Below are 56,900 nucleotides of genomic sequence, written 5' to 3'. Positions count from 1 at the left end.
CCTCTGTAGGAGCGGCCTTGTGTCGCGATAGGGGCGTAAGGCGCCCCCCGTACCCGCACTCAACATGTACCGATGATGACCCCCTGCTCGCGCAGCCCCTCCAGCAACGCCAACCCCTCCTCCACAGCACCGCCCAACGCCTGCAACCGCGCCCGCCCACTGCCCTGTTCCAGCGCCAGCAACCGGTACGCCAGCGGCGCCAGGCGCGCGAAGCGCACTTTCAACTCCGCATCGCGATAGACCAGCAACAAGGTCGGCGTCTCTGGCGCGACCGCAGGCTGGTAATCCGCCCCGATCCGCTCCACTGGCCAGCGGTAGGCCAACACCCGTGCCACGCACGACAACATTGGCTCCCCTTCCAGCAGGTCGCCTGCCGGGTCATGGGCCGGGTCCTCGGCATCGCTCAGATACAACTGAGCCTCGACCCACTCATAGTGCGCCAGCTCCAGCTGCCAGGGTGCATCCAGCTCGACACCCTGCAGGTAGTCGACGAACGCCTCGGCAATCTCGGTGAACAACGGGGTCTGGCTGCGATAGTTGGCATAGAAATCTCGCACTCGCGCATGCCAGCGCTGTTCGCCCAACGCCTCGCGCATCACCGGAAAACTGCCGGCCAGCAAACCTTCGATAGCACCATAGAACAGCTCGCGGTAAATCTTCAGCCGCCGGGCCTCTATGCCAGGCGGCGGCGCATGGCGCTGCGGGTCACGCAGGTACCGGGCCAAGGTGTACTGCTGCTCACGCAAGGTCTCATTCATTTGCAAGCCCTCCCGCAGCACGCTGCACAGTGCGGATGCGCGCCGCTTCGGCGAGCAGTTCGGCCAGCGGCGGGTAGTTGAAATCACGCTCGAGCACGGTCGGTTGCACACCGAAGCGCGCACAGGCGACCGCGTACAGCGCCCATACATCTTCCTTTACCGCAGCCCCGTGGGTGTCTACCTTGAGGTCCGGCGCTTCATCGTAATGGCCAGCCACGTGCATGCCGGTCACTCGCGCCTGGGGCAAGCCCGCAAGGAATTCGCGGGCGTTGTAACCGTGGTTGCAGGCGTTGACGAAGACGTTGTTGACGTCCAGCAGCAGGTCGCAGTCGGCCTCATCAAGTACCGCACGGATGAAATCGAGTTCGCTCATCGCCTGGTACGGCGCGGCGTAGTAGCTGATGTTTTCCACGGCAATGCGCCGTTCCAGGTATTCCTGGGCCTGGCGAATCCGCGCGGCCACATGGCGCACCGCTTCGTCGGTAAATGGAATGGGCATCAGGTCGTACAGATGCCCGTCATCACTGCAGTAGCTCAGGTGCTCGCTGTACAGGCGTACCTGATGGCGATCGAGAAACTGGCGGGTCTGGCCAAGAAAATGTCGGTCCAGCGGCTCGCTGCCACCCAGCGACAACGATAGCCCGTGGCAGGTAATGGCAAAACGCTCGGCCAGCTGCGCCAACCCCTTGCCGTAGGCACCACCTACGGCAATCCAGTTTTCCGGTGCGCATTCGAGAAAGTCCACGGCGCCAGGTTCCATGGCCAGCAGTTCCGGCAACAGGCCGCGGCGCAGGCCGAGCCCGACCCGTAAAGGGACAGGGGACAAAGATGTGGGGTGCATGAACAGGTCTCCGCAACAGGCACAACGCCCCGCCTGACCAGCAGGAGGGGCGTTGCGCGGTTCGTGGGGCAGAAGGTCAGGGCTTGCCGGTCAGGTGGCTGAACAAGCCCTCGGGCATGGTCTTGCCATTAGCCTGGTAGATCGCCTTGAGGTGATCCGCGGCTTCCTGTTCGGAGATGAAGCCATCATGGTTGCGGTCGATCTTGTCGAAGTCGCCGGCGCGGTCCTTGGCCACCACCAGGAACTCGTCGCGCGAGACCTTGCCGTCGTGGTTGCTGTCGGTCTTGGCGAACGAAGCATCACCACACTTGCCCTCGCCGCACTTGCCTTCGGTACCGGCCTTGGCGCTGGCGCCGCACTTGCCCTCACCACATTTGCCTTCGCCCTGGGTGGCCTTGGCGCTGCCACCACATTTGCCTTCACCACACTTGCCCTCGCCGGCCACCTTGGCCGAAGCCAGCTGGTAACCCTGGGCCAACGGCTCGACGGCAAAGGCGCTGCTGCTCAATGCCATGCTGCCGATCAGGGCAGCGCCGAGCAGGCCGAGGGTGTTTCGTACTTGAGTCATGGTGTTGCTCCACTGTGGTTGGAATGTGGAGCCATTAGGCCGTTGCGGTATGTCGTGGATGTATCGCGCGGGGTGCGGTTTTGTATGGGAATGGGTCAGCGGCGTGGGCAGATACAGTGGGATACACAACGGCCCCAAGGCGCCTCGGGGCCGTTGTGCAGGGTCAGTCTTCCAGCGGCTTGGGTGGTGCGGCCGGCTTGGCGGGTTTGCCAGGCTTGCTGTCCTTGGCCTTGGGTTCCGGTGCCGCCGCAGCCACAGGCTCCGGCGCCGTCACGGCTTTTTCGCTGGCGGGCAGATCATCGACCGCCTTGAGGATCACCTGCGGGTCGATGGCCTCGCCCTCCTCGTCGTCCTTGAGCATGTGCCGCTCACCGTCCTTGCCCACCAGGATCACCTTGGTGCCTTTGCTGGCACCCAGCTTCAACTCGCGGATCAGGGCCATGGTGGTCTGCTGCTCGAGGTTCTTGTCCTCACGCTTGCCCATCATGTTGGCAACGCTGTACACCACCAGGTTGCGCTCTTTGAAGGCGGCCTGGGTGGCCGGGTCCTTCAGGGCCTCGTTCAAGCCACGCAACGTCGGGTCGGCGCTGCTGGGTGCAATGACGACCAAGGGCCTGGCCTTGCCCAGTTCCTTGGCCAGCGGCGCGTCACTGTCGGCGGCGAACACGGGGCCGACGAACGCGAGCAAGGTGGCGAGGGTCAGTGACCGGACGAGCATGCGTATCTCCTTATTCTCTCGATAAACCAAAAGACTACAGATCAGGGAGAAAGATCCGACGAGCGAGCGTAAACCAGCAAAAGGCCTTCATGTTTGAATGAACAGTAACCGGCGGTTACCAAATGCGACCACTCCCCGTCCCGAGCCCGAAAAAATACCTCTATCACTTGTAGCTTGAGCATAGTCCAATGCGCCCTGGTCATTCCTGAGGTTGCAGGGCATTGATGGTCAGCTGGAGCTCGGTTTTCTCGGTCCACACCCTGATTTCAGCCATCAACTTGGCGGTGTCCTCGGCGTTGAGATCCTCTGCCAACTGGTTCTGAAAACTTGCCGGCACTTCCAGTTCGCGTACGTAATGCTTCTCGAGATAATTCCTCCAGAATGGTTGCTGGAGCATCCACGCTGCCACCGCTCCGGCTGTCTCGTTACGCCTTACCTGATCACCCGCACGTGCGACCGTAGCGGCGTCCAGGTGCGGAATACCGGCATAAAGCATGCTCCGCGCGTTACCAGGCAGGTCCAACTCCTCGCGCAAGCGGATCGAGTAAGCCAGCGCCCATTCGACCGACTCGTTACCCGCACCTGCAGCCTCGGCCTCACGCCAAGCGATGAAGTTTACCTCCTGTTGCCTCCACAGCCGCCGCGCCAGTGTCACCAGAACTCGCTCCTGGTCGCCAGAAGGGACAGCATGTTCGGCATCCCACACAAGGCAGCGGATTTCAAGCTCCTGGAAGACCACCGTAGCGTTGTCGGCGCAGTTCTCGACCAATGCATTGGCGAAAATTTCATCGGCCAGTTCTGGCGAGTCCTGGACCTTTTCCATCATGGCCAGAACGCGTGAAGCCAGCAGTTCCCCGTTGCGAGCGTGGATGAAGTCTCGCGAGCGCGTGAGTTGTGCCAGCAAGCGCATGAAGTTCGCCACCCCATCCATTAGCTCGATACTGACCCACAGGTTACTCAGGTCTTCACGTTGTTCACCGTCCAGACGGTCCACCCAGCGCAGTTTATGAGGGACTGAACTCGTCTCCGGAATGTTCCACGCCTCCTGCACCTCTTCGGGCTGGCGCACCACAAGGGGGTTGCCTGACAGCGCCACGTAGCCGTTCTGCCATAACCGAGACTCGGTGAAGTCAGGGGGCAACGAAGCGACAAGGTTGTTGGAAGCGTCGAGCAGGTACAGCGTCGCACTCTCCATGATGCCCTCGGGCAGCAATGCCAGCCCGGTATTGCGCAAGCGCAACTCGGCCAACCGCCCCATCCTTGCCACCGAAAAGGCCATGCTCAAGGGGTTATCCGAAAGGTTCAGGTAGTGTAAACCGCTGCACAGCCCCACCATTTGAGCTTGTGGCAAATCCAGCGAGATGCGATTGCCGGACAAGTCGAGAATGCTCAATTCATTGAGCAACGGCAGGCTGCCTGGCAGACGTTCCAACCGGTTATAGCTCAGTTCCAGAGACCTCAGATTGGGGAATGAAAGCAGGAATCGCTCCGGCACCTCCTCCAGCAGCAGGCTGCGAAGGGAAAGTTCGGTAACATGCGGGAAAGTGAACAAAGGCCCCAATTCAGGCAATGAGCGCAGGTCATGCCCACTATACTGCCAAGTCACGGACAGCCGTTGCCCCTCAGGGGTAACCTCATCAGGTATCCGTTCCCGCCAGCATTGCATGACGGCTTTGCGAAACCGCTTGCGCTCGGTTCGCTCACCAGCCAGCAATCCTTGACGCTCCCAACTTTTCAGGTGGTTGTTCAACCGGCGCGCCTGCTCTTCGAGGACGCCAAGCGTAGTGTCGGTATCACGCCCCGAATGACGCATCGCCGCTATCCAGGCATTGACCTGGTCTTCGCTGTACGCTGGGTAAAGGTCGCGCAGGCGCGCCTCGAACGCCCTGGGTCGTGGGGCAGGCCGAGCAGGGCGTCCCTGGCGGCCACCCAGCGGGTAGCCGACCCTGCCATCCTCCAGGCGCAGCGGCGCCAGCATCCATGGCAATGCAGGGTTTCTGCCCAATGCCTGGGCGAGTTCCCTGCTGTGACCGGCCACTTGCCTGGCCAGGACTGCTCTCAGGCCTGGAGCGTAGGGTTCATTGATACCGATTGCCTTTTGGTCGCCAGGGGAGAACGCATCCACCAGGGTCTCGAACAGTTCACCGGGGCCGCGCAGTTCAACGCCCAGCGCGTCCTCAAGTGAGAACCGCCCGTTTTCATGTACAAGTCTGTAGTTCTGCCCGCGGCCAGCGGTGGCCATTACCGGCTGTGGACTATCGCCGTCGTACAGCCGCCAACGCGGTCTGCCACTTCTTGTATCCAGAGTCTCCAGCAAAGTCAGCGCGACCTTGGCCTGGTCCAGAGTCTGGGGCGTATCGATGAACAGCGCCTCACAGGCACGAGCAATGCGAATACGTAGTACGCTCAGCCTGGCCCTGTCGACCAGCCGGAACGGCACCGTACCGCTGACCAGAGCGTGAAGATCCGCACCTTCTGCCGACAACCCACCCACGAGCTCGCGCGCAGCACGGCCATGCAGGCTCGGGAATGCCCTGCGCAATGTTGCCACCGCCGCATCGTCTGGCTCCTGTTGCCCGTCATAAACCTGTTGAAACAGCTGGCGTCGTCTGGCCGAGACCTGCACCGCCAATGGGGGCCCGCCGTGCTCGGTGACGCCCGGCAATGCACGGGCCTTTAACAGTAACGGCGCGTCCTCCGGCACCTGTCCAAGCCTCAAACTGTCCAACAAGGCCTGCAGCCGACGGTCGATCAGCAGGCGCTCGACGGTATCGACCAGCTCAGCTTCTGGCGGCCGACCGTATACATGCAGCGCCCGAAGATGATCTGCATCCAGGGCATGGATGGCCATGACCTGGTCAATCTGTTCATCATCCAGGCGAGCGAAACGCTCACCCAAGCGGCGGAACATCCTGTGTTTGTCTGCCCAGTTGACAGGTTGCTCGCTCCATAGCCGCCAGGCCCCGGCGTCATTGTGACGCAACAAAGGCCCATGGCCATCTCGTGGCGCCAGTTGCCACTCTTCGTCTGCGCGCTGGACGATCTCGTAGTAATGGCCGTCCATGGCTATCCAGCTTCTGTCCTGGGCGCGGTAGATACCCATTGCATCGGCCACTTCCCCGGCGGGAGGTGCCGCGCTGCGAAACGGCACCAGGTCCCCATTCCAGAGTTTTTCGGTCCCGTCCTCCAGCCGCGCTGGCACCCACTGGTCCACTGCGGCCCAGGCCCGGCTAGCTTCTCGCCATACCACAGCGGTGACACCGACCACAGCCAGGTCTTTGGTCACGCTGAGCACATGCTCGATAGCTGCGCTGGTGTCACCCTCACGCCAGTCCTTCACCGCCTGGAACAACTCGCTCAACAGGTCCCACACCATTACAGCAAGCAGCAGCGCATTAAGTGCAGGGATGAACACGCCCGCCACGCTGGCCAGCGTCCATCCTTCGGCTATCAACCTTTGCCTGTGAGCCTCCTGGGCCTCGCGGTCAAGGTCTGACACTGGCGTGGCAATCAATGCGGCATCGTCCTTGATGTGAGCAATACGCGCGGCAGCAAGGTGATCGAACAACGGTAGCGGGTAGTCCCGCATATGCTGGTCCATTTCTCGGGTTGCCCAATCGGCCACACCTACCAATTCCTTGGCAACCTTGGAAAAGAACTGCTGCATGTCACGCCGTCGTACGAAGCGACTGAAAAACTTCTGATACGGCTTATTTCGCAGACGCTTGCCCAAGACCTTGCGGGCGAAGCTTTCCAAGTCGGGGCTTGCGGTCCAGGGACCGTGTGGGTCATCGGGTATATAGACAAGGATCTTGCGGCTGACTTTGTCATGAAATAAATCGAGTATCACGATCTGTTGCAAATCGCAGCCGAACGCCTTGAGTTGCCGGGCCACCACCTTCGATTCATAAAGCGTGCCGGGTCTTCCGAGCCTGCATAGCTCTAGCACCAGGTCCAGTTCGGCGGCATTCAGTACTCCATCGCTTTTGGCCTTGCAGGCATCGATCAGCATGACCGAGCTGTACAGTTGCGCAAGCGTCGCACTCATGTTGCGCCAGCCGCTGGCCTGGCTGCTAGGCGCTTTCAGCACGCTGTCCAGGTGCTGTTGATAGCGCCTGCCCAGATCCAGTTGGCGGCACAGCCGTGCGAAGGCAGGCGCGGTCGGTGACGCAAGCCGTTGCGACAGGCTGTCGACGATGCAGTTGTCCTTGTGCTGTTCGTCCCGCCCTTCGCCCGGTGTGAAATTGTCCAGTGCCGCCTCGATCAGCGGTACGTCGAAATAGTCCTTTTCCACGACCGGATAGCGGCCCCACACGGTGCCCTGGCTGGGGGCGGTGTAGGTGTACCAGCGTCTGAAATACAGGCCTTTGACATCTTGCTCGATGCCGAATTCTTTATGCATGGCGCTTTGAAGCAGCGGCTTGACGAAATGGTCGATGCCCTCAATGCGCGCAAGCTCCCTTTCCAGCCACTGTCGACAGGCCAGGCTGTCCTTCAACGCGTCGCGTAATGCAGCATGCTGCGACTCATGGAAGCCGTTGGCCGGGATGTTCTGTTCGGTAGGCGATACGATACGCAGCCGGCGAATCCATCTGGGTAGCCGCTTGACGATGAGGCTGTCCTGATAGGCCTGCTCCATGGCCAGCGTATCGACGGGTGGCGGTTGCTCCTTGGTGGGTGTAGTCACGTTGTTGGCCTCTGTCTGATCCAGAGGCGCGACAATAGGCACAGGCATGCCAGAAGGTAGGCTAGATAGGTACCACCCCCTTCAGAACAGCACCAGCTGCTGCCCGGTCAAACCTTCGAAACTGTCGCCAACGAAAGGCAGGATGGCATCGGCCACCGGCTGCAGCTGCCGCGTCAGGTAATGCTCGTAGTCCACCGGCGCTTGCAGGTTTTCCAGAGGTTCCGGGCCTGCCAAGGTGATCAGATAGCTGATCCAGCCGCCGCGCTGGTATTGCGTCGGGCGGCCAAGGCGGCGGTTGTAGTCATCGGCCAGCCGGGCCGCGCGCACGTGCGGCGGCACATTGCGCTGATAATCGGCTAGCGGCCGACGCAACCGCTTGCGGTACACCATCAGTTCATTCAGCTCGCCCGCCAGGGTGCGTTGTACATAATCACGCACATACGCCTGGTAAGGCTCCCCGCGGAATATCCGGCCATAAAGTTCTTGCTGGAATTGCCGGGCCAGTGGCGACCAGTCGGTACGCACCGACTCCAGGCCCTTGTAGACCATCTGCTCGCTGCCATCGGCCCGCTGCACCAGCCCGGCGTAGCGCTTCTTGCTGCCTTCGTCCGTGCCGCGGATGGTGGGCATCAGGAAGCGCCGGTAATGCACCTCGAACTGCAGCTCCAGCGCGCTTTCCAGGTTCATCCGCTCGCGCAGGTGTTCGCGCCACCACTGGTTGACGTACGCCACCAGCTCGCGGCCTATGCGTGCTGCAGCCTCCTCGCCGTGGGCGCCCTTGAGCCAGACGAAAGTGGAATCGGTATCGCCATAGATCACCTCGTAGCCCCTGGCTTCGATCAGCGCACGGGTCTGGCGCATGATCTGGTGGCCGCGCATGGTGATCGACGAAGCCAGGCGCGGGTCGAAGAAGCGGCAGCCGCTCGAACCCAACACTCCGTAGAAGGCATTCATGATGATCTTCAGCGCCTGCGACAGCGGCGCGTTGCCCTCGCGCTTGGCCGCTTCCCGCCCCTGCCATACCCGCTCGACGATGGCCGGCAGGCAATGCTCGCTACGGGAAAAACGCCCACCCCGGAAGCCTTCCACCGAGTGTTCATCGTCGGGCAGGCGCAAGCCTTCGACCAGCCCCACCGGGTCGATCAAGAAAGTACGAATGATCGACGGGTACAGGCTCTTGTAGTCCAGCACCAACACCGAGTCGTACAGGCCCGGGCGCGAATCCATGACGAAGCCACCGGGGCTGGCTTCGTCGGGGCGGCTGCCGAGGTTGGGGGCGACAAAGCCCAGGCGGTGCATCTGCGGGATGTACAAATGGCAGAACGCGGCTACCGAACCACCGCTGCGGTCCACCGCAAGGCCGGTGACCGAAGACCGCTCCAGAAGGAATTCGAGCAGGCGGGTGTGGGCGAAGATGCGCGTCACCAGCTCGCAATCCTTGAGGTTGTAGCGCGCCAACGCCGGCTTGTCCTCGGCGAAGCGGCGGTTGATTTCATCCATGCGCTGGTAGGGCGTGTCGATGGCCTTGCCTTCACCGAGCAAGGTCTGGGCGACACTTTCGAGGCTGAACGACGGGAAGCTCCAGGTCGCCGAGCGCAGCGCCTCGATGCCGTCGATCAGCAGCCGCCCCGGGGCATCGGCGAACACGTGGCCACCACCGGCATGGCTGCGCAAGGTCATCGGTGAGCCATTGCGCCCCAGTGCCAGCGGTACCTGCAGCAGCTTGGCATGCTCATGCAGCAGGCGCAGGTCGAACTGGATCAGGTTCCAGCCGATGATTGCATCCGGGTCGTGCTCGGCCATCCAATGGTTGAGGCAGGCCAGCATGTCGGCGCGGTCGGTGCAGTAGTGCAGGTCGAAGTCGAGGCCATCAGCCGTGCCGTTGGCCGGCCCGAGCATGTACACCTGGCGCTGGCCACAGCCTTCCAGGGCAATGCTGTAAAGCTCGCCCCGCTCGCTGGTCTCGATGTCCAGCGACACCAGGCGCAGCGGCGGGCGATAGCCCGACAGCGGCTTGAGCTGGGCATCGCAGAATACACCTTGGGCATCCGGTTGGCCGGTGAACTGCACCGGTGCGGTGATGAAGCGCTCCATCAGGTAGCGCTCGGGCGGGCGGATGTCGGCTTCGTAAACATCGATACCGGCTGTGCGCAGGCGTTGCTCCAGCTGCATCAATTGCCGGTGCTGGCGGCAGTACAGGCCCAGCACCGGGCGTTGGTCGAAGTCCTTCAGCTGCAACGGCCGCAGCTCGGCACCAGGTTCGTTGGCCAACAGCACACGTGCGTGCGCTTCCTGCGCCAGGGGGATGAATGCCACCGATACCTGGGGCGCCAGGCGCAACTGCCGTGGCCCCTGGTCGGTGGCCAGCCAGAATTCCACGCAGGTGCCTTCGGGCGTGTCATGCCAATGTCGGGTCAGGACAAAGCCCTGCTGCAACTCCACCGCGTCGACCTCTGAATCGTTGGTTGTGCTGATCGCGGCAATTCTACCGCTGACGCTCCGTCACAGCGCGTTTTGTTGAGGCCAGCAGGTGTTTGCCGCAATATTTTCAGCGCCGGGCGCTTGCCGGCGGCCGGCCGCATGCTTGAGCGCGTGTTCAACCGTACAGGTAATTGATGTCCTTGGCGGCCAGCGGTGGCACCTGGCCAAGCAGGAACTCGCGCAGCTTGTGCATCTGCCGCGCCTTGGGGCTGGCCTTGAGCCAGGTCATGTAATAGCCATCGCCGGTGGCCACCGCGTGCTTGAATGGCGTGACCAGGCGCCCGGCCAACAGGTCGGCACTGGCCAGCACCAGGTCGACCACCGAAATGCCCAGGCCTTGCTGGGCAGCCGAGATGCCCTGGTCGAGGGTATCGAACACTTGCCCGTGATCGATGCTGATGTCCAGCGCGTCCATGCGAGCCAGCCAGCGCCGCCAGTCTCGCCGGTCGGGGGACGGATGGAGGAACTCGCACTGGGCCAGGTCGGCAAGGTCCGGTTGTGCCTGGGCCATGTAGTCCGGGTGGCACACCGGAATCAGCCATTCATCGAACAGCTTGAAACTCTCGACATCGGCGGGGAAACGCCCGTTCGCCAGGAGGATCGCACAGTCATAGGGCTCGGAATAGAAGTCCACACTGTCGATGTCCATCCACACGCTGGACAGCTGCACGCTGCAGTTGTCCTCGGTCTTCTTGAACGCATCCAGCGCACGCAGCAGCCAGCGCACGGTCAGCGTTGACGGAGCTTTCAGACGCAGGCCGTAGCGGTCCTGGCGCAGCAGGGCACAGGCATTCTCGATGATCTTGAAGCCAACCTTGAGCTCCTGCGCCAGCAGGCGCCCGTGATCCGTCAGGGCCAGCTTCGGCCCGCGACGTTCGAACAGGTCGCAGCCGAACATGGCTTCGAGAGTCTTGATGTGGTGGCTGACGGCGCCCTGGGTCAGGGCCAACTCCTCCGCTGCACGGGTGAATGAGCCATAGCGAGAGGCCACCTCGAAGGCACGCAAAGCGTGCAAAGCCTGAATCCGTTCCGACATGGCGACGCCCCGAGCATGAGTAAGACTAATAGTAGGTCATAGTTCCACGCGTTTTACAACGTCAAGGACGTCTCGGAAAATGCAGGTAAATAATAAACATAACCAAGATCCTGCCTGCATGTGACTGGAACGTTCATCAAATTTACGCCTGGGGAAATCATGTCGACGGGTTATGGAACTTGCTATCGCCTGGATGCGCTAGAGCTGGCCGCTGAACATGTGCGCAATACGCGACATTGGACTTACAAAGCCGTAGAACATTTTCGCAGTGTCCTCGCCAACCCCGAGTTTCCCTGCCTGTTCGGCCGCAAGGCGGTAAACGGCGCAACCTGCCACATCCTGTTCGCCCGCGCCGGGCAACTGGCCGATGACATCGCCATGGGCCTGGCCGACTACGTGCGCACCGTCGCCCCCATCCCACCCAAGCAGCGTATCGGCAGCCCGCTGGTGGTGTTTCTCGAAACCGCCGCCGACTGCACCCTGGCCGAGCAACAGGCGCTGGCCTGGAAGGTTTTGCGTGGCGTGCACGCGCGCGACCCGCAGCCCTGGCCGCAGGGCATCCCGACCGAGCCCGACGACAACGCCTGGTCGTTCTGCTTTGCCGGCATGCCGCTGTTCATCAACATGAACTTCCCCGGCCACCAGCAGATGAAAAGCCGCAACCTGGGCCCACACATCACCTTCGTCATCAACCCGCGGGCGAACTTCGACGAAGTGGCCAACGCCAACACCGAAAGCGGCCAACGTATCCGCGAACGCATCCGCGAGCGCGTGCACCGCTACAACGACGGCGTCATGCCCGACACCCTTGGCTTCTTCGGCGATGCCGACAACTACGAGTGGAAGCAGTACCAACTGCAGGAGGCAGGTTCGCTCAACCCGTCCCGCTGCCCGTTCCACGCCCATGCCGCACACGCGGTAACACCCGACATACTGATCGAGACCTGACCGTGAATACCGCACTCACCGCTACCTATGCCCTGACTGTCCTGCTACTGATCGCCACCCCCGGCCCGGTAGTGGCGCTGATCGTCAACACTGCGGCCGCCTCCGGCTCACGCAAGGCCATGTTCACCGCTGTCGGCACGAACTGGGCATCGCTGGTGCTGATCGGCGCGGCGGCCTGGGTCATCCTCACCAGCGCCGCCATCGACAAGGCCTGGCTCAGCGCCATGAGCCTGCTGGGTTGCCTGTTCATCGGCTACATCGCCGTCGGCACGCTGCGGGACGCCCTGCAGGCGCCGGCAGCCGAGACGCCGGGCGAGCTCGCCAAGCCTGGCCGCGGCGGGCTGCTGCAAGGTTTCATGGTGGGCATTTCCAACCCGAAGGACATCATCTTCTTCATTGCCTTCTTCCCGCAGTTCATCCAGATCACCGAGTCGTTCGGCAAGAGCATGGTGGTGCTGTCGATGCTGTGGGTAGCCATCGATTTTGCCGTGCTCAGCCTGTACATCTTCGCCATCGGCAAGATCGCCTCGCAGCGCAGCAACCGCATGATCAGCCTGGCCTCGGGGGTCGCCCTGCTGCTGATCGCCACCGGCGGCCTGCTGTACAACATCAAGGAGCTGGCGGCCTGAACGTGATGCTAAGTGCCCGCTGCAGCAGCAGGAGACCCAATGACCGCGACTGACACGAGCCCTTCGCCGTTGCAACAGGACTACCAGCGCTTTCTGCTGCTGGGCAGCCGGCGCGCCCCACACACAATGCATGTGCACGAAACCAGCTACCGCTCCAGCACCATCAACACCGATGCCCTGGGCCTGCGCTACAGCCATTGCGCCGGCAAGCGCTTTTCGGCGGCCGAGCGCGGTGGCGCGTCACGCATCAACCTGCTGGTCGGCGGCTCCACTGCCCTGGGCATCGGTGCCAGCTCCGACGAACACACGGTGGCCTCGCACCTGTCGATGCTGACTGGCGAAGTCTGGCTGAGCCTGGCTGGCTGCGGGCTCAATGCCAGCCAGGAGCTGCTGATGTTCCTGACCCACCAGCACCGCCTTGGCGAGCTCGGCCATGTGGTGGTGCTCAGCGGCCTCAACACCCTGGCCCACGAAGCGCTCTGCGAAGTCCTCTCCAGCCTGAACGACCCGCGGCACGCCAAGGCCTACCAGGATTTTCTCAACAGTTTCAGCGAAGGCATGCAGCCCACCGTGGCGCCCCGCCGGCAATCGCTGTGGCGGCGCATCGGCCAGGCGTTGGCCACGCCGCCGGTCGCAACACCGGCCACCTGGCCGCTGTCCCCCCCGGAAAAGCGTCTGGCCCGCGCCGCTGACAGCATTGGCCGGACCTTGCGCCAATGGGACCGGCTGCTGGCAGACAGCCACTCCACACTCACCTTCATCCTGCAGCCGTTGCTGCCCTGGTGCCGGGATAGCCTGCCCGCTGGCGAGCAGGCCATGCTGGACGCGCTGCAGCGGCGACCGGCAAATTTCGATCGGCTGCTGGACGGCGCGTTCGACAGCCAGTTGCACTCGGCCTTCTTCCGTCGCATCAAGAGCCAGGCCGACCCGGTGCCCTGCTATGACATGAACTGCATGCTCAGCAGCTCGCCGGTGTTCGGCGCCGACCTGTTCATCGACCGCCTGCACCTGAACGACCTAGGCAACAATGCCCTGGCCAAGGTCATTACCGCCAAGCTTGGCCTGGCCCAGGAAAAACATGCCCAGCGCAACGTCACGCCGATCAAGCTCGTCTGACAGTTGCCGGGTGGTCTTCCGGCCAGGCCCTTTGGGTGGCTAGAATAGGCCGTCGTTCCGATCTGCCCGAGGCGCACGCTTGACCGCCATGAACATCGAAGCCATCCATCAGTACCTGGCACCCCATGGGGCTTGCCTGTGAGCCGCATGCTTCGCTTGCCCCCACTGTTGATCGCCCTGATGCCGCTGGCTGCCCACGCGCTCGAAGTGCGCATCGACCCTCATGCCGACCTGCTCTACCGCCAGGCCTTGCCCCTGCTGGAGCAGGCCGACAGCCAGGACGACGGCACCAGCACGCTGCGCACGGCCATCGGCGGCGACCCGGAGCTCAGCCGCCAGGGCCAGGCCATGGCCCACACCCTGCCGACAGCCGTTGCCTTGCTGAAAAAGTCCGTAGAGCTGGGCCACCCGGTCGCACAGTACCGCCTGGCGCTGTATTACATGACCTACCTGCCCGCAGCGCAAATCCCGGACGCCGCCTGCCCATTGCTCGAAGCCAGCCTCAGACAGGGCTTTGCCGCACCGGCGCCGGCCATCGCCACCTGGTGCCCGCCTTATAACGTCAGCAGCGACTACCGTACTGCGCTGGAGGCCATCCCCAACATGGCCACCGTATATGCCCCCTACTACCCGCAACCGGCAACGCGCCTGGCCTGCAACCGCAACCGGCCACAAGGCCTGGAAATGCAGTGGGGGCGCCAGCGCGACTATCAGGCCGAGGTATACCGCCTGCTCGGCGACCTCGACCCGGAGCACCGCCAGAGCCTGCTGCAGAAGGCCGTGGACACCAACGGTTGCGTGACAGCGCAGCAGCACCTGACCAGCCGTCCGTAAACGGGCACGGTTGCTGTGCAGGACCGTGCCAGGCATAGCAAGATCGTTCAAGCCATCCCCCGCCCCGTCTGGCATGCTGGCCTGCCACGTACACGCACTGCAGCCACCATGCCTCACATCGCCCGCCAAGCCTTTCTCCACGGCGCCATCGCCATTCTCCCGTTGTCCCTGGCCGTCGCCCCCTGGGGCCTGCTGGCCGGCTCCATGGCCATCGAGGCCAACCTCAGCGCCTGGGAGGGGCAAGGGCTGTCGGCCATCGTCTTCGCCGGTGCCGCGCAACTGGTGGCGATCGGCATGCTCAAGGGTGGCGCCAACCTGGCGTCGATCCTGCTGACTACCCTGCTGCTGACCTCGCAGCACCTGCTGTATGGCCTGACGATGCGCCCGGTGCTGTCCAGCCAGCCGCTGCGCTGGCGGCTGGGCCTGGGCTTCCTGCTGACCGACGAATTCTTCGCCCTGACCAGCCAGTACGACCAGCAGCAGTTCAACCGCTGGTACGCCCTGGGCGTGGGCCTGACGTTCTACATCGCCTGGAACCTGTTCACCCTGGCCGGCATCCTGCTGGGGCAGAACATTCCGTACCTGGACCAGCTCGGTCTGGACTTTTCCATCGTCGCCACCTTCGTCGCCCTGATCGCGCCGCTGGTGCGCAACCTGGCCACGCTGGTGTGCGTGGCGGTGTCGCTGTTCTGTTCGGTGCTGTTCAGCTACTGGCACTGGGAGACCGCCCTGGTGGCCGCAGGCCTGCTGGGCATGAGCGCCGGTTTCGTCTGCCAGAAATTCGCCGGAGCCCGCGCATGACCTGGGTCCTGATTCTTGCCATGGGCGCCATCGTGTTCCTCAACCGCTATGCGTTCCTGGAGCCGCGCCTGCCATTGCGCCTGAGCTCCAACGCCCGGCAGTTCCTCGGTTTTGCCGTGCCGGGCATGCTCACCGCAATCTGCGGCCCGATCATCTTCATGCCCGAGCACCAGTTGAACCTGAGCCTGCTCAACCCCTACCTGCTGGGTTCGCTGGTAGCAATCGCCCTGGTGCTGTTGACCCGCAGCGTGTTGCTTAGCATGCTGGTGAGCATGTTGATCTTCTTCCTCCTGCGCAGCTGGCTGGCATGAGCACGCACCTGCGCGAGCAGACACACCTATGGCAGGCGCCTGCACTGGGCGACGTCGAGATGCTGCATGCGCGCTATTTCCAGCAGCGCTTCGCCCCGCATGTGCATGAAGGCTATGTGTTCACCGTGATCGAGTCGGGTGCCCAGCGCTTCTGGCATCGCGGCAGCGAGCACCTGGCGCCGGTCGGCAGCATGGTGCTGATCAACCCCGACGAACTGCACACCGGTGCCACCGCCCACGAAGCGGGCTGGCGCTACCGAGGGTTCTACCCGGAACATGAACGGGTAACCGGGGTGCTCGAAGAACTGGCACTGGGCCACCACGGCATGCCCAGCTTCAAGGACAGCGTGATCCACGACCCGGCCCTGGCACTTGCCTTCAGCCAGTTGCACCAGCTGTCCGAAGCCGGCGCCAGCGCCCTGCAGCAGCAGACCGCCTGGCGCCAGGCGGTGCTGGCCCTGGTGCAACGGCACGGGCAATGCGCCGAACCTGCCGCCCCTGGCCACGAACCGCTGGCAGTGGCCCGCGCCCGTGAGCTGCTGGAAAGCCAACTGGCCGACCCGCCCTCGCTCGAGGCCCTGGCGGCGGCGGTCAACCTGTCGCCATTCCATTTCGCCCGGGTGTTCCGCCAGGCCACCGGCCTGCCGCCCCATGCCTGGTTGAAGCAGAGGCGCCTGGCCCGCGCGCGGGAAATGCTCAAGCGTGGCTGGGCTGCATCGGAGGTGGCGTTCGACCTGGGTTTTGCCGACCAGAGCCATTTGAGCCGGCAGTTCAAGCAGGCATACGGCGTAACGCCGGGGGCCTACCGCAGCGCCTGCCTGCAAGGCTGAGCTGCGACACCAGGCCTCAGGCAGGCCTGCCAGCCACTGCTACACTGACAAGGCTGAATGGAGGATCCTGCCATGTCCGAACGAGAGCTCACCACCCTCCTGTCGCTGATGAACCAGCGCCAGGCCTGCCTGAGCAGTGCCTGCAAGGAGATAGCCGACTGGATCGACCGGCAGGGCGACGTGCCCGCCGCCGGCAAGATCCGCGCAAGCCTCAAGGCCCTGGAGGCCGATGAGGCCCAGGTCCGCAAGACCTTGACCTCGCTGACCCTCGACAGGCCGCTGCCCAAGTTTCGCAGCTGATTGAACCGGGGGCGCTTTGCGCCCCAAAAGGTTTCAGCCTGATCAGTGCTTCATGTGCATGTGATCATGCCCGCCGCCCGCCTCGGCGTTGAGCGCACGCACTTCGGCCTGCACGTCCAGGGTTTCCTTGGCCCCCTTGGCATCTTCGATGCTCAGGGTCAGCGGCACCTTCTCGCCTTCCTTCACCTGGTTGTTCAGGCCCATCAGCATCACATGCAGGCTGTTCGGGTCGAGGGTAACCGCCTTGCCGGCTGGCAACTCGACCGCCTTGACCTCACGCATGCCCATCACATCGCCGTTCATGGTCATCTCGTGCACCTGCACAGTCTTGGCCACAGGCGAAGCCACGCCCACCAGCTTGCTGTCGCTGCTGGCGGTCAGGGTCATGAAGGCACCGGTGGACTGCTGGTGCGGCACGGTCGCACGCACCCAGGCGTCGCTTACGGTGGTCTGGGCCAGGGCCGGCAGTGCCAGGCCCATCAGGACCAGGGCAGCCAGGCCGTGCTTGATCGGTTGCATCGACATTCAGCAGATCTCCATCAGTGTGACCAGGTCTTCGGCGCATTCCTGGGCGGTCAGGGAATGGCCCAGGCTCAGGCGCAGGGTGCCACGCGTATCGTAGACGTAGCTGGTGGACGAGTGAGAGACGGTATAGGTATCACCGGCCGGGACTTTCTCGTAGAACACCTTGAATTCCTTGGCCACCGCGGCGATTTCCTCGGGGGTGCCGGTCAACGCGGTGAACGACGGGTCGAAAGCTTTAACGTAGGCATCGAGCACCTCGGGGGTGTCTCGCTCCGGGTCCAGGGTAATCAACACCACCTGGAACAGGTCGCGATCGCGGCCGCGCAGCAGCTTGCGGATTTGCGCCGCGCGCGCAAGGGTAGTCGGGCACACGGCCGGGCACTGGGTGAAGCCGAAGAAGATCATCGGCATGCTGCCGTAGAAGCTCGACAGGGTGCGCACATTGCCTTGGGTGTCCTTGAGGCTGAACTTGCGCCCAAGGATTTCGTTGCTCATGTTCTTGCCGTACTTGAACTCGAGCCCCCGGGCCGGGCTGCAGCCTGCCAGCAGGCCAAGCCCGAGAACGCCCATCCCGGCGACAACTGCGCGCCGGGTATATAGATCATTCATGAAACCATCCTTTACAGGGAAGGTGCCGGCCCTCGGGACGGGCCGGTCGAAAAACCGGGGCATTCTGGCATGACACCCCAAGGGGTTCTACCCGACGAAGGCGAGGATTGGCTGCAGCCCTTTGAATACGGGCTGCGGCCTGTTGTCGCAGGGGTTGAAACAGTAACACTTTGTTGCTAAGGAAACGGGTTAAACGCGCCCCTTCCGGAGCGCGCCAGCCTCAGTAGTAGGCGTTCTCTTTCTGGCTGTGGTCAGTCACGTCACGCACGCCCTTCAGCTCGGGAATACGCTCGAGCAGGGTGCGCTCGATGCCTTCCTTCAGGGTCACGTCGGCCTGGCCACACCCCTGACAACCACCACCGAACTGCAGCACGGCAATGCCGTCGTCGACCACATCCACCAGGCTCACCTGGCCGCCGTGGCTGGCCAGGCCGGGGTTGATCTCGGTCTGCAGGTAGTAATTGATGCGCTCGTTGATCGGGCTGTCTTCGTTGACCATCGGCACCTTGGCATTCGGTGCCTTGATGGTCAGCTGGCCACCCATGCGGTCGGTGGCATAGTCGACCAGCGCGTCTTCCAGGAAGGGCACGCTGACCGCGTCCAGGTAAGCGGTGAAGCTCTTGAGGCCCACGGCGGTGTCGTCAGGCTTCTCTTCGCCCGGCTTGCAGTAGGCGATGCAGGTTTCGGCGTACTGGGTGCCCGGCTGGGTGATGAAAATGCGAATGCCGATGCCAGGCGTGTTCTGCTTGGAGAGCAGATCGGCCAGGTAGTCATGGGCGGCGTCGGTAATGGTTATAGCGCTCATGTAGGTTCCTCACAGACTTGCGGCCAAGTGTACGCCAACCCGGCTTTCGAACAAAGTCCTAGTATTTGACTCGGGAAAGCGCATATTCAGGGGCCTGCCCCCTTGGCGCCGCCAGCCAGGCCTGCATGCGCCGGTACAGCCCGCGCTCCAGCCACTGGTAGCTGAACCACGACATTAGTCCAATGGACGGCACGCACAGGGCGAACACCAGGTACGGGTTCAACTGCAGGCGCTGGCTGGCGAACCAGCCGGCGTACAGCACCAGCACATGGACCAGGTACACCGAATACGAACAGTCGCCCAGCGCCTTGAGCAGCCGGTTGCCGCGGAACAGTGGCTCCAGGGCGACGAAGGCCAGCACGATCATTGCGCTCGGCAGGCCCCAGTGCAGCAAGCGCCAGGAAGCGTCCAGGTGGTAGATGGCAAGGCCTGCCACTGCCAGTAACGCCAACGGTAGCAAGCGGCCCTGGTGGATGAGGCCGCGACGGTGCAGCACGCCCAGGCCGATGCCGAGCAGGAATTCGTAGATGATGTCGTTGCCGTAGAAGCGGCTGAGCACGCCCAGTCGGCCCAGTAGCTCGCTGGCCAGCAGCAGCGCGGCGGTGACCAGCAACTGGTGATGACGGCGGCGCACCAGGAAGGCCAGGCCGAACAGCAGGTAGAAGAACATCTCGAAGTTAAGCGTCCAGCCCACGTTCAGGGTCGGGTACAAGCCGTAGCCACCGGGGTTTTCCGCCGGGATGAACAGCAGCGACAGCAGCAGGTGGTGCCAGGTGAATGCCTGGTGTGGCATCCATTGGCTGAAGGCCAGCAGCAGGGTTGCCATCAGCGCCGTGTAGAACCAGTAGGCCGGGACGATACGCAGCGCCCGGTTGAGCAGGAACTGGCGGGGCTCGATGGCCTTGTCGCAGGTCGACAGGTAGATGACCAGCCCGCTGATGACGAAGAAGATGTCGACGCCTGCGGCGCCGCGGTCGCTGAGCAGTTGGCCGATAGGGCCGGAGGCTTGGAAGTCGAAGAAAATCTGCATGAAATGGTGACAGACCACCACCCAGGCGGCGAACGCCCGCAGTGCTTGAAGCGAATACAGCATGGAGTACCCTGCGCTTGCCGGTGCATTGAGGCCTTTGGGAGCACGTTGCGCTCCATCGCCGGCAAGCCGGCTCCCACAAGGACTGCGCAGCCTTCAGGCATGTGCGGCCCCTGTGGACGCTGGCCGGCGATCGGGCTGCACAGCAGCCCCCGGACCACCCACCCATTCCGACCGCAGGGTAATCGGAAAGGTCAGCCAAACCGATCAGAGGTTCTCGTAGCGGTTCATGTCCAGCACGCCCGCCTCGACCGGCTCGGTCTCCTTGATGAAGCTGTTCAGGTCATGGAAGTAGCGCCAGAACTCTGGGTGACTGCGACGCACACCCCAACGCATGACGATGCGCTCGAACCTGGCCGGGTCATCTTTCGCGTACTCCATGTCCTCGACGAACTCCGGCACATCACTGGTCGGGATGTTGAAGATGAAGTTGGGGTAGCTGCTGAGCACGCCCGGGTACAAGGTCAAGGTATCCAGCCCCGGCTGGTAGCGGTACGCCTCGCCCAGCAGGAACGCCACGTTGCTGTGCGCGCGGTTGCGCAGCAGGCTGTATACCTGGCGCTGGCCGCCCTGCCCTTCGATGCGCAGCATGGTCGCTTCGGGCAACTGGCTGATCACCTTCAACCCCGCAGCCGGGCGCGACACCAGGCGGCTGAGCGATTGTTCGGCATTGCGGAACTCTTCGCTCACCTGCGGCCGTGAACAGAACGCACCCTGGCAGCGGTTGATCGGGTCAGGCGCGGCGTTCAGGCTGCCGGTACGCTGCAGAAGCTTCAGGCCGAAGTCGCGCTTGGGGTTGCGCGGGTCGAGCTGGATACCGCTCGGGGTGTCGGTGTCGATGTCTTCATAATCCATCCACATCTTCACCTTGCCGCTGTTCTGGTACCAGTCACCGAGGATCGCCTTGCGCTGGTCGGCCGGCATCAGGCGCAGGAAGTTGACCTCGGCGCCGTTGCGGATCAGGTCGAAGTACAGGCGCGTCTGCAACTGGTGCGAGACGTTGCCGAACACATCGAAGTTGACCGCCAGCTGGTAATAGGTGCGCTCGAACAACGGGTAGTCGAACAGCCACACGGTCAGCGGCACATCACCGATCAGGCCCTTGGTCACCGAGGCGCTGTCGAAGTGGCGGAAGATGCTCAGCAACGCGTTGTCGTTACCGGCCCACAACGTCGCCCAGCCCGGGGCCGGCATGTCGGCGTAGGCTTCGCGGCGCAGTTTTTCGTACTCGTTGCGCTTGTCGCGGTAGGCGTGCCACAGGCTCAGCACGCTGCCCACGTCATCGATCTGCCCAGGCATGGCCAGCAGCGGTGTGGCCTCGCCACGGTACTTGGCATCGGTGATGTAGCGGTCATGGGCCGGCTCCTGGAACAGCGCCCAGAAGTTGTCGCGGATCACGTCGGTGGCAATCTGCCCACGGCATACCGGGCCACGGATGAAGGTGCGCACGAAGTACTCGGCGTTATCCAGCATGAACTGGTAGCGCGCCACTGCCGGGATCGCTTCGAAGGTTTCGAACGGGTTGGCCCGGTGGCGCGGGCCGTAGCCTGGCAGCGCGGTGGCATGCCAGTCGCCGGCGTAGAACAGTTGCTTGACCCGCTTGAGCTTCTGCGGCCCCATCGGATAGGTGATGTGCGTCTTGTGCACGATCACGCCCTGCACCGGGATCAACCGGTAGTAGAAGTCGGTGCCCGGCGGGTCGTTGGGGCGGCGCGTGGCGATCAGGTCGACCGGCTGACCGCTCGGTGTACGCGAACGCACCCACTGGAAGAAGTGGCCCTGCTCGCCACCAACGAAATAGATGTGCGCCAGGAACAGGTGCTCGTACAGCCAGCGGCCGACCAGCGCCTCGGTGGAACCCGGGCGGTTGAGCAGCTCTTCCCAGTCGGCAATCTGCTTGGCTTCGGCCGCGCTTGGCTTGATCGGCTGGTACTCGACGGGTGCACCGGCGGCCAACCAGTGGCGCATGGTGTCGTATTCCTTGTCGGTCAGGCCGGTCACCGCCAGTGGCATGCCTTCCTTGGGGTGAGCGCCGGCATAGGCATCGAACTCATGCGGCAACGGGCACATGTTGTTGCGGTTCAGGCCCAGGACGATTTCCTCGGGCAGCTTGGCATTGGGCGTGAGCGGGGTCTTGTGCCCCAGCTCGAGCATGCGCGCCATCAGCGCGGCCTGGCTGCCCTGGTTGTCGAGCACCGAGTAGAAGCCCTTCTTGCGCCACTCGCCCTCGCTATGGGCGTCGTAGAACAGCCGCGTGGTGGGCACTGCCTTGCTGCGCTCGCCCTGGTACACGGGAACCTTGGTGGCGCCGCGCACGGCGCCTTCGGGGCTTTCCAGCTTCAGCTGGCAGGCGGCGTCGTTGCAGGCGTGGCAGGCCACGCATTTCTCGATGAAGATCGGTTGAATGTCCCGGGTGTAGGAAATGGCCGGGCTCGACTGGGGGGCTTGCCCGAACGCCACACTGCTGATGAGCAGGGCGAAAACGCCGGCAAGAATACGATGCACCATGTGCGGAAAGTCCTGGGTATTGAAAGCCATCACGATTTGTTGCCTGGTCGTCCTTGGGTGCCCTGCTTCGCCGACGCCCGCCCAACATGAGCCATTTTCATGCAAATGGGCGATGCGCCTAAAAACCGCGCAGCTTTGTTATGATTCTGCACCTTCTGAAATTTGCCCGACCAGGTAGTTCCTATGTCCGACCGCAGCGCTCGTCTCCAAGCACTCCAGAACGCACTCAAGGAGCGCATCCTGATCCTCGACGGCGGCATGGGTACTATGATCCAAAGCTACCGGCTCGAGGAACACGACTATCGTGGCACGCGTTTCGCCGATTGGCCAAGCGATGTCAAGGGTAACAACGACCTGTTGCTGCTCAGCCGCCCGGATGTGATCGCAGCCATCGAAAAGGCCTACCTGGATGCCGGCGCCGATATCCTCGAAACCAACACCTTCAACGCCACGCAGATTTCCCAGGCCGACTACGGCATGGAGTCGCTGGTCTACGAGCTGAACGTCGAGGGCGCGCGCATCGCTCGCCAGGTGGCCGATGCCAAGACCCTGGAAACCCCGCACAAGCCGCGCTTCGTCGCCGGCGTGCTCGGCCCTACCAGCCGCACCTGCTCGATTTCCCCGGACGTCAACGACCCCGGCTACCGCAACGTCACCTTCGACGAACTGGTAACGAACTACACCGAGGCCACCCGCGGCCTGATCGAGGGTGGCGCCGACCTGCTGCTGATCGAGACCATCTTCGACACCCTCAACGCCAAGGCGGCGATCTTCGCCGTGCAGCAGGTGTTCGAGGAAGACGGCATCGAACTGCCGATCATGATCTCCGGCACCATCACAGACGCCTCGGGTCGTACCCTGTCGGGCCAGACCACCGAAGCGTTCTGGAACTCGGTGCGCCATGCCAAGCCGATTTCCGTGGGCCTGAACTGCGCCCTCGGCGCCAAGGACCTGCGCCCGTACCTGGAAGAGCTGGCGACCAAGGCCGACACCCATGTCTCGGCCCACCCCAACGCCGGCCTGCCGAACGCCTTTGGTGAATACGACGAAACCCCGGCGGAAATGGCCGTGGTGGTCGAGGAATTCGCCGCCAGCGGCTTCCTCAACATCATCGGCGGCTGCTGCGGCACCACCCCGGGCCACATCCAGGCCATCGCCGAGGCCGTGGCCAAGTACAAGCCGCGCGAGATTCCGGAAATCGCCAAGGCCTGCCGCCTGTCGGGCCTGGAGCCGTTCACCATCGACCGCCAGTCGCTGTTCGTCAACGTCGGCGAGCGCACCAACATCACCGGCTCCGCCAAGTTCGCCCGGCTGATCCGTGAAGAGAACTACACCGAAGCCCTGGAAGTCGCCCTGCAGCAAGTCGAGGCCGGCGCCCAGGTGATCGACATCAACATGGACGAAGGGATGCTCGACTCCCAGGCCGCCATGGTCCGCTTCCTCAACCTGATCGCCGGCGAGCCGGACATCTCGCGCGTGCCGATCATGATCGACTCGTCCAAGTGGGAAGTGATCGAAGCGGGCCTCAAGTGCATCCAGGGCAAGGGCATCGTCAACTCCATTTCCATGAAGGAAGGCGTCGAGCAGTTCAAGCACCACGCCCGCCTGTGCAAGCGCTATGGCGCTGCCGTGGTGGTGATGGCCTTCGACGAAGTCGGCCAGGCCGACACTGCCGCGCGCAAGAAGGAAATCTGCCAGCGCAGCTACGACATTCTGGTCAATGAAGTGGGCTTCCCGCCGGAAGACATCATCTTCGACCCGAACATCTTTGCTGTCGCCACCGGCATCGAAGAGCACAACAACTACGCCGTCGATTTCATCGAGGCCTGCGCCTACATCCGCGACCACCTGCCGCACGCCCTGAGCTCGGGCGGTGTATCCAACGTGTCGTTCTCGTTCCGTGGCAACAACCCGGTGCGTGAAGCCATCCACTCGGTGTTCCTGTATCACGCGATCCAGAACGGCCTGACCATGGGTATCGTCAACGCCGGCCAGCTGGAGATCTATGACGAGATCCCGGCTGCCCTGCGTGAAAAGGTCGAGGACGTGGTACTCAACCGTACCCCGCATGGCACCGACGCACTGCTGGCCATCGCCGACGACTACAAGGGCGGCGGCGCAACCAAGGAAGTGGAAAACGAAGAGTGGCGCTCGCTGCCGGTGGAAAAACGCCTGGAGCACGCGCTGGTCAAGGGCATCACCGCGTTCATCGTCGAAGACACCGAAGAATGCCGCCAGCAGTGCACCCGCCCGATCGAAGTGATCGAAGGCCCGCTGATGAATGGCATGAACGTGGTCGGCGACCTGTTCGGCGCGGGCAAGATGTTCCTGCCCCAGGTGGTCAAGTCGGCCCGGGTAATGAAGCAGGCGGTAGCGCACCTGATCCCGTTCATCGAAGCCGAGAAAGGCGACAAGCCGGAAGCCAAGGGCAAGATCCTGATGGCCACGGTAAAAGGCGACGTGCACGACATCGGCAAGAACATCGTCGGCGTGGTGCTCGGCTGCAACGGCTACGACATCGTCGACCTCGGCGTGATGGTGCCGGCCGAGAAGATCCTGCAAACCGCCCGTGACGAGAAGTGCGACATCATTGGCCTGTCCGGCCTGATCACGCCGTCGCTGGACGAGATGGTCCACGTTGCCCGCGAAATGCAGCGCCAGGGCTTCCAGTTGCCGCTGATGATCGGCGGCGCCACCACCTCCAAGGCGCATACCGCAGTCAAGATCGAGCCCAAGTACAGCAACGACGCCGTGGTCTACGTCACCGACGCCTCGCGTGCGGTGGGCGTTGCCACCCAGCTGCTGTCCAAGGAGCTGAAAGCCGGCTTTGTCGAGAAGACCCGTCAGGAATACGAGGAAGTACGCGAGCGCACCGCCAACCGCAGTGCCCGTACCGAGCGCCTGAGCTATGCCCAGGCGATCGCCGCCAAGCCGCAATACGACTGGGCCGGCTACCAGCCAGCGGTACCCTCCTTCACCGGCGTCAAGGTGCTGGAAGACATCGACCTGCGCACCCTGGCCGAGTACATCGACTGGACCCCGTTCTTCATCTCCTGGGACCTGGCCGGCAAGTTCCCGCGCATCCTCACCGACGAAGTGGTCGGCGAGGCGGCCACGGCGCTGTACAAGGATGCCCGCGAGATGCTCGACAAGCTGATCGACGAAAAACTGATCAGCGCCCGCGCGGTGTTCGGCTTCTGGCCGGCCAACCAGGTGGCCGATGACGATATCGAGGTGTACGGCGAGGACGGCCAGGCCCTGGCTACCCTGCACCACCTGCGCCAGCAGACCATCAAGCCGGACGGCAAGCCCAACTGGTCGCTGGCCGACTTCGTCGCGCCGAAGACCAGCGGCGTTACCGATTACGTCGGCGGTTTCATCACCACCGCCGGCATCGGTGCCGAGGAAGTGGCCAAGGCTTACCAGGACAAGGGCGACGACTACAGCTCGATCATGGTCAAGGCCCTGGCCGACCGCCTGGCCGAGGCCTGTGCCGAATGGCTGCACGAGCAGGTGCGTAAAGAGCACTGGGGTTATGCCCGCGACGAACACCTCGACAACGAGGCGCTGATCAAGGAGCAGTACCGCGGCATTCGCCCGGCGCCCGGCTACCCGGCGTGCCCGGACCATACCGAGAAGGAAACCCTTTTCCGCCTGCTTGATGGCACTGCCATCGGCGAGACCGGGCCGAGCGGCGTGTTCCTCACCGACCACTTCGCGATGTTCCCGGCGGCGGCGGTCAGCGGCTGGTACTTCGCCCACCCGCAGGCGCAGTACTTTGCGGTGGGCAAGGTCGACAAGGACCAGATCGAGCGCTACAGCGCGCGCAAGGGCCAGGATGTGAGTGTGAGCGAGCGCTGGTTGGCGCCTAACCTGGGTTACGACAGCTAAGACCCTTGGGGCCGCTTTGCGGCCCATCGCGACACAAGGCCGCTCCTACAGGAGAATTCAATCCCTTGTAGGAGCGGCCTTGTGTCGCGATGGGCTGCACAGCAGCCCCAATAGCCACCTACACTGTCCCTGATTGCCTCTGATTTCCTCAGGAGCCACCATGGACGATTCCAGCCAGGGCAAGCCCCCTACCTTCTGGCAGATGCTGCACAGCATCCTCGCTGCCGCCTTCGGCGTGCAAAGCGGCAAGAACCGCGCCCGCGACTTCACACACGGCAAGGCCAGCCATTTCATTGCGCTGGGGACGCTGTTCACACTGGTGTTCATTGCCGTGCTGATCGGCCTGGTACAGTTGGCCATGCACCTTGCTCGCTAGCCCTTGAAGGGCAGTGATTTACCTGTGGGAGCGGGCAAGCACGCGAAAGGGCCGGCACAGGCAAAGCAAAAACGCCTGCGGGACTCCCTCCCGCAGGCGCTCTGGTTGCATCACGATCTTGAGTACAAGTCTACTGGTGGCTGACCCAATACACGGCAGTGACCACCACCAGAACGATCAGGCAGAGGATCGCCCAGGCATCGACGCTGCTGTCAGCTTTGCGGACCTTGGTTGAGTTTCCCATTGCATTGCCTCTTGTAGTGGTTATGGGAATGCACTTCACCACCAGCAGTTAAGACGAGCAATGCCCTTCCCTCAAGCAAGGTCTTTCAATAATTGATCGGTGATGTCAGAAACGGGTACTGGTAATCGGGCGGCCGCCCTTCGGCACTGTAATGCTTGAAATCGATGCCGTAGTCGGGCTGTTCCAGGAGTTTCAGCCATCGGCTCGCCTTGCCCTGGTCGATCGGTTGCAACACCGGCACGCGATGCTCGCGCAGGCCATCACGGTTCACTGCCAGCCCCAGGGCATCGTCGTGCAGCATCACCATGGCCCAGCCGCCGAGGCTGAAATGCCCGCCCATCAGCACGCTGAGGCGCCCGTCGATACGTGCCTTCAGGGCCTCGGGCGAGCTGTTGATGGCGCTGAACAGCACATCGCGCCCCGGCGTACGCCCCGCCTCTTCGAACGCCTGCATGGCACCAAAGGCCATTTCGTCGTTGGCCGACCACACCAGGCGGGTGGCCGGATAGCGCTCCAGCAGTTGCTGCGCCTGCTCGTAGGCGCGCTGGCGGCTCCAGCCGCCATATACCACCTGGCGCAGGCGCACCTGGGGGAAGTCGGCCAGGGCGCGGCGCATGCCCTCCTCTCGCAGCTGCGAGGCCGGGGTGGTCTTGACCCCGGCAAACGCCAGCAGGTCCACCGGGCCACTGTCGCGGGGCAATTGCGCGACCATCTGGTGCAACATCTGGAAGCCCGCCTGCTCGTCGTTGGCAGTCAAGGTGCCCAGCAGCTCGGCGTATTTGCCGGGCTGGGCCTCGATGCTGCGGGCCTGGCTGGCAGTCAGGCCGTTGTTGACCAGGAACAGCTTGACCCCGCTGCCGCGCGACAGGCGGATGATCTCCGGCGCCACGTACTGCTCGTTGACCAGCACCAGGTAATCCGGGCGCTGCGGCCCTCCCAGGATCGCCCTGGCGTGGGTCAGCGCCAGGTCGGCGCGGCGTTCGCTGTACTCCACGCGCAGGGTCATGCCCAGGTCGTGCGCAGCGGCCTGCATGAAGCGGCTATAGCTGGTCCAGAACGTCTCGGTGGACAGGCCCGGGTTGAGGAAAACCACCGAAACAGGCTGCGCGCTTGCCGCCAGCGGCAAGACAAGACACAAGCTTTGGCACAATGCCTTGAGCATGGGCTGACATCCCTGCGAAGCAAACATCGGATTATAAACGCCAGGCCATACCGAGCACACAAATGGCATTCAGTCTCACATAGTCCATTTGGTTCTTTTCATATGCAAAAACATCACTTTAGCGCATAAACGCAACCTGCTATCGTTCCCCGGCTCCGAAGCGGAGTGCGCGGCCGTGCGCGCGAATAGCTGCATGCCTGAGACAGGACTTTTATGTACGTATACGACGAGTACGATCAGCGGATCATCGAGGACCGCGTCAAGCAGTTCCGTGATCAGACCCGCCGCTATCTGGCCGGTGAGCTGAGCGAAGAAGAATTCCGCCCTCTGCGCCTGCAGAACGGCCTTTACATCCAACGTTTCGCACCGATGCTGCGCGTCGCCGTGCCGTACGGCCAGCTGAACGCCACCCAGGTCCGCACCCTGGCCAAGATCGCCCGCGACTACGACAAGGGCTATGCCCACATCTCCACCCGCCAGAACGTGCAGTTCAACTGGCCGGCCCTGGAAGACATCCCGGACATCCTCGCCGAACTGGCCACCGTGCAGATGCACGCAATCCAGACCAGCGGCAACTGCCTGCGCAACACCACCACCGACCAGTTCGCCGGTGTGGCCGCAGACGAAATCATCGACCCGCGTCCGTGGTGCGAGATCGTCCGCCAGTGGACCACCTTCCACCCGGAATTCGCCTACCTGCCGCGCAAGTTCAAGATTGCGATCAACGGCTCGCAGGAAGACCGCGCCGCCATCGAAGTGCACGACATCGGCCTGGAGCCGGTGCGCAATGCCGCTGGCGAGCTGGGCTTCCGTGTACTGGTCGGTGGCGGCCTGGGCCGTACCCCGGTGGTGGGTTCGTTCATCAACGAGTTCCTGCCGTGGCAGGACCTGATCAGCTACCTCGACGCCATCCTGCGCGTGTACAACCGTTACGGTCGCCGTGACAACAAGTACAAGGCGCGGATCAAGATCCTGGTCAAGGCACTTACCCCGGAAGTGTTCGCCGAAAAGGTCGAGGCCGAAATGGTCCACCTGCGTGGCGGCAGCACCACCCTGACCGAAGCCGAAGTGCAGCGTGTATCGCGCCACTTCGTCGACCCGGCCTACCTGGCCCTGGACAACTTCGACTATGCCGCCCAGGACGCCGAGTACCCAGGCTTCGCCCGCTGGCGCTCGCGCAACACCCGCGCCCACAAGCGCCCTGGCTACGTGGCCGTGACCCTGTCGCTGAAGCCCACCGGCGTTGCCCCGGGCGACCTGACCGACAAGCAGCTGGACGCCGTGGCCGACCTGGCCGAGCGCTACAGCTTCGGCTTCCTGCGGACCTCGCACGAGCAGAACATCATTCTGGCCGACGTCGAGCAGCGCCAGCTGCACGCCCTGTGGCTGGAACTGCGCGAAAGCGGCTTTGCCACCCCGAACATCGGCCTGCTGACCGACATCATCTGCTGCCCGGGTGGTGACTACTGCTCGCTGGCCAACGCCAAGTCGATCCCGATCGCCGAATCCATCCAGCGCCGCTTCGACGACCTGGACTACCTGTTCGACATCGGTGAGATCGACCTGAACATCTCCGGCTGCATGAACGCCTGCGGCCACCACCACGTGGGCCACATCGGCATCCTCGGCGTGGACAAGAAGGGTGAGGAATTCTACCAGGTGTCGCTGGGCGGCAATGCCGCACGCGGCGCGAGCCTGGGCAAGATCCTCGGCCCGTCCTTCGCTCAGGATGACATGGCCGATGTGATCGAGAAGCTGATCGCCGTGTACGTCGAGCAACGTACCGAGGAAGAGCGTTTCATCGACACCTACCAGCGTATCGGCATCGACCCCTTCAAGGAACGCGTCTATGCAGCGAATCATTAAGAACAACCAGATCGTCGACGAAACCTGGCATCTACTGCCCAAGGAAACGTCCTTTGACGAGCTGACCAACTGCGACGACTACATCGTCCCGCTGCAGATGTGGCGCGACCATGCCCATGCGCTCAAGGCCCGCGACGGCGGGCTGGGCATATGGCTGGACAGTGACGAAGAAGCCGAAGAAATCGGCGAAGAGGTGCAGCACTTCCAGGTCATCGCACTGAACTTCCCGGCGTTCACAGACGGGCGCAACTACTCCAATGCGCGCCTGCTGCGTGACCGCTACAAGTTCAAGGGCGAGCTGCGCGCCATTGGCGACGTGTTGCGCGACCAGCTGTTCTTCATGGCCCGTTGCGGTTTCGACGCATTTGCCATCCGGGCCGACAAGGACCCGGAAGACGCACTGCAAAGCCTGAAGGACTTCTCGGTGACCTACCAGGCCGCCACCGACGAGCCGCTGCCGCTGTTCCGCCGCCGCTGATCGTCACCTTGCAATGCCAGACGGCCCGCCTTCATGGCGGGCCGTTGCGTTTCCTGATCGAGAATTCAAGTTCGCCGATGGCTTGCCGACATCACGCAGGAACGTATCAGTAAAGCGCAGGGAGCGTGAATGAATCCGATTACACCGATCATACGCACGACGCAGACCTACCTTCCCGCTTCCACGGTAACACCAGGCAATGCCGTGAAAGCCGCAAGCGCCACAGCTGCAAGCAGCAAGGTCAGCATAGGCCAGTCGCCGCCCAGCACCGACATCGGCATTTACAATGCCAAAGGTACCCTCGGCAGTGGGCAGGTTCGCTATGTCTGGGAGCATGACGGCATCGACAGGCTGAGCCTGAACATGTACAGCGCGATTCAGTCCTCCTCCACCGCATCCCGGTTCCAGGGACTGGGCGCAGCATTGCTGGAACAACTGGCAGCCAATGGCGGGCAACGCATTTCCCAATCAGGCTTGGCAATTGACAGCGCTGCGGCAACAGAACCCATGCTGCTTGGGCTTCAACAGGCCAGGTTGCGCGAATTCGCCACGGACAGCGTGACCTTCACCCTGAACACGGCCTCCGGCGCGACCGTTTCACTGGGGCTTTACAACAGCGACAGAGGCTTGGCGGTAGATGCCGAGGTGCTCGGTGGCAACCTGACCGCCGGCGAACTCGACGGCCTGACTAAGATGGCGGACAGCTTCCAAGGTGCCCTCAACGGCCTTGCTCAGGAACCCCCTGGCCTGAAGCTCGGCGCGCTGGTCAAGCTAGACCCCGCACTCTTCACCGGCCTGCAGTTCAAGGCACAGCTGGAAACCGCAGGCGGTGCTCGGCAGACGTTTGCCCTGCAAATGGACGAGCATACGCGCAGCCTGGAACTCCAGGCACCGTCCGGCAATGTGAAAATGAACTTCGACACCCAAGGCGGCACCTTGCTCGGCAGCGAGGCGCAACGGCAAGCAGCAGTGTCGAACTACCTGACCCAATTCGACGCCGCGCAGCAACGCGGGCACGGCAATGAACAGCTGATGACGCTGTTCAAAGATGCATTCCGCCAGCTCAATAGCGTGGACGACGCAGCCCTGCGCCCAGCCAATCATGACACCTGGCTAAACAAGACCAGCCGCCTGCTGCTCAGTGGCATGGCCGATTTCAATGCTTCGCTCACTACACCCGAGCAGCGAACCAACCCCATGCGCCCGCATGAGATAGACAGCTTCGATTACACCGTTTCACAGACCACCACCCGCAATGGCGGCGCAGCGAACCTGAGCCTGCAACAGGACCAGCAGAGCACGCTGAAGGCCTCTTGGCACGAGAGCCTCAACCCCTGGGTAGAGCTGCAACTCACGCTCGACAGCAAATCGCAGGACTACCGTTATCATGAGGTGCATGACCAAGCCAGCAGTTCGACCCGCATAGGCTTTGTCAACAATGTCCTGGTCGAGGCCACTGCCACCCAGCAGGCCAGTCAGCAGGAGCGTGTACGCACCTACCAGCAAGCCGAACTGCAGTCTGACATGACCACCTCTGCCTCGGCCGCACAGTCACGCGACCTGCTCGACATGCTCGACGAGTTCCTGGCCCAGGACCGGCAGGCGCGACGTCTTGGCCTTGGCTCCAGGCTCGAGCAGCAGGTCCAGTCGCTGCGGAACCTGTGGTTGCTGCAGTCCAACCCGGCGTTGATCGACGACTGATGATTGCATCTGCCTGCCCCTGTCGCCCTTCAGCGGGCGCCAGGGAGCGGAATGAATTGCCTGGCGTTCGCTCACGATCGGCCCACCTATTCTTGACTGCAGGACAAAGGACCTTGGCCCTGCCCCAGCTTAATCAATCCCCGCCAAACCCGCACACTGCTCCCACACGAACAGCCCGAGCCTTGAGTCTCGGTTCAGTTCACCTCCCTTACTCACCAGGAGCAGATCCATGAGCATTCCATCCTTCGGCCTCGGCACCTTCCGCCTCACCGGCCAAGCCGTCATCGACTCGGTCAAGTCGGCCCTGGAACTGGGCTACCGGGTCATCGACACTGCGCAGATCTACCAGAACGAAGCCGACGTCGGCCAGGCCATCGCCGAAAGCGGCGTCAAGCGCGACGAGCTGTTCATCACCACCAAGATATGGGTCGAAAACTACGCCGCCGACAAGCTGATCCCCAGCCTGCGCGACAGCCTGCAGAAGCTGCGCACCGACTACGTCGACCTGCTGCTCATCCACTGGCCTGCCCCGGGCAACGGCGTTGAGCTGCCCGAGTACATGGCGGCCCTGGCCGAAGCCAAGAAGCTGGGCCTGACCCGCCAGATCGGCGTGTCCAACTTCAACATCGACCTGACCCGCCAAGCCATCGAAGTGGTCGGCAAAGGCGAAATCGCCACCAACCAGATCGAACTCAGCCCGTACCTGCAGAACAGCAAGCTGACCGCCTTCCTCAAGGAGCAAGGCATCACCGTCACCTCCTACATGACCCTGGCCTACGGCAAGGTGCTGAAAGATCCGGTACTGGCCGACATCGCCGCCAAGCACAAGGCCACCGTCGCTCAGGTTGCCCTGGCCTGGGCCCTGCAGCTGGGCTACGCAGTGATCCCGTCGTCGACCAAGCGCGAAAACCTGGCCAGCAACCTGCTCGCCCGTGACCTGAAGCTGGACGCCGACGACATGGCACGCATCGCCAAGCTCGAGCGCAATGGTCGCGAAGTCAGCCCTGACGGCCTGGCGCCAATCTGGGACTGATACCATGACCACGCCCCTCGAACGCCTGACCGCTGGCGGCTTCAGCATCGGCCTGGAAGCACCGCTGGACCAAGACTGGACGCCCGCCGGCGACCAGGCGCGGCGCCGTGACGGCCGCCAGTTCGGCGAACCTGACCTGGCCCGCCACGCAGCACTGGCACAACTGGCCGATCGCCTGGGCTACCGCGCCCTGTGGGTCCGCGATGTGCCGCTGTACGACCCTTCGTTCGGCGACGCCGCCCAGGTGTTCGAGGTGTTTGCGTACCTCGGCTACCTGGCCGGCGTAACCCGCGACATCCTGCTCGGCACGGCTGCCGTGGTGCTGCCGATTCGCGAACCGCTGCTGACCCTTAAATCGGCCAACAGCGTGCAGCGCCTCAGTGGCAACCGCCTGCTGCTGGGCGTGGCCAGTGGTGACCGGCCGGTGGAGTACCCGCTATTCGGTCGGGATTTCGAGGGGCGTGGCAACGCATTCCGCAAACAGGTCGCGCTGCTGCGTGATGGTGCCAACGGCCACCTGCCCGAAGGGCTGGCCGTGCTACCCAGTACCGCTTCGCCGCTGCCGTTGCTGGTAGCCGGCCTGGCCCAGCAGAGCCCGGAATGGATCGGCAGCAACCTGGACGGCTGCCTGGCCTACCCCGGCACACCGGACGACCACCGGCACCGTGTCGCCGCCTGGCGCGCGGTGGCGGGCAACAAGCCTTACAGCAGCTTCATCCATCTGGACCTGGCGGACAACCCCGACGAACCGCTGCAACGCTGGCGCTTCGGTTTCCGCGGCGGCCGCAAGGCGCTGGCGGCCGAGCTCGGCGCCGTGCGCGCGGCGGGTGTCGACCATATCGGCCTGCACCTGCGGCGTAACGTGCGGCCGCTGGACGAAACCCTGCGCGAAATCGCCGAATACGTATTGCCACAATTCCATGAGACAAAAACCCAACTGACGGAGGCCACCCCATGACAGGAGCACGCGCAATGAAGAGCGGGCACGTCCTGTTTGCCTTGGCCATCGGCGCCTTCGGCATCGGCACCACCGAGTTCACCCCAATGGGCCTGCTGCCGGTAATTGCCCAAGGTGTCGATGTCAGCATCCCCAGCGCTGGCATGCTGATTACCGCCTATGCCATCGGGGTGATGGTCGGTGCGCCGATCATGACCCTGCTGTTCAGCCGTTTCGGCAAGCGCGCCGCGCTGATGGCGCTGATGGCCATTTTCACCCTCGGCAACCTGCTTTCGTCGCTGTCGCCGGACTACTACACCCTGCTCGCCTCGCGCCTGGTCACCAGCCTCAACCACGGCGCGTTCTTCGGCCTTGGTGCGGTAGTGGCTGCCAGCGTGGTGCCCAAGGAGAAACAGGCCAGTGCCGTGGCCACCATGTTCATGGGCCTGACCATTGCCAACATCGGCGGCGTGCCGGCCGCCACCTGGATCGGCCAGCAGGTCGGCTGGCGCATGGCCTTTGCCGGTACTGCCATGCTGGGCCTGCTGGCCATGGCCGCGCTGTGGTATGCCCTGCCCAAGGGTGAGCGTGGCAGCGTGCCGCACGTGCGCAAGGAGCTGGCGGTCATCGCCCGGCCCAGCGTGCTGCTGGCAATGGCCACCACCGTGCTCGGTGCCGGCGCCATGTTCACCTTGTACACCTATGTCGCACCGGTACTGGCCGAACTGACCGGCGCCTCGGACAGCTTCGTCACTCTGGGCCTGGTGCTGATCGGCGTGGGCTTCACCCTGGGCAACAGCCTGGGTGGCCGCCTGGCCGACTGGTCGCTGGATGGGGCGGCGCGGATCTTCCTCGCGGCACTGGCAGTGATCATGCTGCTGATGCCGCTGGTGCTGGGCAGCCACATCGGCGCCGCCATCGCCTTGCTGGTGTGGGGCATGTTCACCTTTGCCGTGGTACCGCCGCTGCAGATGCGGGTGATGACCGCCGCCATCGAAGCACCGGGGCTGGCCTCGTCGATCAACGTGGGCGCGTTCAACCTGGGCAATGCCGTGGGCGCGGCGCTGGGTGGTGCGGTGATCAGCCTGAACCTGGGCTATGCGGCAGTGCCGATGGCAGGTGGCGTGCTGGCGGCTGCCGGGCTGCTGCTGGTGTGGCTGGGCGGGCGTAGCAAGGCTGCCGGGAAAACCGCAGCCGACGCAGCCAGATAGAGCCCCCCTGCAAGAGCGCGCCTGGCATGGCACCTCGGCATTGTTCCACGCACTGCAATTATGATGTGCCAGGCGCACCCATTCTCTGTTCGGTCAGCGGCTACTACTCTCCTACAAGCCAATCGAACTGAGGAGTACCGCGATGTCCCGTCCACCCCTGCCGCCCTTCACCCGCGAAAGCGCCATCGAAAAGGTCCGCCTGGCCGAGGATGGCTGGAACGGCCGCGACCCGGCCAAGGTTGCGCTTGCCTATACCGTCGACACCGTGTGGCGTAACCGCGCCGAGTTCCCGCGTGGCCGTGCCGAGGTCGAGGCGTTTCTGACGCGTAAGTGGAACCATGAACTGGAGTACCGCCTGATCAAGGAGCTGTGGGCCTTCACCGGCAACCGCATTGCCGTGCGCTATGCCTACGAGTACCACGACGACAGCGGCCAGTGGTACCGTGCCTATGGCAACGAGAACTGGGAGTTTGCCGACGACGGGCTGATGCAGAACCGTCATTCGAGCATCAACGAGCACCCTATCAGCGAAGCCGAGCGCAAGTTCCACTGGCCGTTGGGCCGGCGCCCGGATGATCACCCAGGGCTCAGCGAAATGGGGCTCTGATCAACCCTGCGGCAGCATGATCCTGACTTCCAGCCCACCGCCCGGGCGGTTGCCCAGGGTCATGCTGCCACCCTGCTCCAGCACGATGGCCCGTGCTGCGGGCAGGCCCAGCCCAACGCCACCGGTATTGCGGTTGCGTGAACCTTCGATACGGTAGAACGGCACGAATACCTGCTCATGCAGCTCCGGCGCGATGCCCGGCCCGCGATCCAGCACGGTAATCTCGATCTGCCTGGCGCTCACCGCCAGCACCACCGTTGGCTCACAGCCGTACTTCGCTGCATTGTCGATCAAGTTGACCAGCACACGCCTGATACCCACTGGCCGCCCCGTGTACACGCAGCGGCGCGGCCCGCTGAGGCCGACCTCGACCCCCGCGTCCTTGAAGTCGTCCACCACGGTCAGCAGCAACTCGCCCAGGTCGAATACGGTCGTCTGTTCCAGCCGTGCATCATCACGGAAGAACTCCAACGCCGCATCGACCATCGCCTGCATCTCGTCGACGTCCTTGAACAACTTGGCCTGCAGCTGGGCATCGTCGACGAACTCGGCGCGCAAGCGCATGCGCGTCAGCGGTGCACGCAAGTCATGGGAAATGGCCGCGAGCATCTGGGTGCGGTCGTTGAGAAAATGCTTGAGCTGCGCCTGGGTGGCATTGAACGCGAGAATGGCCTGGCGCAGGTCGTGCGGGCCGACCACCGGAATGGGCGGGGCGTTGAAATCCTTGCCAAAACGCCGCGCCCCTTCGGCAAAGCGCTCCAGCGGCTTGGCCAGGTAGCGCGTGGCCAGCAGCGCGACGGCAAGGCTGGAAACCAGCATCAGGCCAAGGATGATCAGGTTGCGAGGCAGTTCATCCAGCCCCCAGCTACGGTTGGTGGCGCGGAACAGCACCCAGGACTTGTCGCTCAGCTCGATCATCAGCGCATAGCCGCGCTCAGGTGCGTATTCCGGCATGTCGGACGGTGCAAAGGCCTCGACCCTGGCATCCGGGCGCTTGAGCAGCGCGCGCAGGATAGGCGTGCCCTCGCTGAACTCGGCATCGACCAGCACTGGCACGTCCGCTTCGTCATGCCGACGCAACCATCGCACGGAGTATGAGCCATCGCCCGCCGCACTGGCGATGTTGGCACGTTGCGCCATGGGCGCGGCGTCGAGGATGCGGGTAACCGCTGCAACCTTCTCGATAACCCCGCTCTCCAGCAGCGGAGGCTGCGCCCAGGCACTCAACAGCAGGCTGAACAGTCCCTTGAGCAGCAGCAGGAACAGCATCGCCGTCAGGGTGGTAAGCGCGATCCAGCGGGCAATGGTGATCCTGGGCCTTGGCAGCGCCTGGCGAACCCTGGCCAGCAGCTTCATCGCTTCGCGACCGTGGGCGTGAAAAGGTAACCGGCATTTCGCAGGGTACGGATCAAGGGCTCGTTGCCGTTGTCGGTTTCAAGCTTGCGGCGCAGCCGGCTCACCTGGACATCGATGCTTCGGTCATAGGCGTCATACGCATCGCCACGAGCCATATCCAGCAACTGCTGGCGGCTGAGCACCCGCCGCGGATGTTCGGCGAACACCAGCAGCAGCTCGAACTCACCGTTGGACAGAGGGATCATGACGTTGTCCGGCGAACGCAGTTCGCGCCGCACCACATCCAGCCGCCACCCGGCAAACTCCAGGGTCGCGCAGGCATGGCTCGCCGTGCCACCGGCCGCTTCCCCGGCACGGCGCAGCACTGCCCTCACCCGGGCCAGCAGTTCACGGGCGGCGAACGGTTTGGTCAGGTAGTCGTCTGCCCCCAGCTCCAGGCCAACCACCCGGTCACTCAACTCGCCCATGGCGGTGAGCATGATCACTGCCACTTTGTGCTCGGCCAACAGGCGCTGGCACAACACCAGGCCACTGTCGCCAGGCAGCATCACATCCAGGATGACCAGGTCCGGCACCCGCCGCTCAACGGCTTGCCAGAGCCCCTTGCCATCCGTGGCCACATCAACCTCGTAGCCATGCTGGCAGAGAAACTTCTGCAGCAGGTCGAGCACCTCGACATCATCGTCGACTATCAGCAAATGGCTCACAAAAAAGCACCGCAATACAAGGTTACCAAGCCGTACTTTAAGGCCATCCCCGCGCAACCGTCATATATTTCAACTTGGTAACAAAGTGTCGACGCCGAGAAAATCCAGACATTTCCAGGCAAAGAAAACCGCGCAGCATCGGCGCCAGTTCTTGCCAGGAATGTATCCATGTCCCTTTCATCATCCGCCTCCCGCTCAGCGCGCTCTGCCGCGCTGGCCTTGTCGCTGCTTGCGGCGGGAGGCTGCAGCCAACGTGCACCGGCCACGGCGGCCTGCGGCAATGTCGCCTATCAGGTCAGTGACCCGGCGGAGCCCGCCAACCGCGCCGTATTCGCCTTCAACCGCACGGTCGACGACTATCTGCTGGCCCCCGTCGCCAGGGGCTACACCGCGCTGCCCGGTTTTGCCCGGCAGGGCATGCACAACTTTGCCAGCAACTTCGGTGAGCCCAAGGTGTTCGTCAACGACCTGCTGCAGGGCAACGGCGAACGAGCGATGACCAGCCTCTCCCGCTTCATCTTCAACACCACCCTGGGTGTGGCGGGGCTGGTCGATGTGTCTGGCAAGATGGGGCTGAGCCAGCATCGCTCGGACTTTGGCCAGACCTTCGGGGTGTGGAACATCGCCGCTGGCCCCATCGTCGAGTTGCCGCTGCTGGGCACCCACAACCTGCGCGATGCCACCGGCACGCTGCTGGGCCTGGCACTGGACCCGTTTAGCGGCAACAGCGATACCGTCGAAACCATGGGCAACGTAGCCACAGCCGGCGGCATCGTCGATACACGGGCCGAAGCACTGCCTTTGACAGACCTGCTGCGCACCTGGCCTGACTACTACCTTGCGCTGCGTGATTACACCGCGCAGCGGCGCAGCAACCGGGTGGCAGAAGGCAAGGCCGGCGAGCCGGGAGCGTGGCCAGTGGATTGTGCAGGGGGTGCCCGTGAAGAATGATGCCCAAGCCGCCATGCTGCTGTTCAGGCGCCTGGAAGGCGCTGCCCGGCAACCGCTGTTGCTGCATGAACTGGAAGCCCGGCTTTCGGCCGATGGCCGGAGCCTGGTGCTGAGCCGCTATCGCGAACGCTTTACCGCCGAAGGCAAGCCTTACCGGCACGAGGCTCACCGCAGCGTCCCGATTGCAGCATTGCTGCGCTGGGTGGCGCGTCACGAACGATGAATCCGGCGCGGCCAGGTATTAGCAGGGAGCCTGTGGGAGCGGCTTCAGCCGCGAACACCGGCGCAGCCGGTGCCATGCACCGCGTTGGATTTTTCGCGGGTAAACCCGCTCCCACAGGGTACGCGGACCGCTTGCGAATTCAGGGCGTCAGGCCCGGAATGTCCGAAACGCGACAGTAGCTGCCTGTTCGGCGTGAGACAGGCAAACCGGGCCCTGGCTACCCTTCTTCGGCAAATGCCTTGTTCCCTTTCGCCAGAAGAAGATCGCCCATGACGACCTCCACCGCCTCCATGGCCGCCACCACGCCTGCCGACCAACCCCAGGGCTTTCTGGTCCGCATCGTCGGCGCCGCCGCATTCGCCCACCTGCTCAACGACCTGATCCAGGCCGTGCTGCCATCCATCTACCCGATGCTCAAGAGCGATTTCGCGCTGAGCTTTGCCCAGATCGGCTGGATCGCCCTGATCTACCAGGTGACCGCGTCCCTGCTGCAACCCTGGGTCGGCCTGTACACCGACAAGCACCCGCAACCCTACCTGCTGCCGGCTGGCATGCTGGTGACGCTGGTGGGCATCGCCCTGCTCGCCTTCGCCAGCAGCTATGAAATGCTGCTGGTAGCCGCGGCGGTAGTCGGGGTGGGCTCGGCGACCTTCCACCCCGAAGCCTCGCGAGTGGCCAGGATGGCCTCCGGTGGGCGCTTCGGCACCGCGCAATCGACTTTCCAGGTAGGTGGCAACACTGGCTCGGCCCTCGGCCCGCTGCTGACCGCTGCCATCGTCATCCCACACGGCCAACCGGCCATTGCCTGGTTCATGCTGGCGGCCGCGCTGGCGGTGTTCGTGCTGTTGCGGGTGACCGGCTGGACCGTGCGCCACGGCCAGACCCGGCTCAAGACCTTCGCCGGCCAGCAGGCCCCCGGCCTGTCGCGTGGCGCCATGTGGCGCGCCGTGGCGGTGATCGCTGTGCTGATGTTCGCCAAGTTCGTCTACATCGCCTCGTTCACCAACTACTTCACCTTCTACCTGATCGAGCATTTCGGCCTGAGCGTGCAGCACAGCCAGCTGTACCTGTTCGTGTTCCTCGTGGCCGTGGCCCTGGGCACCTTCGCCGGTGGCCCGGTGGGTGACCGTATCGGGCGCAAGGCAGTGATCTGGGTCTCGTTCCTCGGCGTGGCGCCCTTCGCCCTCGCCTTGCCTTACGCCAACCTGGCCTGGACGGCGGTACTGGCGGTGGCCATCGGCCTGGTGATGTCCTCGGCCTTCGCTGCCCTGGTGGTGTATGCCCAGGAGGCCGTGCCGGGCCGGGTCGGCATGGTGTCGGGGGTGATGTTCGGGTTGATGTTCGGTATCAGCGGCATCGGCGCTGCCGGGCTTGGCGAACTGGCCGACCGGCATGGCATCGAGTGGGTGTACCAGATCATCTCGTTCCTGCCGCTGCTGGGGTTGGCCACCGCGCTGCTGCCGGCAACCCGCTCGCAAGCCCGCCCCAGCCGCTGCTGTTAAAGTGGGCATGCCAGGCTGCCCGTACAAGAGGTCGAAATGCTGAAGCCGCAGCACGAATTGCTGGTGGAAGTGGATGAGTGGAGCTGGGAGGTGGGCAGCCGTGCGACGGACTACCCGACCGACTGGTTCATCGAGCCCCACAGCCATGCCAAGCACCAACTGATCTATGCCATAAAAGGCCTGATGATCGTCGAGTCCGGTAACGAACGCTGGACCGTGCCCCCCAGCCGCGGCGTATGGATGCCCTGCGGCCAGGTGCACGCTATACGCTGCGTGGGCGATGTGAAGATGCGCAGTGTGTTCGTGCGCACCGACGCGGCAGTGCAGTTGCCCGTGCAGAGCAAGGCTATCAGCATCTCGCCGTTGCTCAGCGAATTGATCAAGGCTTCCGTAGGCTTTACCGCGCCGTTTGCCGAAGACTCGCGCGAAGCCCGGGTGATGCGCCTGATCCTCGACGAGATCTGCGTGCTGCCGACCATGCCATTGAAGCTGTCGCAGCCCCGCGACAAGCGCCTGCAGGCGATCTGCTCGGCATTGCACCAGCGGCCTGACGATAACGCTACCGTGGCCGACTGGGGCCAGCAGCTGGGGGTCGACGAAAAGACCATCCAACGCCTGTTCCGCAAGGAAACCGGCATGACCTTCGGCCAGTGGCGCCAGCAGGCGCGGCTGATGCAGGCACTGGAGCGGATTGCCCTGGGCGAGCGGATCATCGATGTGGCGGGGACGCTGGGGTATGACAGCCCCAGTGCCTTCGCCAGTATGTTCAAGCGCCAGTTCGGCATCACGCCGAGTCAGTTCTTCAAATAGCCTGTAGGAAACATATGATATCGCCCACGCGTTGCTGATCCCGCACAGCAACCCTGTCAAGCCGTGTACAGTACCCTCACAACAAAGCCCCAGAAGGAGCCCGGTACATGACCGTGACGCTGTCCCCCCTGCAGATCGACTGCGATTTCGACTCCGGCAACATCCAGGTACTGGATGCCAGCAACCCGGCCCGGGTGCACCTGGCCATCCGCCCGGACACCCACAGCGACCACTACCAGTGGTTCCACTTCAAAGTCAGCGGGCTGACGCCGGGCCAGGTCCATCGCTTCAGCCTCGACAACGCCTCCGGCTCTTCCTACAAGAACGCCTGGAGCGGCTACAACGCCGTGGCGTCCTATGACCAGCAAACCTGGTTCCGCGTCCCCAGCCAGTTCGACGGCACGGCGCTGTCGTTCGAGGTGAAGGCCGAACAGCCGCACATCTGGTTCGCCTACTTCGAGCCCTACCCGCGCGCCCGCCACAACCAGTTGATCGAGCGTGCACGGCAACTGCCGGGGGTGGAATTGCTCGCCAGTGGCCGCAGCGTGCAGGGCCGCGACATTCCCCTGCTACGTGCCGGTGATGGTGCCGCAGGCAAGCGCAAGCTGTGGCTGATTGCCCAGCAGCACCCGGGCGAACACATGGCCGAATGGTTCATGGAGGGCGTGATCGACCGCCTGCAGGCCAACGACGCGGTCATACAGCAGTTGCTGGCCAAGGCCGACCTGTACCTGATCCCCAACATGAACCCCGACGGCGCCTTCCTCGGCCACCTGCGCACCAATTTCAAGGGCAAGGACCTCAACCGTGCCTGGCAGGACGCCAGCGTCGAGTTCAGCCCCGAGGTGTTCTTCGCCCAGGCGCAGATGAAGCAATACGGGGTGGATGCGTTCATCGACGTGCATGGCGACGAGGAGATTCCCCACGTGTTCACCGCAGCCTGCGAGGGCAACCCCGGCTACACGCCGCGGCTGGCCAAACTGGAAGAGCAGTTCCGCAGCACCCTGTGCAGCCTGACCCGCGACTTCCAGACCGTGCATGGCTACACCCGCGACGAACCGGGGCAGGCCAACACGACGCTGGCCTGCAATGCGGTGGGGATGGCGCATGACTGCCTGTCGCTGACCCTGGAAATGCCGTTCAAGGACCATGACGACGCGCCGGATGCTGTCACCGGGTGGTCGGGAGCACGCTCGAAAGCGTTGGCCGGGGCGGTGCTGGAGACATTGGCGAAGATGGTTGGCGATTTGCGCTGAGTGAAACGGCCCATCGCCGGCAAGCCGGCTCTCACAGGACTGCACATGACTCATGGAATTAGCAGGCACCCTGTGGGAGCGGCTTTAGCCGCGAACGCCGGCGTAGCCGGTGCCACACACCGCGTTGGATTCTTTGCGGCTAAAGCCGCTCCCACAGGTTACGCGGACCGCCGCCCCCACCAGGTCCCTGCGCTCAGAACTGCACATCCAGAAGCACGCTGTCGGTATAGCTCCCAGCCGGGGGTGTAGCCTGGTCGGTGTAGACCTTGGCGTTGTAGTTGAACACCTGGCTACCGGTGCCGGTACCCGTGCCGGGGTTCACATCGGCATCGGTACTGGCCCGTCGTGCAGCCCCTACCGAACCCCAGCGCACCGCACCGGCGCCCTTGAAAATGTCATAGGCCAGGTAGTTGTTGGCCGCCGACTTCATCCGCCGCCGACCATTGGCCACGTTCTGCCCGTCGTCCAGGCCCACGGTGTAGTTGCTGCCCTTGGTGCACGACACACTCAGGCTCTGGCTTACCGTACCGAACCCCGCCACCACTGGCGCGCTGGCGAAGTTGATACTGGGTGTGGTGATCTGGCAGTCGTTGGTCACCGTCATGCTCACCAGCAGGGTCTTGGTACCGGTGCCCTGGTCTCGCCCTATGCAAAGCCCGCCAACACCAATCCCGTCGCAATAGTCCCAGGTCCACTCGACGGTGAGGGTTTCCTGATACAGCCCCGCCGATACATTGCTGCCTACCTGCGTGCGCATGTAGATGGGCACGTTCTTCGGTGTACCGTTGAGCAACCCGAGCAGGTCGAGGATGCCGGTGGTCCTGAATTCGAAGGCGGTGCCACGGGTAATCGGATAGGTGGTTGTGGCGTCGGCATACAGCGTGTAGGGGATCACATCCCCGGTAGGCCCTACCAGCCCGCTGGTGGTAGAGGTGATCTTGATCTTGAAGGAGTCGGTACTACTGAGCACGCTGATCACCGAGCCGTTGCATTGCAGGCCCGAGTTGGTGCTGGAGGCCGTCTGTACCGTGCTACGTACCTGGGTCGAACTGAGCGAACCAAACGCCGCCGGCGCAGTTACCACTGACGTGCACTTGGCCCAGCCCGAGCCTGCCCACACCAACAAGGCACTTGCCCATAAACCACGCCAGCAGGCCTTCATTTGCATACCAACGGGCCGATCAAGGGGATCGAGCCTTGCGACTCAGGCAGGTCGAACGCCACCTGGCACTTCCCGCCGCCTTCCAGTTCCACCTGCAGGCGGTTATGCGGCGCCAGGTTCTCCAGATACACCAGGCCATCCCAGCCGACCACCGCCTGGCTGCCGCTTTCTGCATGGGTGACACGGCTGCCCAGCTTGAGTACCTGCCGGTCGGTGTCCACCAGTTCGATACTGGCCGCCAGCACACGCCTGAGCGGGAACTCCAGCAAGTAGCCACTGCCCCGGCGTACCGCCACCCGCTGCTCCACTTCCGGTGCGAGGATATCCGGCGGCAAGTCCATGGGGTCGATCTCGTACTTGCCGCGGTAGTAACCGCTGCTGTACGGCACCAGCAGGTGGCCATCGGCATCGGTGCGGCCGACCTCCTGGTTTTCATAGCGCACCGGCACATCGGCGTAACCACCGGTGCTGACCACCACGAAGGCATCGTCGATGCGGTTGGCAGCGAACAGCCCGGCATCCATCCACACCAGCGAGCCACTGGCGTCGGCCCAGCGGGTCATTTCGCCACTGCTGCCATACACACCGGCCTGCAACTGCACCGACTGCAGGCGCCAGGTGGCATCGGCCTGGCGGTAGGCGTCGCGCTCGCTACCGGCGGCGTAGCCGAGGTTGTAACCGACACCACCACCCACTGGCGTCGCGCGGCTGTAGTTGACCCGCTGCAGGGTTTCGCCTTGCTGGCTGCGTTCCATGCCCAGGGCCAAGGTACCGTGCAGGTCGAACGGGATCACCAGTTGCGCCTGCACCGCCCACCGGCTGTCCCCCACTTCACGGTTGGCCGACAGATACACGCTGCTGTTGCCCCACAGCGGCCTGCTGTAGCTCAGGTTGATCAGCCGCGTACGTGTGCCGTCACCGGCGCGCACATCGAAATAGCCGGCGCCAATGTTGCCGTATTCGTTCAGGTTCAGGCTCAACGTGACCTGTTCGCTGCGCTGGCTCAGCTGTATGTCGCGGCTGTCGACCCGGGTCAGATCGGCATAGTCGCCATGGCGTTGCAGGCGCTGGTAGCTGAAACCGATGCGCTGGCTGTTGTACTGGTAGCCGAGGGCGACCTGGTGGCCCTTGTCGCCGTCGAACCGGCTCTGCGCCAGGGCCGCGTTGAGCACGCCGAAGTTGCCCAGCCGCATGTTGCCGCCCAGACCGCCCAGCATCAGCGATTCGGCGCTTTCGGCATGGGTCTCCAGGGTGAAGAGGTCGCTGACCCCGTAGCGCAGGCTGGCCGAGGCAATCCCGGGGCCGTAGGCAAAATCGCGTACCCCGTAGTCACGGCGCAGGCTGCCGGCCGCTACCGAATAGTCCGTCAGGCCCTGCTGCAGCAGGCTGCTGGTGACGTAGAACGGCAAGGTGGTCGACACCTGCCGGCCAAGGGCGTCGGTGGTGACCACCACCGCCTCCCCGGCGCCGTTGATGAACGGCACGTTGGTCAACGTGTAGGGGCCCGGCTGCAATTCGCTGGTGCTGGACTTGTAGCCATTGATGAACAGGTCCAGCGAAGTCGGTACCGCCGCTTCACCGGAGAACGCCGGCAGCGGATAGGTGACCAGGTCGGGGCGCGCAGCGAAATCGCGCGATACCTGCAGGCCGCCAACCCGCACCGAGCTGGTCCAGGGCAAGGCCCCGGTCACAAGGTCCCCGGCTTCGTAGGTCAGCAGGCGCTGCTCGTCGGTGAAGCGCCAGGTGGTGTCGTAGCGCAAGAAGCCCTGGCGCAGGTCATCGGTCGGCGCACCATTGAACGACTGGCGCCACTGCCCGGTGCTGGAGAACGTACCCCAGCTGTCGAACAGGCGCAGTTCGTTCCAGGCCGCCAGGTAGCTGCCGCCGTCATCGGTGTCGTTCAGGTACAGGTCGTAGTTGAACAAGGCGCCGAAACTGCTGCGCGCATCGCTGGCCGGGTACAGGTTGCGGTCGCCCAGCTGCTGGTCGGGCAGCCAGGCCGGCGGCACTTGCAGCAGCAGGCGCTGGTTCTGGCTGTCATAGTCGGCATGCATCCCCCCGATGGCCTCCAGCGCCACCTCGCCCTGCGGGTTGCCCGGCAGCGAGACACCGGCCGCCCGCAACACTTCGCTGTCGATGTACAACTGCCCGGCGCGCTGCTGCACCGGCACCAGCTCAGCCTTGGGCATCTGGTTCACCAGCAGTTCGAGGTACAACGTGGCATCGGCGATGGCGGACAGCTCCGTAGGTGGTGGTGGCAGGTCGTCGCCCAGCACCAGGCCAGGGCCGACCAGGGCAAGCCCCAGGCACCAGCGATGCGTCCTCGCTGTCAGCCACCTCACACACGGTTTCCAACCATTGCCGGGTCCTCCCTGGCCCCTGCGCGGCATTCAGGCGCAGGCTCATTGGCTTTGGCGGATGGCGTCCGCGCTGCTCTGGCCGTTTACCCTCCCTTTCAGCACACTGCCGGCGTTCGGTGCCAACGGTGCCGGCCAGCGCATGCTGGCCCCCGGCAGCACATAACCCAGCAGGCCGTCGGCCAGTGGCTTGCTCTGGCTGCCCTGCTGCACCACCACATCGGTCAGCCGTGCATGCACCGCGCCGGTGTTGCGCAGCTCCACGTACGGTTTGCCCTGCACGGTCACCGCACGCCAGCTGAGTTGCGGCTTGCCGACGCCCTCGGCATTGCGCTTGCCCTCGGGATCGGCTTTGCCCCACAGGCCTTCGCCGTAGACGAACAGGGGTACCGAGTAGCGCATCTGCAGGCGGATCGCCGCGGTAGTGCCGGGCTCGGCCTTGTCGACTGGGATGGCGGGCGGGATTTCGTCGATGATGATGCGATAGGCCTGCTCCTGTCCGACTGGCGAGGGGCTGGTGCGGGTCAGGCGAATCAGTTGCTTCTGCCCGGGGGCGATGTTGGCCACCGGCGGGCTGCCAATGATTTCGCGCTGTGCCTGGTACTGTTCCTGGTAGTCACCCTGGCGCCAGGCGAACACCCGCACCTGCAGGTTGGCCGGTGCGGTACCGCGGTTTTCCAGCCACAGTGCGCCAGCCTTCTGGTCAGCCTCCAGCACCGGGTCGATCGGCCAGATCAGCACCGAGGTGGCCGCCCCGGCTGGCAGGCTCGCCAGCCACAATACTCCGATCAACCCACGCGCCCACTTCGCGCCTGCCCCCATGAAGCTCTCCTTGGATACTGGTCGTTGGTGCCGATGCATTCACCAGGTCACCGTCACTTGCACCACATCGGTGTAGGTCCCTGCCGGCAACGTGCCGGTCAGCTGGACCCGCCCGTACACCGGCAGCTTTATCGCCGTCGGGTCGGTGTAGCTCACGGCCACGCTCTGGCCGATCCCCAGGCTCTGGCTGTATGCCGCGTCCCGGTACAACTGGTAGGCCAGCACCTGTGTGCCGCCCGTGCGCTTGAGGTTGCGTGTGCCACTGGCACTGTTCTGCCCGCCATCAACGCTCATGCTCAACGCCACCCCCGGGGTGCACTGAAAGGTCACCGTGGTGCCGCCCAACGAGGTGTCGAGGCCCCCAGTGGCCAGGGCCGATTGCGAGCCGTAGTCGAGCGTCCCGTAGCTGCTCACGCCGCCCACCACCAGGCACCCGGCGACGATCTGCGCCGTCACCATGAAGCTGCTGGTGGTCGCCGCATCCAGAGGCGCGGCCAGCAGCACGCCGAGGCCACTCAGGCCACATGCCAGCCAGCTACGCATGGCTCAGAACGACAGTTCGACGGACACTGTGTCGGTGTATACCCCTGCCGGCAGGCCGGCCTTGCCGCGCGCCTGGCCATACAGGTTGACGATCTGTGCCGTACCGCTGCTGGTCGGCAAGGTGATGGTGCCGTTGATGGCCAACACCTGCGTGCGCCCGGCATCGGTATAGAAATCATACGGCACGAAGTTGCCGGCGCCATCCGCCAGCGCACGGCTGCCCCCGGCCGACTGGCCATCGTGGACGCCTGCCCCCACGCGGATCACCGGTACCGTGCCAGCCGAGCAGAGAATGCTGATCGCCCCTCCGCCGCCGCCGATCACCTGGGCGTCCGCGCTGGTGAACAGGGCATCGCGAGTACCGAAGTCCAGGGCACCGAAGTTCACCCCAGAAGTGCCCGAGCTGCCATTGACCTGGCACGCTGCGGTCAAGGTCAGCTTCGAGTCGATGGTCCCGGTCGTTGCGGCCTGGGCCTGGGAAGCCAGCATCAGCCCAAGGCCGGTGAGGATGCAGCGTGAAAGGTTCGTTCTCATCGAAGTCTCCTTGCGTTGTTACCAGTCCAGGGTCACCCTCAGGGTGTCACGGTAAAGGCCGGCCGGCAGCGCGCGCGGTTGCGCCACTACCACACCGTAGATGGGGATCGGTATCTGCCGGGTACTGCTGATGGTGAAGGCACGTGCCTGGCCGATGCCGTAGCGGCTGTTACCGCCTGGGTCGATCGCCAGTTGATAGGGGATCAGCTCGCGGCCATTGCTCAACCGCCGTATGCCGTCGCTGCCATTCAGGCCGCCGTTGATGCGCACGTTGAACGCACGCACTTCGGGCGTGCAGCTGATCTGCAGGCTACCCTCGCCGCTCACATCATCAACCCGGCTGCGCAGCGGCTGGTCCCAATACGGACCGCGCTCGCCGAAGTCCATCACCCCGGGGTTACCCACCGTCGCCGGTTGCGTCTCGTTGCTGCTGATCTGGCAAGCGGTGCTGATCACCAGCCGCGCCTGGATGAAACCGGTACTGGTGCCATGCGCGGCACCGCCGGGCACCAGCAGCGGGCCGAGGGAAAGCAGCAGGATCGAGGTACGGTTCATGGCGTCGCGTCCTTGTGCATGGTGGCATCCCTACCAGCTGACGGTGACTTTGAGCAGGTCGGCGTACAGGCCTGCAGGTGGTATCCAGGCCAGCTTGTCGATCCGTGCATACAACGGCAGCTCGACCGAACCGCTGTTTGGCACCCGCGCCGAATGCGCCACATTCACCGCCAGCGGTTCGCGCCAGGCAGCATCGCGGTACAGGCGATACGGGATGAGCCGAGCCGTGTCATCGTCACTGGCCAGAAAGCGCAGCTCGCCGACGCCGCCATGCTGGCCGCCGTCGACGCGAACCTGATAGGGGGTGCCGGGGTTGCATTCCAGGCGTGGCGGGCGCCGGCTCAACAGTGCGCCGGTGAGCGGCGCGCCAGGACCATCCAGCCGTGCAGCAGCGCCCAGGCCGATGCTCCCAAGCGCCTGCGCCCCGGCATCGCGGGGCTGGTTGACCAGCATGCAGCCACGCTGCACCAGCACCCGTACCTCCACCAGGAAGTCCGCCGCCATGACACTGCTACTCAACATGAGGCCCAACAGGGCGGCCAGGTAGCGCTCTGTCACCTAATTATCCTTGTCGATGTCTGCTGACCTGAGCGTAGCAGCGGAGTGGCATCACGCTGCTGGCATCGAGCCATTTTTTTGTATTAGCCAAAAAGCGCTACCACCTGAAAAAAAAGCCGCACGACACAGAACGCATCGCCGGCATTCTCCTCAAATGGCCAAAGGCCGTTATCCGGGCCGATATTCTGTTAGGGTGTATCCCTTTCATCCTGCCTAGACTCATGCGGCATGCATGGAAGGACACGACAGGAGCGTTTTCATAGATGATTGCAGACAGCACGCTCACCCAAGCCCTCGAGCGCTGTGCCCAGGAACCGATCCAGCTGCCTGGCAGCATCCAGCCCCACGGCTTCCTGCTGGTGCTGGACGAAACCGAAATGCGCGTACTCCAGGCCAGTGAAAATATCGAGCATTGGCTTGGCATACCGGCCACTGAACTGGCCGGTTGCGACTTCGCCGAACTGGTCAGCGGTGCCTTCGACCTGCGCCTGCACCTGGCCCGCCTGCCAGAGGATGAGGTCTTTCCGTTCCACATCAGCGATGTCTTCCTGCGCCAGGGCGCGCCTTACCGCGGCAATCTGCACCTGCTGGTGCATCGCCACGACCAGGTGTTGATCGCCGAATTCGAACCCCCTCGCCTGCCAGCGGATCTTGCCGGGCAAGGCGACTACTACCCACTGGTGCGCAGCTTCGTGGGCCGCCTGCACCAAGCCGGCAGCCTCGAGGAACTGCTGCAGCAAACCGTGCTGCAACTCAAGCGCATCACCGGCTTCGGCCGGGTCAAGGCCTACCGCTTCGATGCCGAAGGCAACGGCCAGGTGCTGGCCGAGGTGGCCGACCCGGGGTACCCGAGCTACCTGGGCCTGTGTTTCCCCGCTTCGGACATACCGCGCCAGGCGCGCGAACTGTACCGAATCAACCGCATCCGCGTGATCGAGGACGCCAACTACCAGGCCTCGCCGTTGCTGCCCGCTGCCAACCCGCGCACCGGCAAGCCGCTGGACCTGAGCTTTGCCGCACTGCGCAGCGTGTCGCCAGTGCACCTGCAGTACATGCGTAACATGGGTACCTTGGCATCGATGTCGCTGTCGATCGTGGTCGACGGGCAACTCTGGGGGCTGGTGTCCTGCCACCATGAACAGCCGCGCCCGGTGGACCTGCGCACCCGTACTGCCTGCGAACTGCTGGCCAGTGTGCTGTCGCTGCAGATCGAGTCGCGCGAGTCCCACGCCAACACTCGCCAGTTGCTGGAACTGCGCCAACACATCGTGCGCATGATCTCGTCCATGGCCGACCATGACAGTGTCGGCGACGGCCTGCGCGACTTGCCCGAAGTACTGCTGGCCTTCGCTGGCGCCCAAGGTGCCGCAGTCATTTCCGCCGAGCGTTGCGATCTGATCGGCAAGACCCCTCCGGCCGCGCAGGTAAACGCCTTGGTGCACTGGCTATCCCAGCGTGGTGAAGACAGCGTGTTCCACAGCGACAACCTGCGCCGCGACATTGATGAACTGCCCGAGCTCGCGGCCCATGCCGGCGGTGTGCTGGCAGTGGCCATTTCGCAGATCCACTCGCACTACCTGCTGTGGTTCCGCCCAGAGCAGGTGCGCACGGTGACCTGGGCCGGGCAGCCGAACAAACAGGTCGGGCCACAGGGCAACCTCGACCCGCGGCACAGTTTCGAAAGCTGGCAGGAAAAACTGCGCGGCTACTGCGAACCCTGGCACCCGCTGGTCATCGAAGGCGTGCAAGAGCTGCGCACGGCAGTGCTCGGCATCGTCCTGCGCAAGGCTGAGGAACTGGCCCAGCTGGCCGGCGAGCTGCGCCGCTCGAACAAGGAGCTCGAAGCGTTTTCCTACAGCGTGTCCCATGACCTGCGCGCGCCCCTGCGCCATATTGCCGGTTACTCCGAACTGCTCGGCGAAATAGAGGGCCAGGGCCTCAGCGAGCGTGGCAGGCGTTTTCTGCAACACATCGAGGAAGCCGCGCATTTTGCCGGAAGCCTGGTCGACAACCTGCTCAACTTCTCGCAAATGGGCCGCTCGGCCCTGCGTCTGTCCGAAGTCGACCTCAACGCCCTGGTCGAAGCCATTCGCAGCGAACTTGCGCCCGACTACCAAAACCGCGAAATTGTCTGGGACATCGCCCAGTTGCCCAAGGTGATCGGTGATCCGGCGTTCATCAACATGGCCTTGCACAACCTGCTGGCCAACGCCATCAAATACACACGTGGGCGGACCCCGGCACGCATCGGCATCAGCGCCGTGCAGCACCCGGGCGAAACCGAGATCTGCATTCGCGACAACGGCGTGGGCTTCGACATGGCCTACGCGAACAAACTGTTCGGCGTGTTCCAGCGCCTGCACCGCATGGAAGACTTCGAAGGGACCGGCATCGGCCTGGCCAGTGTCCGTCGTATCATCGAACGCCATGACGGCCGGGTCTGGGCCCACGGCAAGGTTGGCCAGGGAGCCACCTTCCACTTCACCCTCCCGCGCCACCCCGCTAACACCTGAGGCACCGCTACCATGCTCAAACCCATCCTGCTGGTCGAAGACAACCCACGGGACCTGGAGCTGACACTCCTGGCGCTGGAGCGCAGCCAGTTGGCCAACGAGGTCATCGTGCTGCGTGACGGTGCCGAAGCACTCGACTACCTGCTACGGCGCAATGCCTATGCCGAACGTGACGATGGCAACCCCGCCGTATTGCTGCTGGACCTGAAACTGCCAAAGGTCGATGGCCTGGAGGTGCTGAAGGAAGTGCGCGCCACCGCCGAGCTGCGCAGCATCCCGACGGTGATGCTGACGTCCTCGCGCGAGGAGCCCGACCTGCTGCGCGCCTACGAGCTGGGAGTGAACGCGTACGTGGTCAAGCCGGTGGAGTTCAAGGAATTCGTCGCCGCCATTTCCGACCTGGGGATATTCTGGGCGGTACTCAACGAACCGCCACCCGGCTCGCTGCGCCTGACCCGGCGTGGCAGCATCTGAGGTGCCTGCGACGATGCTGCCGACACCGCTCAAACTGCTGATGGTCGAAGACAATTCGATGGACGCCGAGCTGACCCTGATGCGCCTGGAACGCAGCGGGCTGAATGTGCAGGCGCAACTGGTGTTCGACCATGCCGGTGTCGAGCAAGCCCTGCGCGAGTCCAGCCATGACCTGATCCTGTGCGACTGCGTGCTGCCGGGCTCGTCCGGCACCGAAGTGCTGGCCATTGCCCAGCGCCTGGCACCGGATATTCCGTTCATCTTCCTGTCTGGTATCTACGGCGAAGAACATGCGGTGGAAATGATCCGCCTGGGCGCCACCGATTATGTGCTGAAGAAGAACCTGCCGCTGCTGCCCAAGGCCGTACGCCGGGCCCTGACCGAAGTGCAGGAGCGCCAGCGCCGACGCCGCGCCGAAGAAGCCCTGGCCGACGTCGAGGCACGTGCACGCATTGCCATCGATGCTGCTGGCATGGGCACCTGGGACATGCGCCCGCAAGAAGGGCTGTTGTTGTGGGACGACCGCTGCAAGACCCTGTTCGGCCTGCCTGTCGATACCGAAATGACCCTCGACGTGTTTTACGCCGGCATCTACCCTGACGACCTGCCGCAGGTGCGCGAGGCGGTAGAGCACGCCATGTGCCCGGAAAGTGGCGGCGTGTATCGGGTAGAGTTCCGCATCGCCCAACCCGCTGGCCTGGAACCTCGCTGGTTGCTCAGCAGCGGCCAGAGCCAGTTCGTCAACGACCAGTGCGTGCGTTTTTCCGGGGTGCTGCAGGACATCCATGCCCAGCGCCTGGCCAACCAGGCACTGCGTCAGCTCAACGAGATGCTGGGTGAAAGGGTCGAGCGCCGCACTCGCGAACGCGACCGTGCCTGGGAGCTGTCGCAAGACTTGCTGGCCGTGCTCAACAAGGACCTGACCCCAGTCGCGCTGAACCCCGCCTGGGAAGCCAGCCTGGGCTTGTCCCGCGAGCGCCTGAGCCAGTCGTCCTTGCTGCACCTGCTACCCGAGCCCGACCAGGAACTGCTGCTCACCGAACTGGCCGCCCTCGCCCACGGCCGCACCAGCGCCCGCTTTGTCGGGCGTATCCTGGATGCCGGTGGCCAGCAGCGCTGGTTGTCCTGGGTGGTGGTGCCGGAAGACACCCTGCTTTACGTGGTGGCACGCGACATCACCAGCGAACGCGAGGCCGCCCTTGGCCTGGCCGAAGCCAACGCCCGCCTGCGCGAGCAGATCGCCGAACGCGAACGTATCGAGGCCGCGCTGCAGCAGATGCAGCGGCTGGAAGCGGTCGGTCAGCTGACCGCCGGTGTGGCGCACGATTTCAACAACCTGCTGACGGTAATCCTCACCGGCGCCAGCTTCCTCGAGCGCGACCTGGCCAAAGCCGACCTGGAAAAAGCCCGTGCGCGGCTCACGCACATTCGCGAAGCCGGCGAGCGCGGTGCCAAGCTGACCTCGCAGTTGCTGGCTTTCTCCCGTCGCCAGCGCCTGGAGCCGGTGGCGCTGAACCTCAACAGCACCTTGGCCGGCCTGGAAGAATTACTGCGCCGCACCTTGGGCGGCAATGTCTCGGTGCGCCTGGACCTGGAACCAACCCTGTGGCAGGCGCTGACAGACCCGACCCAGACCGAAATGATCATTCTCAACCTGGCGATCAACGCCCGCGATGCCATGCCCGACGGCGGCCAACTGACGCTGTCGACCCGCAACACGCTGATCGACGCCCGCCCACAGCGCCCGGAAGACCCGGACCCTGGCGAGTACGTGATGCTGAGCATCCGCGATACCGGCTGCGGCATGAGCGAAGAGGTGCTGGCCAAGGTGTTCGAGCCGTTCTTCACCACCAAGGATATCGGCAAAGGCTCGGGCCTGGGCCTGGCCCAGGTGTTCGGCTTCGCCAAACAGTCCGGGGGTGGCGTACGTATCGACACCACGCCGGGGCGTGGTACGCAGGTGGCCGTGTACCTGCCGGCAGTCAAAAGTGAAGCCGTCAACGAACCGATGCCATCGCTGCTCAGCCACTCGATAAGCGAAAGCGGCCGTAATCGCACCGTGCTGCTGGTGGATGACGACCATCTGGTACGGGACATGCTCGGTGATGTGTTGCGCCAGTACGGCTACCAGGTGCGCCAGGCGCACAGTGGCGAACAAGCCTTGGCCTTGCTGGATGAGCAGATCGACCTGCTACTGAGCGATTTCGCCATGCCCGAGTTCAATGGTGCGCAACTGGCACTAGCGGCACGCGAGCGGTACCCGCACCTGCCGGTGGTGCTTCTTACCGGTTATGCAGAATTGCAGGGGTTGGAGCTGCCGGGCAGCCTGGTGATCCAGAAGCCGGTACAGGCCGACGAACTGGCCCGCTTGCTGAACGAAATGCTTGGAACTGCCAGGTGACCGAACAGAGCCCCTGGCAAAACCTGCAGAAACGACAAAGCCCAGCGCTTGTCTTTCCAAGCACCGGACCGAGATACGTTTGAAGCAAGAAAATGGCAGGGGCGGCTGGATTCGAACCAACGCATGGCAGGATCAAAACCTGCTGCCTTACCGCTTGGCGACGCCCCTGTATCGGATGCAGCGCTTGCTGCTCTGACAATTCCAACTGAGTGACAACTGGGTTGTTGTCTTGGAATGCGCGGCACTTTAACAACAAACTTTGGGTCTGTGAACCCCCTGATGAAAAAAAATTACCAAAAAACAGCGAGTTAGTCATTTTTGCGGTTGGCATGGTGACCATCCGTCGTTTTCCGCCCGCTTGGCTTCAACACAATCGCTTTCCTCCCTTCCAATCAGATGAGCCATCTGTATTGACCAAGGAGGACCCCATGCCTGTCTCCCACGACCTTTATCAGGACTTGCACTACCCGCGCGAAATCGTCCAGCAACGCCGTCAGCAGGACAAGGCACTGGATCGGCTGCTGGACGAATACATGGACATCGACAACCAGGTGCTGGCCGCCGAGTCGATCTCGGCGGGCAACTTCGAGGATGAAGACCTGCGCCGCCTGAAAGAACGTCGGCTGGCAGTGAAGTACATGATCGAGCGCCAACTGGAGCACAAGGGTTGAATCAACCCTGCAACATGGCCAGGGTCAGGGCGTCCGGCTCACCATCGTAGAACTGCACCAACGCCAGCTGGAACAGCGGGTTGCCGGGCGCTGCCTTGGCGAACAGGGTCAGGCACGAGCGCAACTTGAGGTGGTCGGGGCTGCCGAGCATTTCACGGGCGCTCTTGTCGCTGTGCTGCAGCAGCGCAGTCACGCAAGCCTCCAGGCGTGGGCCAAGCAGCGGATGAGCAAGGTAGGCACGGGCCTCGTCGATACCGGCCAGCGCATAGCGTTCGGCCATGGCGCTGTGGCCCAGGCCATCGACCTGCGGGAACACGTACCACATCCAGTGGCTGCGCTTGCGCCCGGTCTGCAGCTCCTGCATCACCTGGTCATACACAGGGTTCTGCGCCTCGACGAAACGCTGTAGATCATGGTCGGCGTGCATGCTAGTCCCTCCTCGAACCGATGCCAGCCTTTACTGTACGCCTGCATGGCAAACCTATCTCGTCAGGCGATGATTGCCACGCAATTTCTGTATTGGTCAAAATGGCCGCCCTCGGGCAAGCTGCACACTGCCCCGCCATCGCCCAAGGAGCTTTGCTTTTGCCTGCCTGGATCCCTACCTCGCTACGTCAGCTTGGCCAACGCCTGCGCGGCGCCGCCGCCAACCAGAGTGAACTGCTCGGCTGGTTCGAGGACAAGGCGCACAGCCGCGGTTACCAGCTCAGCGACGGCCAACGCCGGGTGATCCACTGCATGGCCGAACAACTGGCGCAGCTCGAACAAGGCCAGCCTCGCAGCTTGTACCTTTACGGTTCGGTAGGCCGGGGCAAAAGCTGGCTGCTCGATGGCTTTTTCCAGGCCGTGCCGGTGCAAGCCAAGCTGCGTCTGCATTTCCATGACTTCTTCGCCCGCCTGCACCAGGGCATGCACCGCCACCGGGCGCTGGACGACGCATTGGGAGCGACCCTCGACGAACTGGTAGGCGATTGCAGGGTGCTGTGCTTTGACGAATTCCATGTGCACGACATTGGCGATGCCATGCTGCTCACCCGGCTGTTCAATGCATTGTTCAGCCGTGGCGTGTTCCTGCTGGTGACGTCCAACTATGCACCTGAAGGGCTGCTGCCCAACCCGCTGTACCACGAGCGCTTCCTGCCGGTGATCCGCCTGATCAACAGCGCGATGGAAGTGCTGGAAGTGAGTGGCGATACCGATTTCCGCAGCCTGCCGGCCAACCGCGAGCATCAGCGCTTTACCCGGGGCCATTATGTATGGCCGGGCAACGCAGCGCAGCGCCAGGCGTTGAATGTGCCCGAGCCGCAGCCGGTAATGCTGGAAGTGAACAAGCGCCCGCTGCGCGCGCTGGCCGTTGATGGCCGGCGGATTGTGCTTGGCTTTGACGACCTGTGCGAAAAGGCCACGGCAGTTATCGACTACCTGGTGTTGGCCGGGCAGTACGATGAGTGGATCATCGATGGGCTGGATGACTTGTCGGAATGTTCGCTGGCGGCGCAACAACGTTTCGTCAACCTGGTGGATGTGCTTTATGACCAGGATCGGCAGGTGCTGGTGATCGGCAAGCGGCCACTGGAAGAAAGCCTGGGCGGGCCGCTTGCCGA

Annotated in this window: 50 protein-coding genes and 1 tRNA gene; 27 read left to right on the top strand and 24 right to left on the bottom strand. The window is 63.7% G+C overall.

Going from position 1 to position 56,900, the window contains the following annotated elements; all coding sequences use genetic code 11:
- Window positions 1-59: 59 nt before the first annotated feature.
- The 7 genes from ACK1U9_RS11025 to ACK1U9_RS10995 form a co-directional block, all read right to left on the bottom strand.
- On the bottom strand, window positions 60-758 hold the full coding sequence (locus tag ACK1U9_RS11025) for an HvfC family RiPP maturation protein (RefSeq protein ID WP_449109891.1): 699 nt from the start codon (window positions 756-758) through the stop codon (window positions 60-62).
- The gene (locus ACK1U9_RS11020) at window positions 751-1,599 is read right to left on the bottom strand and encodes an HvfB family MNIO-type RiPP peptide maturase (RefSeq protein ID WP_449109890.1); all 849 of its coding nucleotides are present in this window, start codon (window positions 1,597-1,599) and stop codon (window positions 751-753) included. The genes ACK1U9_RS11025 and ACK1U9_RS11020 overlap by 8 nt, the downstream gene beginning before the upstream one ends.
- A 76-nt stretch (window positions 1,600-1,675) precedes the next feature.
- Window positions 1,676-2,167, bottom strand: coding sequence for an HvfA family oxazolone/thioamide-modified RiPP metallophore (locus ACK1U9_RS11015; RefSeq protein ID WP_046615681.1), 492 nt, complete (start codon window positions 2,165-2,167; stop codon window positions 1,676-1,678).
- A 163-nt stretch (window positions 2,168-2,330) separates the two neighbouring features.
- Window positions 2,331-2,885 carry a DUF4174 domain-containing protein gene (locus ACK1U9_RS11010; RefSeq protein WP_046615682.1) on the bottom strand — a complete coding sequence of 185 codons (555 nt, stop codon included), beginning with the start codon at window positions 2,883-2,885 and terminating at the stop codon, window positions 2,331-2,333.
- 199 nt (window positions 2,886-3,084) lie between these two features.
- Window positions 3,085-7,572, bottom strand: a complete 4,488-nt coding sequence (locus ACK1U9_RS11005; RefSeq protein WP_108480355.1) for an NEL-type E3 ubiquitin ligase domain-containing protein — start codon at window positions 7,570-7,572, stop codon at window positions 3,085-3,087.
- Between the two features lie 81 nt (window positions 7,573-7,653).
- Entirely contained in the window at window positions 7,654-10,014 is a 2,361-nt protein-coding gene (locus tag ACK1U9_RS11000) for a DNA polymerase II (RefSeq protein ID WP_108480342.1), read from the bottom strand.
- A gap of 154 nt (window positions 10,015-10,168) precedes the next feature.
- On the bottom strand, window positions 10,169-11,089 hold the full coding sequence (locus ACK1U9_RS10995) for a LysR substrate-binding domain-containing protein (RefSeq protein ID WP_046615685.1): 921 nt from the start codon (window positions 11,087-11,089) through the stop codon (window positions 10,169-10,171).
- 159 nt (window positions 11,090-11,248) lie between these two features.
- Here ACK1U9_RS10995 and ACK1U9_RS10990 point away from each other — a divergent pair, with 159 nt between their 5' ends.
- From ACK1U9_RS10990 to ACK1U9_RS10955, 8 genes are all read left to right on the top strand, one after another.
- A complete protein-coding gene (locus tag ACK1U9_RS10990) occupies window positions 11,249-12,037 on the top strand; it encodes a YqcI/YcgG family protein (protein WP_046615686.1) in 789 nt (262 codons plus the stop codon).
- Window positions 12,038-12,039: 2 nt separating this feature from the next.
- Window positions 12,040-12,666 (top strand): LysE family translocator, encoded by a 627-nt coding sequence (locus ACK1U9_RS10985; RefSeq protein ID WP_046615687.1) that lies wholly within the window; start codon window positions 12,040-12,042, stop codon window positions 12,664-12,666.
- Between the two features lie 39 nt (window positions 12,667-12,705).
- Entirely contained in the window at window positions 12,706-13,782 is a 1,077-nt protein-coding gene (locus tag ACK1U9_RS10980; protein ID WP_338459086.1) for a hypothetical protein, read from the top strand.
- Between the two features lie 138 nt (window positions 13,783-13,920).
- Complete coding sequence (locus ACK1U9_RS10975) at window positions 13,921-14,616, top strand: sel1 repeat family protein (RefSeq protein WP_046615689.1); 696 nt, start codon at window positions 13,921-13,923, stop codon at window positions 14,614-14,616.
- A gap of 108 nt (window positions 14,617-14,724) precedes the next feature.
- Complete coding sequence (locus ACK1U9_RS10970) at window positions 14,725-15,417, top strand: AzlC family ABC transporter permease (RefSeq protein ID WP_342248308.1); 693 nt, start codon at window positions 14,725-14,727, stop codon at window positions 15,415-15,417.
- On the top strand, window positions 15,414-15,728 hold the full coding sequence (locus ACK1U9_RS10965; RefSeq protein WP_046615691.1) for an AzlD domain-containing protein: 315 nt from the start codon (window positions 15,414-15,416) through the stop codon (window positions 15,726-15,728). The genes ACK1U9_RS10970 and ACK1U9_RS10965 overlap by 4 nt, the downstream gene beginning before the upstream one ends.
- Complete coding sequence (locus ACK1U9_RS10960; RefSeq protein WP_338459085.1) at window positions 15,725-16,558, top strand: AraC family transcriptional regulator; 834 nt, start codon at window positions 15,725-15,727, stop codon at window positions 16,556-16,558. Before ACK1U9_RS10965 ends, ACK1U9_RS10960 begins: the two co-directional genes overlap by 4 nt.
- Window positions 16,559-16,630: 72 nt before the next feature.
- Window positions 16,631-16,858, top strand: a complete 228-nt coding sequence (locus tag ACK1U9_RS10955) for a hypothetical protein (RefSeq protein ID WP_003260451.1) — start codon at window positions 16,631-16,633, stop codon at window positions 16,856-16,858.
- A gap of 42 nt (window positions 16,859-16,900) precedes the next feature.
- On the opposite strand, the gene ACK1U9_RS10950 is transcribed toward ACK1U9_RS10955, so the two are convergent.
- The 5 genes from ACK1U9_RS10950 to ACK1U9_RS10930 form a co-directional block, all read right to left on the bottom strand.
- Window positions 16,901-17,383, bottom strand: coding sequence for a copper chaperone PCu(A)C (locus ACK1U9_RS10950; RefSeq protein ID WP_046615693.1), 483 nt, complete (start codon window positions 17,381-17,383; stop codon window positions 16,901-16,903).
- Window positions 17,384-17,992, bottom strand: a complete 609-nt coding sequence (locus ACK1U9_RS10945; RefSeq protein ID WP_024086651.1) for an SCO family protein — start codon at window positions 17,990-17,992, stop codon at window positions 17,384-17,386.
- 220 nt (window positions 17,993-18,212) lie between these two features.
- Window positions 18,213-18,797: a Fe-S biogenesis protein NfuA gene (gene nfuA, locus ACK1U9_RS10940; RefSeq protein ID WP_003250416.1), complete on the bottom strand. Its 585-nt coding sequence runs from the start codon at window positions 18,795-18,797 to the stop codon at window positions 18,213-18,215.
- A gap of 58 nt (window positions 18,798-18,855) precedes the next feature.
- Window positions 18,856-19,890, bottom strand: coding sequence for an acyltransferase family protein (locus ACK1U9_RS10935; RefSeq protein WP_196173757.1), 1,035 nt, complete (start codon window positions 19,888-19,890; stop codon window positions 18,856-18,858).
- Between the two features lie 204 nt (window positions 19,891-20,094).
- On the bottom strand, window positions 20,095-22,395 hold the full coding sequence (locus ACK1U9_RS10930) for a fatty acid cis/trans isomerase (protein ID WP_449109904.1): 2,301 nt from the start codon (window positions 22,393-22,395) through the stop codon (window positions 20,095-20,097).
- A 183-nt stretch (window positions 22,396-22,578) separates the two neighbouring features.
- Here ACK1U9_RS10930 and metH point away from each other — a divergent pair, with 183 nt between their 5' ends.
- Window positions 22,579-26,286, top strand: coding sequence for a methionine synthase (gene metH / locus ACK1U9_RS10925; protein WP_046615695.1), 3,708 nt, complete (start codon window positions 22,579-22,581; stop codon window positions 26,284-26,286).
- 160 nt (window positions 26,287-26,446) lie between these two features.
- Window positions 26,447-26,662, top strand: coding sequence for a DUF2970 domain-containing protein (locus ACK1U9_RS10920; RefSeq protein ID WP_046615696.1), 216 nt, complete (start codon window positions 26,447-26,449; stop codon window positions 26,660-26,662).
- Window positions 26,663-26,991: 329 nt separating this feature from the next.
- Here the strand turns inward: ACK1U9_RS10920 and ACK1U9_RS10915 are convergent, their stop codons facing one another.
- Window positions 26,992-28,068 (bottom strand): ABC transporter substrate-binding protein, encoded by a 1,077-nt coding sequence (locus ACK1U9_RS10915; RefSeq protein WP_046615697.1) that lies wholly within the window; start codon window positions 28,066-28,068, stop codon window positions 26,992-26,994.
- A 213-nt stretch (window positions 28,069-28,281) separates the two neighbouring features.
- Between ACK1U9_RS10915 and ACK1U9_RS10910 the strand changes: the two genes are divergently transcribed.
- The 7 genes from ACK1U9_RS10910 (at window position 28,282) to ACK1U9_RS10880 (ending at window position 35,901) form a co-directional block, all read left to right on the top strand.
- Window positions 28,282-29,934 (top strand): nitrite/sulfite reductase, encoded by a 1,653-nt coding sequence (locus ACK1U9_RS10910; RefSeq protein WP_046615698.1) that lies wholly within the window; start codon window positions 28,282-28,284, stop codon window positions 29,932-29,934.
- A complete protein-coding gene (locus tag ACK1U9_RS10905; RefSeq protein WP_046615699.1) occupies window positions 29,918-30,412 on the top strand; it encodes a DUF934 domain-containing protein in 495 nt (164 codons plus the stop codon). Before ACK1U9_RS10910 ends, ACK1U9_RS10905 begins: the two co-directional genes overlap by 17 nt.
- Before the next feature lie 204 nt (window positions 30,413-30,616).
- Complete coding sequence (locus ACK1U9_RS10900; protein ID WP_449109889.1) at window positions 30,617-32,113, top strand: hypothetical protein; 1,497 nt, start codon at window positions 30,617-30,619, stop codon at window positions 32,111-32,113.
- A gap of 229 nt (window positions 32,114-32,342) precedes the next feature.
- Window positions 32,343-33,146 (top strand): 2,5-didehydrogluconate reductase DkgB, encoded by an 804-nt coding sequence (dkgB, locus tag ACK1U9_RS10895; RefSeq protein WP_046615701.1) that lies wholly within the window; start codon window positions 32,343-32,345, stop codon window positions 33,144-33,146.
- Between the two features lie 4 nt (window positions 33,147-33,150).
- Window positions 33,151-34,104, top strand: coding sequence for a TIGR03571 family LLM class oxidoreductase (locus ACK1U9_RS10890; protein ID WP_449109888.1), 954 nt, complete (start codon window positions 33,151-33,153; stop codon window positions 34,102-34,104).
- Between the two features lie 14 nt (window positions 34,105-34,118).
- Window positions 34,119-35,294 (top strand): MFS transporter, encoded by a 1,176-nt coding sequence (locus ACK1U9_RS10885; protein WP_046615703.1) that lies wholly within the window; start codon window positions 34,119-34,121, stop codon window positions 35,292-35,294.
- 142 nt (window positions 35,295-35,436) lie between these two features.
- Window positions 35,437-35,901, top strand: coding sequence for a nuclear transport factor 2 family protein (locus tag ACK1U9_RS10880; RefSeq protein WP_046615704.1), 465 nt, complete (start codon window positions 35,437-35,439; stop codon window positions 35,899-35,901).
- Here the strand turns inward: ACK1U9_RS10880 and ACK1U9_RS10875 are convergent, their stop codons facing one another.
- Window positions 35,902-37,257, bottom strand: a complete 1,356-nt coding sequence (locus ACK1U9_RS10875; protein ID WP_196173753.1) for an ATP-binding protein — start codon at window positions 37,255-37,257, stop codon at window positions 35,902-35,904.
- Window positions 37,254-37,964 (bottom strand): response regulator, encoded by a 711-nt coding sequence (locus ACK1U9_RS10870; RefSeq protein WP_108480337.1) that lies wholly within the window; start codon window positions 37,962-37,964, stop codon window positions 37,254-37,256. Before ACK1U9_RS10870 ends, ACK1U9_RS10875 begins: the two co-directional genes overlap by 4 nt.
- Before the next feature lie 168 nt (window positions 37,965-38,132).
- Between ACK1U9_RS10870 and ACK1U9_RS10865 the strand changes: the two genes are divergently transcribed.
- From ACK1U9_RS10865 to ACK1U9_RS10845, 5 genes are all read left to right on the top strand, one after another.
- On the top strand, window positions 38,133-38,915 hold the full coding sequence (locus tag ACK1U9_RS10865; RefSeq protein WP_085600241.1) for an MlaA family lipoprotein: 783 nt from the start codon (window positions 38,133-38,135) through the stop codon (window positions 38,913-38,915).
- A complete protein-coding gene (locus ACK1U9_RS10860; protein WP_256573704.1) occupies window positions 38,905-39,138 on the top strand; it encodes a hypothetical protein in 234 nt (77 codons plus the stop codon). Before ACK1U9_RS10865 ends, ACK1U9_RS10860 begins: the two co-directional genes overlap by 11 nt.
- Window positions 39,139-39,407: 269 nt before the next feature.
- Entirely contained in the window at window positions 39,408-40,640 is a 1,233-nt protein-coding gene (locus tag ACK1U9_RS10855; protein WP_046615709.1) for an MFS transporter, read from the top strand.
- A 36-nt stretch (window positions 40,641-40,676) separates the two neighbouring features.
- The gene (locus tag ACK1U9_RS10850; RefSeq protein ID WP_085600237.1) at window positions 40,677-41,450 is read left to right on the top strand and encodes an AraC family transcriptional regulator; all 774 of its coding nucleotides are present in this window, start codon (window positions 40,677-40,679) and stop codon (window positions 41,448-41,450) included.
- Between the two features lie 107 nt (window positions 41,451-41,557).
- Window positions 41,558-42,706 carry a M14 family metallopeptidase gene (locus ACK1U9_RS10845; protein ID WP_085600235.1) on the top strand — a complete coding sequence of 383 codons (1,149 nt, stop codon included), beginning with the start codon at window positions 41,558-41,560 and terminating at the stop codon, window positions 42,704-42,706.
- A 193-nt stretch (window positions 42,707-42,899) separates the two neighbouring features.
- On the opposite strand, the gene ACK1U9_RS10840 is transcribed toward ACK1U9_RS10845, so the two are convergent.
- The 7 genes from ACK1U9_RS10840 to ACK1U9_RS10810 form a co-directional block, all read right to left on the bottom strand.
- Window positions 42,900-43,868 (bottom strand): Csu type fimbrial protein, encoded by a 969-nt coding sequence (locus ACK1U9_RS10840; RefSeq protein WP_046615712.1) that lies wholly within the window; start codon window positions 43,866-43,868, stop codon window positions 42,900-42,902.
- Entirely contained in the window at window positions 43,865-46,162 is a 2,298-nt protein-coding gene (locus tag ACK1U9_RS10835) for a fimbria/pilus outer membrane usher protein (RefSeq protein ID WP_449109903.1), read from the bottom strand. The genes ACK1U9_RS10840 and ACK1U9_RS10835 overlap by 4 nt, the downstream gene beginning before the upstream one ends.
- A gap of 108 nt (window positions 46,163-46,270) precedes the next feature.
- A complete protein-coding gene (locus ACK1U9_RS10830) occupies window positions 46,271-47,047 on the bottom strand; it encodes a fimbrial biogenesis chaperone (protein ID WP_046615713.1) in 777 nt (258 codons plus the stop codon).
- 39 nt (window positions 47,048-47,086) lie between these two features.
- The gene (locus ACK1U9_RS10825) at window positions 47,087-47,590 is read right to left on the bottom strand and encodes a Csu type fimbrial protein (protein WP_085600230.1); all 504 of its coding nucleotides are present in this window, start codon (window positions 47,588-47,590) and stop codon (window positions 47,087-47,089) included.
- A 3-nt stretch (window positions 47,591-47,593) separates the two neighbouring features.
- A complete protein-coding gene (locus ACK1U9_RS10820) occupies window positions 47,594-48,124 on the bottom strand; it encodes a Csu type fimbrial protein (RefSeq protein ID WP_108480332.1) in 531 nt (176 codons plus the stop codon).
- Window positions 48,125-48,142: 18 nt separating this feature from the next.
- A complete protein-coding gene (locus ACK1U9_RS10815; protein WP_046615716.1) occupies window positions 48,143-48,679 on the bottom strand; it encodes a Csu type fimbrial protein in 537 nt (178 codons plus the stop codon).
- 30 nt (window positions 48,680-48,709) lie between these two features.
- Window positions 48,710-49,237 carry a Csu type fimbrial protein gene (locus ACK1U9_RS10810; protein WP_046615717.1) on the bottom strand — a complete coding sequence of 176 codons (528 nt, stop codon included), beginning with the start codon at window positions 49,235-49,237 and terminating at the stop codon, window positions 48,710-48,712.
- Between the two features lie 263 nt (window positions 49,238-49,500).
- Between ACK1U9_RS10810 and ACK1U9_RS10805 the strand changes: the two genes are divergently transcribed.
- Genes ACK1U9_RS10805 through ACK1U9_RS10795 form a run of 3 tightly spaced genes read left to right on the top strand, consistent with a single transcriptional unit; the run spans window position 49,501 to window position 54,625 of the window.
- A complete protein-coding gene (locus ACK1U9_RS10805) occupies window positions 49,501-51,750 on the top strand; it encodes an ATP-binding protein (RefSeq protein WP_108480331.1) in 2,250 nt (749 codons plus the stop codon).
- 12 nt (window positions 51,751-51,762) lie between these two features.
- The gene (locus ACK1U9_RS10800) at window positions 51,763-52,224 is read left to right on the top strand and encodes a response regulator (protein WP_046615719.1); all 462 of its coding nucleotides are present in this window, start codon (window positions 51,763-51,765) and stop codon (window positions 52,222-52,224) included.
- A 13-nt stretch (window positions 52,225-52,237) separates the two neighbouring features.
- Window positions 52,238-54,625 carry a response regulator gene (locus ACK1U9_RS10795; protein ID WP_108480330.1) on the top strand — a complete coding sequence of 796 codons (2,388 nt, stop codon included), beginning with the start codon at window positions 52,238-52,240 and terminating at the stop codon, window positions 54,623-54,625.
- A gap of 93 nt (window positions 54,626-54,718) precedes the next feature.
- Here ACK1U9_RS10795 and ACK1U9_RS10790 read toward each other — a convergent pair.
- Window positions 54,719-54,793: transfer RNA gene (locus ACK1U9_RS10790), tRNA-Gln, on the bottom strand.
- Window positions 54,794-55,053: 260 nt separating this feature from the next.
- Here ACK1U9_RS10790 and ACK1U9_RS10785 point away from each other — a divergent pair.
- Window positions 55,054-55,296, top strand: a complete 243-nt coding sequence (locus ACK1U9_RS10785) for a DUF465 domain-containing protein (protein WP_046615721.1) — start codon at window positions 55,054-55,056, stop codon at window positions 55,294-55,296.
- 1 nt (window position 55,297) lies between these two features.
- Here ACK1U9_RS10785 and ACK1U9_RS10780 read toward each other — a convergent pair whose 3' ends face one another.
- Window positions 55,298-55,723 carry a DUF1810 domain-containing protein gene (locus tag ACK1U9_RS10780; RefSeq protein ID WP_046615722.1) on the bottom strand — a complete coding sequence of 142 codons (426 nt, stop codon included), beginning with the start codon at window positions 55,721-55,723 and terminating at the stop codon, window positions 55,298-55,300.
- Window positions 55,724-55,881: 158 nt separating this feature from the next.
- Here ACK1U9_RS10780 and zapE point away from each other — a divergent pair.
- On the top strand, window positions 55,882-56,900 hold a 1,019-nt coding region (zapE, locus tag ACK1U9_RS10775), incomplete at its 3' end, for a cell division protein ZapE (RefSeq protein ID WP_449109887.1).

This window comes from Pseudomonas sp. XP1, assembly GCF_053557675.1.
This window is presented reverse-complemented; position numbering and strand designations above follow the sequence as displayed.

Bases quoted from the DNA above. Each gene is read 5' to 3' on its own strand.
- ACK1U9_RS10865 (WP_085600241.1), top strand. From the start codon at position 38,133: ATGTCCCTTTCATCATCCGCCTCCCGCTCAGCGCGCTCTGCCGCGCTG.
- ACK1U9_RS10815 (WP_046615716.1), bottom strand. From the start codon at position 48,679: ATGAACCGTACCTCGATCCTGCTGCTTTCCCTCGGCCCGCTGCTGGTG.
- ACK1U9_RS10905 (WP_046615699.1), top strand. From the start codon at position 29,918: ATGCAGCGAATCATTAAGAACAACCAGATCGTCGACGAAACCTGGCAT.
- ACK1U9_RS11020 (WP_449109890.1), bottom strand. From the start codon at position 1,599: ATGCACCCCACATCTTTGTCCCCTGTCCCTTTACGGGTCGGGCTCGGC.
- ACK1U9_RS11015 (WP_046615681.1), bottom strand. From the start codon at position 2,167: ATGACTCAAGTACGAAACACCCTCGGCCTGCTCGGCGCTGCCCTGATC.
- ACK1U9_RS10780 (WP_046615722.1), bottom strand. From the start codon at position 55,723: ATGCACGCCGACCATGATCTACAGCGTTTCGTCGAGGCGCAGAACCCT.
- ACK1U9_RS10805 (WP_108480331.1), top strand. From the start codon at position 49,501: ATGATTGCAGACAGCACGCTCACCCAAGCCCTCGAGCGCTGTGCCCAG.
- ACK1U9_RS10910 (WP_046615698.1), top strand. From the start codon at position 28,282: ATGTACGTATACGACGAGTACGATCAGCGGATCATCGAGGACCGCGTC.
- ACK1U9_RS10960 (WP_338459085.1), top strand. From the start codon at position 15,725: ATGAGCACGCACCTGCGCGAGCAGACACACCTATGGCAGGCGCCTGCA.
- ACK1U9_RS10920 (WP_046615696.1), top strand. From the start codon at position 26,447: ATGGACGATTCCAGCCAGGGCAAGCCCCCTACCTTCTGGCAGATGCTG.
- ACK1U9_RS10875 (WP_196173753.1), bottom strand. From the start codon at position 37,257: ATGAAGCTGCTGGCCAGGGTTCGCCAGGCGCTGCCAAGGCCCAGGATC.
- ACK1U9_RS10795 (WP_108480330.1), top strand. From the start codon at position 52,238: ATGCTGCCGACACCGCTCAAACTGCTGATGGTCGAAGACAATTCGATG.
- ACK1U9_RS10800 (WP_046615719.1), top strand. From the start codon at position 51,763: ATGCTCAAACCCATCCTGCTGGTCGAAGACAACCCACGGGACCTGGAG.
- ACK1U9_RS10840 (WP_046615712.1), bottom strand. From the start codon at position 43,868: ATGAAGGCCTGCTGGCGTGGTTTATGGGCAAGTGCCTTGTTGGTGTGG.
- ACK1U9_RS10850 (WP_085600237.1), top strand. From the start codon at position 40,677: ATGCTGAAGCCGCAGCACGAATTGCTGGTGGAAGTGGATGAGTGGAGC.
- ACK1U9_RS10845 (WP_085600235.1), top strand. From the start codon at position 41,558: ATGACCGTGACGCTGTCCCCCCTGCAGATCGACTGCGATTTCGACTCC.
- ACK1U9_RS10955 (WP_003260451.1), top strand. From the start codon at position 16,631: ATGTCCGAACGAGAGCTCACCACCCTCCTGTCGCTGATGAACCAGCGC.
- ACK1U9_RS10825 (WP_085600230.1), bottom strand. From the start codon at position 47,590: ATGCGTAGCTGGCTGGCATGTGGCCTGAGTGGCCTCGGCGTGCTGCTG.
- metH (WP_046615695.1), top strand. From the start codon at position 22,579: ATGTCCGACCGCAGCGCTCGTCTCCAAGCACTCCAGAACGCACTCAAG.
- dkgB (WP_046615701.1), top strand. From the start codon at position 32,343: ATGAGCATTCCATCCTTCGGCCTCGGCACCTTCCGCCTCACCGGCCAA.
- ACK1U9_RS10995 (WP_046615685.1), bottom strand. From the start codon at position 11,089: ATGTCGGAACGGATTCAGGCTTTGCACGCTTTGCGTGCCTTCGAGGTG.
- ACK1U9_RS10950 (WP_046615693.1), bottom strand. From the start codon at position 17,383: ATGTCGATGCAACCGATCAAGCACGGCCTGGCTGCCCTGGTCCTGATG.
- ACK1U9_RS10890 (WP_449109888.1), top strand. From the start codon at position 33,151: ATGACCACGCCCCTCGAACGCCTGACCGCTGGCGGCTTCAGCATCGGC.
- ACK1U9_RS11025 (WP_449109891.1), bottom strand. From the start codon at position 758: ATGAATGAGACCTTGCGTGAGCAGCAGTACACCTTGGCCCGGTACCTG.
- ACK1U9_RS10885 (WP_046615703.1), top strand. From the start codon at position 34,119: ATGAAGAGCGGGCACGTCCTGTTTGCCTTGGCCATCGGCGCCTTCGGC.
- ACK1U9_RS10965 (WP_046615691.1), top strand. From the start codon at position 15,414: ATGACCTGGGTCCTGATTCTTGCCATGGGCGCCATCGTGTTCCTCAAC.
- ACK1U9_RS10970 (WP_342248308.1), top strand. From the start codon at position 14,725: ATGCCTCACATCGCCCGCCAAGCCTTTCTCCACGGCGCCATCGCCATT.
- ACK1U9_RS10855 (WP_046615709.1), top strand. From the start codon at position 39,408: ATGACGACCTCCACCGCCTCCATGGCCGCCACCACGCCTGCCGACCAA.
- ACK1U9_RS11010 (WP_046615682.1), bottom strand. From the start codon at position 2,885: ATGCTCGTCCGGTCACTGACCCTCGCCACCTTGCTCGCGTTCGTCGGC.
- ACK1U9_RS10945 (WP_024086651.1), bottom strand. From the start codon at position 17,992: ATGAATGATCTATATACCCGGCGCGCAGTTGTCGCCGGGATGGGCGTT.
- ACK1U9_RS10935 (WP_196173757.1), bottom strand. From the start codon at position 19,890: ATGCTGTATTCGCTTCAAGCACTGCGGGCGTTCGCCGCCTGGGTGGTG.
- ACK1U9_RS10785 (WP_046615721.1), top strand. From the start codon at position 55,054: ATGCCTGTCTCCCACGACCTTTATCAGGACTTGCACTACCCGCGCGAA.
- ACK1U9_RS10915 (WP_046615697.1), bottom strand. From the start codon at position 28,068: ATGCTCAAGGCATTGTGCCAAAGCTTGTGTCTTGTCTTGCCGCTGGCG.
- ACK1U9_RS10820 (WP_108480332.1), bottom strand. From the start codon at position 48,124: ATGAGAACGAACCTTTCACGCTGCATCCTCACCGGCCTTGGGCTGATG.
- ACK1U9_RS10990 (WP_046615686.1), top strand. From the start codon at position 11,249: ATGTCGACGGGTTATGGAACTTGCTATCGCCTGGATGCGCTAGAGCTG.
- nfuA (WP_003250416.1), bottom strand. From the start codon at position 18,797: ATGAGCGCTATAACCATTACCGACGCCGCCCATGACTACCTGGCCGAT.
- ACK1U9_RS10980 (WP_338459086.1), top strand. From the start codon at position 12,706: ATGACCGCGACTGACACGAGCCCTTCGCCGTTGCAACAGGACTACCAG.
- ACK1U9_RS10830 (WP_046615713.1), bottom strand. From the start codon at position 47,047: ATGGGGGCAGGCGCGAAGTGGGCGCGTGGGTTGATCGGAGTATTGTGG.
- ACK1U9_RS10930 (WP_449109904.1), bottom strand. From the start codon at position 22,395: ATGGTGCATCGTATTCTTGCCGGCGTTTTCGCCCTGCTCATCAGCAGT.
- ACK1U9_RS10880 (WP_046615704.1), top strand. From the start codon at position 35,437: ATGTCCCGTCCACCCCTGCCGCCCTTCACCCGCGAAAGCGCCATCGAA.